Below are 56,289 nucleotides of genomic sequence, written 5' to 3'. Positions count from 1 at the left end.
AGCGGCTTCCCATCGGGCAGGGAAACGATGGCACCGTTGGCTGTGATGGCGTCGCCGCCCTTTTGTTTCACCGCCACACCGGGCTTTGCCGCGTCGGCTTCGGCAGCCGACATCGCCCGCTCGAAGGTTGTCAGACGGTCAAGGACAGCTTTCCAGTTGGCGATCGCTCCGTAGAGTGAAACAAAAATCGAGAAATTGCCTTGCACCTGTCCAAAGCCTTGGGAAGTCTGGATAAGAATGCCGAGTTGCATGGTCGAGCCGGCGATAAAATAGGCCGGCGCCAGCATCAGGAAGGGGAAGACAATGGAGAATTGATCGTAGAAGCTGGTGAATGTCCTCAGATTCCGGTTGGCATCCATTAACGCGTACCAGTTGGCAACGACACGGCCGAAGGCGGAGCCGAACACCTTTTTCTCAGCCGGTTCTCCTTTGAGAAGTGCGATCTCCTCGGAATTTTCGCGAAGCCGCATCATGGAATAGCGGAAGTCAGCTTCGAAATGCTGTTGCTGGAAATTCAGCTTGATCAGTGGCCGCCCAATGAGATGGGTGAGATAGGTACCGAAGATCGAATAGAGAATTGCAGCCCAAACCAGGTAGCCGGGAATGGTCGAAAAGTTGAAACTACCGATCGAATAGGGGAAAGCCGAGGATATAGCCCATAATACCCTACTGAAGGCATAGAGCGTCAGGACAGTGTTGAAGATCTGTACGAAGATGCTGAGGGTGGTGGTTATGAAATCGCTGATGTCTTCGGCTATGCGCTGATCGGGGTTGTCGGTCTTCCCATAGCTCGTCGCGAGGCGATAGTGGTTTGAGTTGGCCAACCAACGATTGATGAAGCGTTGGGTCATCCAATCCCGCCAGCGGATACGCAGCCAACTGGTGAGGTAGATTTCGACCACGCCCGAAGCAATCATCAAGAAGGCGATAATGGTGAAGAAGCCAAGTTCGGTCCAGAAAGTAGGTCCGTTGCGGTCCTGCATCGCCGTATAGAAGCGATTGTACCAAGCGTTGTACTGGACGTTGAGATAGACTTGGGCAACGTTGATCGCCAGGATAATGCCGAGAAGGCTGAGAGCGATCCAACGTTCTTGCAAGCGAACTTTGAACCATCGGAAGGCGAGGTCGCCTTTTTGCTTTTCCTTGAAATAGGGAACGGCGAGGCGCCAAGCCAGTGCGAGCGTCGCTAGGAGTGCTTTCATCAGGTATCCCCGGAACGGCGGATGGTTCGTTGAAGTGACACAGAATCCTGCTGCTGAAACAATGAAATTCGTTCGCCACAGCAAGGAAGTTTCGAATTTTCTCAGGCTCGACAGCACGGCCTGATCGCGGCGACATTGCGGCGGAGCGGATGAAGCTTTTGTAAGACAAGCCAAAGCAGGACAAAAAGAAAGGGCGCCGCTGTCGCGACGCCCCGTCGATCGTTTCTGCTTTATGGACTTCAGATCTTCTAGATCAGAAGTCCATGCCGCCCATGCCGCCGCCCGGCATGGCCGGAGCGGATTCCTTGCGCGGCAGCTCGGCTACCATCGCTTCGGTGGTGACCAGCAGGCCGGCGACCGAGCCGGCGTTCTGCAGAGCGGTGCGCACAACCTTGGTCGGATCGATGATGCCGGCCTTGATCATGTCGACATAGGTCTCGTTCTGGGCGTCGAAACCGAAGGTTTCACCCTTCTCGAGCACCTTGGAGACGACGACCGAGCCTTCGACGCCAGCGTTGACGGCGATCTGACGGATCGGCGACTCGAGAGCAGCGAGAACGATCTTGATGCCGCGCTCGATGTCCAGGTTGTCGGACTTGAGCTTGGCAACGGCGTTCTTGGCGCGCAGCAGCGCGGTACCACCGCCCGGAACGATGCCGGCTTCAACAGCGGCGCGAGTGGCGTTGAGCGCGTCGTCGACGCGATCCTTCTTTTCCTTGACTTCGACTTCGGTCGAACCACCAACGCGGATGACGGCAACGCCGCCGGCCAGCTTGGCGAGACGCTCCTGCAGCTTCTCACGGTCGTAGTCCGAGGTGGTCTCCTCGATCTGCGCCTTGATCTGGGCAACGCGAGCCTCGATGTCGGCCTTGGCGCCAGCGCCGTCAACGAGCGTGGTGTTCTCCTTGGAGATCGACACGCGCTTGGCATGGCCGAGCATGGCGAGCGTGACGTTCTCGAGCTTGATGCCGAGGTCTTCGGAGATCACCTGACCGCCGGTCAGGATGGCGATGTCCTCAAGCATGGCCTTGCGACGGTCGCCGAAGCCCGGCGCCTTGACGGCGGCGATCTTCAGGCCGCCACGCAGCTTATTGACGACGAGCGTGGCAAGCGCCTCGCCTTCGACGTCCTCGGCAACGATCAGCAGCGGACGCGACGACTGGACGACAGCCTCGAGCACTGGCAGCAGGGCCTGGAGGTTGGAGAGCTTCTTCTCGTGGATGAGAATGTACGGATCGTCGAGATCGGCGACCATCTTCTCGGCATTGGTCACGAAATACGGGCTGAGGTAGCCACGGTCGAACTGCATGCCTTCGACGACTTCGAGCTCGGTCTCGGCGGTCTTGGCTTCCTCGACGGTGATGACACCCTCGTTGCCGACCTTCTGCATGGCGTCGGCGATCATCTGGCCGATCTCGACTTCGCCATTGGCGGAAATCGTGCCAACCTGGGCGACTTCAGCCGAGGTGGAGATCTTCTTCGAGCGGGCGTTGAGATCCTTGACGGCTTCGGCAATGGCGAGATCGATGCCGCGCTTGAGATCCATCGGGTTCATGCCGGCGGCAACCGCCTTGGCGCCCTCACGGATGATGGCCTGGGCCAGAACGGTGGCGGTGGTGGTACCGTCGCCAGCCTTGTCGTTGGTCTTCGAAGCAACTTCGCGGACCATCTGGGCGCCCATGTTCTCGAACTTGTCGGCAAGCTCGATTTCCTTGGCGACCGTCACACCGTCCTTGGTGATGCGCGGAGCGCCGAAGGACTTGTCGATCACGACGTTGCGGCCCTTCGGACCCAGCGTGACCTTGACGGCATCAGCGAGAATGTCCACGCCGCGCAGCATCTTTTCGCGGGCGTCGGAACCGAATTTGACTTCCTTGGCAGCCATGGATTTTTTCCTTGAAATGAGAGGTTAACGGAGGACGGATCGGCCTGATACAATCAGCCGACGATGCCCATCACGTCGGATTCCTTCATGATCAGGAGGTCCTGACCGTCGATCTTCACTTCGGTGCCCGACCACTTGCCGAACAGCACCTTGTCGCCAGCCTTGACGTCGAGGGCGATGAGTTCACCCTTCTCGTTGCGGGCGCCGGGGCCAACGGCAACGACTTCGCCCTGCTGGGGCTTTTCCTTGGCGGTGTCGGGGATGATGATGCCACCGGTGGTACGCTCTTCGGACTCCAGCCGGCGAACGACGACGCGGTCGTGCAGGGGACGGAACTTCATGTTCGGCTCCTCGTTTCTAAATTGCCCGTGGTGTGCGCGCTTTTGCCTCACAGACCACGGTGAAAAATGTTGCTGTTAGCACTCGCCACTGACGAGTGCTAAGCGGGCCGGAGATAGGCGCGCGCCGCCTGTCTGTCAAGGGCGGGTCCGGTATTTCACGGACAACTATCGTCCGCGCGAGGCCGAACGGAGGCGGCGATCGGCTGGACCACGACGAGGCAGGCACCGATGATGATGACGGCGCCCAGCAGTGTATGGGCGCTCGGCACTTCGGCAAAGAACACCATGCCAAAGGTGACGGCCCAGATCAGCGCGGTAAACTCGAACGGGCCGAGCAAAGTCGCCGGCGCATGCTTGTAGGCCCAGGTGATGGCATAGTTGCCGCCGGTGCCAAGGGCGCCGATCGCCAGGAACATCATCAACATATGGCCGGGGACCGGCTGGTACCAGTAAAGGGCGAACGGCAGTACGACCATTGCGCTGATGAAGTTCTGCACCAGGATCATTTGCGGCACGCTGTCATGGGCGGTATCGCGACGCGACAGGATCATGGAGAGGGCGTAGGCAACGGCCGAAGCGAGCGCCATGGCAAAGCCAAGTGGGCTTCCCGCCTCCGAACTCAACTTTTCCGCCAGCATGACGACGACGCCCAAAAAGCCGAAGGCGGCGGCAAACAACGAGCGGCGAGTGACCGGGTCGCCAAGCATCGCCGCTGAAATCATAACCATGAAGAAGGGCGATGTGAAGGTGAGGGCCACGGTCTGGGCGAGCGGTAGCAACTTGAGCGCGCCGAAGAACAGCACCGCGCAGCATAGACCGGCCAGCGAACGGCCGACAGCGCGCCGGATGGTCGCCCAGCTCAGTCGGAGTTGGCCTTGTACCGCCGCCGAACTCGTTGAAAAAATGAGGCCAGCCGCGTAGCGCAGGAACACGACCAAGGCCAGCGGCGTGCCGTAGGTGGTCGCCTTGACCAACGCGTCCAGTCCCGAGAACAGGAGCACGGCAAGGAGGGCGGCACCCGCCGCGTGAAGGCGCATCGACGGCTGCATGACATCTCCGGACGAGGCAGCGGGTACGCGGCCAAGACGCGGCTTCTACGCCTCGGGCGTCTGACCGACAAGGTCGCCGGACATACCTAAATGGCGTGTAAGGCAAAACATGACAGCAGGCAGACGGCGCAAGCGGCGTTTACCGATCGAGTTCTAGCCGATAGGCGAATTCCCAGCCATCCGTAGCGTCGGCGAGGAAGCGGATGACCGGCTGGCGGACGAAACCGAGTTTTTCGTAAAAGCGGTGACCGGCAAGAAAGCGCGTATCGGTCCAGAGTTTCAGCGTTCGGCCGTCCCGCCGGATCACCTCCTCGATCGCCATGGCATAAAGCTTCCGCGCCAGCCCCGACCCGCGTTGTGCACGGTCGAGGTAGACCTTGTTGATCTCGAAGACGCTGTCGCCGTCCGGCGAGGATATGGCAAACGAGCCGACAACGGTGCCCTTGTTTTCTGCGACGAACAGTCGGCCGTTTCGCTTCTCGTAATGGCTGGCCGGTGCCGCGAGTTCGGGAAACTCGGCAAGGACGAACGGGCAGCCCTCATATTCGCCAAATACCGCGGCGATCAATCGTGCAATGCCAGCACCGTCGGCGTCGACGGCGGGCCGAACAAAGGGCTGTTCCGCCATGGCAGATCAGTTGGCCGGCTTATCGGCAATGGTGAACGGCAGCTCGAACTCGCCCTTCTTTTCGGAATTGCGGTCGCTGAGCTTGGTCACAAGCACATAATCGCCGGGCTTCAGGCCTTTGAAATTGTAGACGATATAGACTTGGAACTCTTTGTTTCGCCGGCGCGACACCATGTCGAGCGAGGCAAAGCCTTCCTGCGCGTGCAGGATCTGGCCGCGTGGCGTACGCAGTTCGAAATCGGCCGAGAAATCGATCTTGAACAGATCTCCTTCCTTGCCGAAGCCGTAGCCGAACGGTTCGGCGTAGACGAGCATCTGCTCGTCCGGTTGGAAAACGGCATTGGGACGGGTAGCATAGATGCCGAAGCCGGCCGGTTTGCCGGTAACGAAGGTTGCCTCCGAAAAACCGAGTGGCGCTGCGTCCCAGGCCGCATTGAAGGCGGCTTCGAGCGAGGCCAGCGCCTCGACTGCCTTGCCTTCGGCAAGCAGCGCCTCGGCTGCCTTGGCTTCATCGAGGATCGGCCCCGCCACCGCGGTAGATGCCGCCATTACGCAGGCAAAAAAAGCAGCAAGAAAACGCAACCCGTGCATGACCGCTTATCCTTCCCCCAGAGCATCCGCTGATTAGGCCAAACCGGCCCGATCGAAAAGCGACTGCTCAAGCGCACACTTTAGTCCCTTCCACAAAACGCGGCGAACATTTGCCGGAGGTCCTCCAGGCGATTGTGGTCTTGTCCTATCTTACTGATCCGTGGCCGGTTTCCAAGGTCAGGTCGGCCTCTTCGCAGAACTACTCAGGCGCTGCGGACGGCAATGGCATCTTCAATGTCGCGGCGCTTGCGGTAAATGGTCGATGGACTGATCTCGAGAGCAGCCGCCGCCTTGGCAATGTTGCCGTCGAAGGCTTCGATGGCCTCTTCGATGACCCGCGCCTCTTCCAGCCAGAGTGGCTTGACTTCGGCCGGCAGCTTCTTTCTTGGCGCCGCGGACATAGCCGCCGGTGCGACGATCACCGGGACCACCATATCGGCGGTGACAAGGTCGCCGGGGTAGAGCCCCATCAGGGTTTCGAGGGCCGACCTGAGTTCGGAGACGTTGCCCGGCCAAGCGCGACCGGCCAGACATTGCACGGCGGCGGCTGTGAAGCGCGTGTAGCGCGAGCCGCTATCGCGATTGATCTGTCGCACCATGGCGTCAACGAGAAGCGGAATGTCTTCGGTTCGGTCTCGGAGCGGCGGCACGGCCAGCGTCAGTACGTTGAGGCGGAAATAGAGATCCTGCCTCAGGCCGGCGGGGCCGCTGAGATCGTCGAGCGGTCGGCGCGATGAGGCGATGATCCGCACGGAAAGACGATGGCCGCCATCGAAGCCGGCAATTTCGCCCGTATCCAGAAAGCGCATCAGCGCAAGCTGGGCGGGGTCAGGAAGATGCCCCACCTCGTCGAGGAATAGAGTCCCACCATCGGCGGCGGCAAGAGCGCCGTCGGTTTCCGAAAGATCTGCCACCAGCTGGTCGACCGGCGTTTGCGAACAATCGATCGTGACGAACGGCCCATTGCGACGGCGAGAGCGGGCATGGACGGATCGAGCCACCAGCGACTTGCCACTGCCGGCCTCGCCGGAAATGAACACGGGGCCAAGCGATGGAGCAACGCGCAAAATATGCTCGGAAAGCGCCCGCGTTGCCGGCGCCGAACCGATGAGTCCATCGGCGTCATCGACGGTGTTGGCGAGGCTCTCGACGAACTGGCGCTCGACGCGGCGAGCGAAGGCGTTGCCGTCAACCGGCTTTTCGATGAAGTCGGCAGCTCCCGAGCGGACGCAAGCCACCGCCGCCTGCACATCGGTGGGGTCACCCATGGCATAGACGGTCGTCGGCGTTAGTTGCTCGGTGAAGGCACGGAAGGCTGTCGGTCCGCCGATGGTGTCAAGATCGATGGCGATGACGTCAAACGTCTGCTTACCGGCCATCACGCGCGCGGCGTCGCGCTCAGCGGTTTCCAGAATCAACATCGGCCGTGCAATGCGCGCTTCAAGCGCCTTGCGCACGACCCGTCGCGACGAGACATCCGCATCGACGATTAAAAGACGTACCGTCGATGTGCTGCGCGGGCCAACCGACATCGGAAAGCGTTCCCTGCCAGACAGTTGCAAATTGCATTGCGTACCGGCGGAACTGTGCCCCGAGCATGGTAAATAAAGGGTTGATAACCGTTAACAGGATATCAATTGCGTTCATCAAGCCAGCCTTTCGGCAGCGAAATGGGCAATAAAAACGCGTGGTGCGCCTCGCCTTTACGGAACGAGGCTCCGACGCGTCTCCGAGAATCGGCGTCACGCCGCCACTTCATAGCCGGCAGCCTCGATGGCATCGCCGAGCGCTTTGGCGTCGGCTTTGGTCTCGACGCTCACCTTGCCGGAAGGGAGGTCGACCATGACTGTTGCATCGGCATCGACGCGCTTGATCGCCTTTTCGACCGAACTGGCGCAGCCACCACACATCATGCCTTTGACGTTGAGTTCGATCATGCCGTATCTCCATTTTTTTGCCGTTGGCGACTGTTCGCCGGCCACATATGCCGAACATGGGACCACCTTTGGCGGGGGTCAAGGCGGTGGCAAGTCGGTCACTGGACGCCGACAATGGCGCGCAAGAGGTAAAATGCGCTGAAAACCCTTGGAAAACCATTGTCCGTCTTCGCTTCCGCTCACGAAAACGGCAACAATGCTCTGTGATTCGTTGCGTGGTTTGGTGTTGGAGTGGGCAGGCGAATGAACCGGTCGTCATCGACGATGATCTTGATCGCCATGGGCGTGATCGCCGCCTCGGCCGCGGTAGTGCTGTACTTCCAGCTTGGCCTGTCGGCGGGTTCGGCGCTGGTGATCGGCATCGGCTTGATGCTGACCATGATCATCTTGCAGCAGCCTATGGAGCGGCGGCGGGAGCGGGATTGGATCGATAGCCGACTCGCAGAGATCGCCGCTGTCGCAGGCGATGGCGAAGCCGAAATCGAGAAGATCGCCGCCCGACTCAATCGTCTCGAACAGGCTCTGCCCGGCCGGGTGCGCGAGCAGACCGGCGAACTCGCCGCCGAGGTTGAGGTGGTCGGCGAATTGCTCCGGCAGGTGACCGAGACATTGGCTGAACTGGAGTCCACGGTCGAGGGGCGCCTGGACGGCGTCAACGCGCGCTTTGGCGCTCTGGAGCGGCATATTCGCGAGGCCGAGGATGCCGCGGGACGGCGCCCACGCCGGACACGTCCCGACGACTATCTCGACGAGGGGCGCGCCAGCCGGCCGGCTGATAGCCGCGATGGCCTCTCCGCCAGCTTAAAAAACTCCCTGTTCGTTCCCGATACCGACCCGGCCTTTGAACGGGAGGTGGAGCATCTCATTCGTGACGAGCAGATCGAACTGCATCTGCAGCCGGTGGTGACGTTGCCGCAACGGCTGGTTCGTTCCTATGAAGTTTTGACCCGCCTCAAGGGCGCGGCCGGCTTGATTCCCGCGGCCGAGTTCATTCCCGTTGCCGAGAAGAGCCGGCTGATTGCCAAACTGGACACCTATCAGGTGATCCGCTCATTCCAGATTTTGAAGCGTCTCACCCAACGCAACAGCGATGTCGGCCTTTACATCAATCTGTCGGTGGAAAGTCTTGCATCATCGACCTTCTTTCGTGAGTTCCAGGGCTTTCTTGCTCAGAGCCGAGCCATGGCGGAGCTCGTGCAGTTCGAGTTTCGTCAGGATGCGCTCGCCGAGATGGGGCCGCTTGAGATCGAAAGCCTGCGGGCGGTCGCCGACCTCGGCTTCCATTTCTCGATCGACAACGTCACGGACCTGCGCGTCGATTTCCGTCGCTGGTCCGATCTCGGCTTCCGTTCGATCAAGGTTGCTGCCGACCGGCTGCTCGGCCGGGCGCCGCTTGTTACCGGCGATATCCATGTCGAGGACATGTCCGGCCACCTGCAGCGGCAGGGGCTGACCCTGATCGTCGATCGGGTCGAGCAGGAGGCGCAGGTCATCGACCTTCTGGACTACGGGCTGACCTTCGGCCAGGGCAATCTGTTTTCAAGCCCGCGCCAAGTGAGGCCGGAAGTGCTCGGGGCAAGCCAGGCTGCCAATGGCACGTCTGCACGGGCAGCACCAGCCGGCAGTGAGCGGGCAGGCACCTCGCGTCGTTGACCGCTCAACGAAGACGCTTGATCAGCGTGGACAATCTAAAAGTCACGGAGCTGCAACATTTAGTTAAGGCGCGCCGTGTAAAGTTGCTAACTGCGCTAGTCTCTAGGGGTTTCATAAGCCTGGGCAGCCAGGGACCTTTAAGGTATTGCCAAGTTACTATCTTGATTATTTAGGGTAGTTGTTGCGACTGTGCGCGTCCTGAATGAGCTTGGGGTTTGAAATGTCCTTTGATCTCTCACTTCCTGTGCTCGTGGTTGATGACTACCGGACCATGGCGAGGATAATTCGCAATCTCCTCAAGGCTATCGGGTTCAATGACGTTGACGAGGCGGCCGACGGCAGCGAGGCCCTGAGCAAGCTGGCGGATCGCGATTACGGTCTCATCATTTCCGACTGGAATATGCTGCCGATGACTGGCTACGAGTTCCTTCAACGCGTGCGAGCCAGCGAGCGTTACTCGCATATTCCATTCCTGATGGTGACCGCGGAATCCAAGGCGGAAAACGTCATCGCCGCCAAGAAGGCTGGCGTCAGCAATTACATAGTGAAACCCTTCACGGCGGAGACGCTACGCGCCAAGATCGAAGCCGTGCTTGGGAGCGGCGCGATTGCCACAGCCGGCCGTGACGAATTGCCCTGATTGAGGTCGGTGGTGTTGCTCGGTATCGCGCAGCAATCCAGCGCAGCAGTCTTTGGACTGCCTTAAGCAGGCCTTAGGGGGCTGGCGGCCAGATTGCCGGTCTCACCTGTCGGGCGATAATCCTCGCGTCGAACGTGATGCCCTTCCGCTCTTCGGTGATCTCGAACACAAACCTTGAGTATAAATCGAGACGAGCGCGTTGCCGGCTCTGATTTTCTCAAGCCGGCCGCTTGCCCGGCTTCGCGCGGTTGATCCTCAGGGTTTTGTAGAGCCGTGCGGCGCACACTACGCTCTAGCCTGACGGGCAAGAGGCTCTTCTCCCCCTGAAGCCCGAAGCCTATGGCTTCAAAGTGGTGTCTGTCGCTCTTGATGGTCGGACATACCACCAGAAAACAAAAAGGCCACGAATTTCGCGGCCTTTTTCGACGTCAGGTTTGAAAAAAAGAGGCGAGGCACTGCCTCACCAGAACTTCCACCACTTCTTCTTCTGCGGCTCTTCCGGCGCGCCATCGTCGGTCGTCACCGGCACGCCAGCGGCTGGCTCAAGGTAGGCGACTGGCGGCTCGACAAGCGCCTTGCGGACAGGTTTACCGCCAGCGTCGTAGAGTCTGGTGGATTTGTCACGCGGCATGTTGCCGAGTTCACTGGGAAGAAGCCGCCTTCTATCGGAATCGGACACCGTGACATCCGAATCCGATGCCACGCGGGACCTTGCATCGGGAACGCGAACTGACATCAGCTCAGACGGGGACAATTGATCATTGTCGCCGCGCGCGTTGTCGCGGGCCTGCGCATCGGCCAGGATCTTGCGCGTCTTGAGATCGTTGTCTTCCGGCCAGGTTCCGCTGGCCGCAAGCCGGTTGGGATCTTCCGGCGCGACCAAAGCCAACTTGTTGGGGGGCACGACCAGTGGGGCTCGCGGAGTATAGTCGATGGCAGTCTTGCGCTCCGGTACGGCTCCCACGCCTTCCATGAGGGCGCGGCCAATAGAGGAGTTTGGAACTTCCGTTTCAGGGTCGTTGTCGGCCACCGATGTGCCCAGCGCCGAACAGGCCGAGAGACTCAAAGCGGCGACGGCGAGAAGAGTGCAACGCTTGCCGGTCAGCAGATTGGTCATCGATATCGTCACTCTCGCTCTCGTCCCGGGTCGCACCATGGTTCGACCCTTGTCTCGGTCAGCACATAGCTGACTTTTGAGGCATCACTGTGGCCTCAAGCGCAGAGACTCATACAGGAGTGCGCCCACCCCTGCAACGATGGCGCAGTCAGCAAGATTGAAAACGTACCAGGAAAAAGAGCCATAGTGCAGGTAGAGGAAGTCGACGACGCCGCCAAACACAACGCGGTCGATGAGATTGCCGAGCGCGCCGCCAATGATCAGCGCCAACGCCAAACCGGCCACCAGCCGGTCGCGTGACCGCCACAGCCATGCGGCAAGCAGGATCGTCGCGAACGCCGTCAGAGAGATCAACAGCCAACGTCCGAGGGCCTCCTGCTGCTGGAACAGACCATAGGAAATGCCCATGTTCCAGGTCAGCACGAGATCGAATACGGGCAGCACCGAAATGCGATCACCGTCCGGCAGGCTCGTATGGTTCAGCACCCAGTATTTGCTGCCCTGGTCGACGGCGAGCGTCATCAGGACAACGGCGAGCGCGGCAAACCGCGTCCGCCGCGTCGCAAGATCGCTCGACGCCGCCGTCATGCGCCGGCCGCCAGCTCGCGCAACGCCTGGGCGTCGCGGAGCGTCACATCCGGGTAGTCGGGGTCGCTGCCGACCTCAGGAAGAATCTTCCACGAGCGGGCGCATTTCCGCCCTTCGGCGAGCCCAGGGACCACTCCAACCGGTGTGCCATCGTCAAGGCGGAAGGCGCCATCGGGGGCGGGCGCATCGGCAACGGCAATCTGCGACGTGATGCAGATCTCGGCAAAATCGAGCCCGTCGAGCGCTGCGAGCAGGTCCTTGTCCTCGATGTAGACCAGCGGCGCTGCCTCGAGAGATGAGCCGATGCGCTTTTCCCGCCGCTCGATCTCAAGCGCGCCGGTGACGGCACGCCGCACGCGCTTCACCTTCTCCCACTTCTCGTCGAGCGTCGCGTTGGTCCACTCTTCGGGCACGGCCGGGAAAAGCTCGAGATGGATGGACGACGCTTCGCCGGGGTGCCGCTCGAGCCAAGCTTCCTCGGCGGTGAAGGGGATCAGCGGTGCCAGCCATTTGATGAGATGGTCATAGAGCACCGCCACCACGTGAAGCGCGGCGCGGCGCTTGAGGCTCGACTTCGGATCGCAATAGAGCGCGTCCTTGCGGACGTCGAAGTAGAAGGCGCTGAGCTCGATGTTCATGAAATTGAGCACCGACGAGAAGACGGACTTGAAGTCGTATTCCCGGTAGCCGTCCACCACCTGGGTGCCGACTTCGGCGAGCTTGTGCAGCATCACCCTTTCGAGCTCCGGCAGGTCGGCATAGGCCACCGCGTCGCCGTCGTAATGGGCAAGCGTGCCGAGCATCCAGCGCAAGGTGTTGCGGATCTTGCGATAGGCGTCTGTGTTGGTACCGAGGACGGTCTTGCCAATCCTCAGATCTTCCCAATAGTCAGTCGAAGCGACCCAAAGACGCAGGATATCGGCGCCCGACTGGCGGATGACGTCCTGCGGCTGCACCTGGTTGCCGAGTGACTTCGACATCTTGCGGCCGTCCTCGGCCATGATGAAGCCGTGCGTCACCACCGCCTTGTAGGGGGCAACGCCGTTGACGCCGCAGGATTCCAAGAGCGACGAATGGAACCAGCCGCGATGCTGGTCCGAGCCCTCGAGGTAGACGTCGGCCGGCCACTTGAGGTCGGGGCGGCCCTTCAGCACGAATTCGTGCGTCGAGCCGGAATCGAACCAGACGTCGAGGATGTCGCGCACCTGCTCCCAGGCAGCAAGGTTTTCGACAAAGCCTTCAAGGAAGCGTTCCTTGGCCCCATCGGCGAACCAGGCATCGGCGCCTTCCGCCAGGAAAGCCTCGCGAATGCGGGCGGCATAGGCGTCGTTGTGCGCAAATTCCGGCCCCGGAATGACCTGGCCGGTTTCAAGATTGCGGAACACGGCGATCGGCACGCCCCAGGCACGCTGGCGCGACAGCACCCAGTCGGGCCGGTTTTCGATCATCGAGCGCAAGCGCGTCTGGCCGGCCGGCGGATAGAAGGCTGTCTCGTCGATGGCATTGAGCGCGCGGGCGCGCAGCGTATCGCCGATCGGTCCCTTGCCGATGGGGTGATCCATATAGACGAACCACTGCGGGGTGTTGCGGAAGATCACTGGCTTCTTCGAACGCCAGCTATGCGGATAGGTATGCTTCAGGCGACCGCGCGCCGCCATCATGCCCGCGGCGGCCAGCGCATCGATCACCGCCTGGTTGGCGTCGCCCTTTTCACCCTTGTCGGTGATGACACGGCGGCCAACCAGACCAGGTGCCGCGTCCGTCAGAAAACCATTGTCGTCGACCGTGAAGGGGATTGCCGTGGAGATGCCGCGCTCCGTCAACTGCCGGCCGTAGTCCATCCACACCTCGAAGTCCTCCCTGCCATGGCCGGGGGCGGTGTGAACGAAGCCTGTGCCGGTATCGTCGGTGACGTGGTCGCCGGCGAGCAGGGGAACGTCGAAGGTGTAGCCGCCGTCGAGCCCTTTGAGTGGATGGGCACAGGTGAGGCCGGCGAGCACGTCGGCCGTGACCGAGGCCAACTTGGTGTAGCCGGCCACCTTGGCCTGCTTGAACACAGCCTCGGCAAGGGCATCGGCGAGGATGTATTTCTCGCCGGTCTTGGCCCAGTTGCCGTCCGGCGCCTCGGTCACCTCATAGAGACCATAGGCAATCTTCGGCGAATAGCTGACGGCGCGGTTGCCAGGGATCGTCCAGGGCGTCGTCGTCCAGATGACGACGAAAGCATCGGCGAACTCGCTCGCGCCGGACGTTACGGGGAACTTCACCCAGATGGTGTCGGACTGGTAGTCCTGATACTCGACCTCGGCTTCAGCCAACGCCGTCCGCTCGACCACCGACCACATCACCGGCTTGGAGCCGCGATAAAGCTGTCCAGACGTGGCGAACTTCAGGAGCTCAGTGGCGATCACCGCCTCCGAAGTGAAGGCCATGGTGGTGTAGGGATGCTTGAAGTCGCCCTCGACACCCAGCCGACGAAACTCCTCGGCCTGGATCTTGATCCAGCCTTCAGCATATTGGCGACACTCGGCGCGGAAGTCGTTGATCGGCACCTCGTCCTTGTTCTTGCCCTTGGCGCGATACTCTTCCTCGACCTTCCACTCGATCGGCAGGCCGTGACAGTCCCACCCGGGAACGTAGTTGGAATCGTAACCCATCATCTGCCGCGAGCGGGTGATGATGTCTTTCAGGATCTTGTTGAGTGCGTGGCCGATGTGCAGATGGCCGTTGGCATACGGCGGTCCGTCATGCAGGACGAACTTCTCGCGTCCCTTGGCGGTCTCGCGCAGCTTCTCGTAAAGCTTCATCTCGTCCCAGCGGGCGATCAGCTTCGGCTCCTTCTCGGGCAAACCGGCGCGCATCGGAAAATCGGTGGCCGGGAGATTGAGCGTCGGCGAATAGTCGCGGGTCGGCGTCGCTTCGGACGTCGGGGCGGGCGTGTCGGTCATGAACTGTCTCGTCAATGCAGCAAGAATGGGGCGGGCCGGCGCGGTATTGCCTGCGATCGGCCAAGGCTCGGCTCCCGGTCCCTCGATCCCGTCGCCTTAGCGGCGGTTCATCGGGGCCGGGCCGATAATTCGTGTGAAATGCGGGGCAGCCGGCTGACGGCGGATGAGCATAAACATGGGCGGTGTTCTACCGGCAAAGCGACCGAAAGGAAAGACGTTTGCCGCCCTCATGACCGCCAGAGCGCTCGATCGAGGGGCGTAAACCCATCGAAGGCGGCTAGCAGCGCGCGTCCCTCTTCGGCGTCGTGGTTCATCTGCTCAATCAGGGCGGCAACGCCGTCGAATTTCAGCTCCGGCCGGAGATAGGCGATCGGCATCACGGTGATCGTCTTTCCATAGAGGTCGCCGGAGAAGTCGAACACGAAGGTCTCAAACACTGGCGCGCCGTTGTCGAAGGTTGGACGCCGGCCCCAACTGGCCACGCCCGCGTGACGGACGCCGTCGATCTCGGCAAACACCGCGTAGACACCCTCGCAAAGCCGAACCTGAGAGGGCAGGCGAATGTTGGCTGTTGGGAAACCTATGGTGCGACCACGCTTGTCGCCATCGACGACGGTGCCTTCGAAGAACCAGTGCCAACCGAGAAGGCCGGCCGCTTCCGCCAGAACGCCCTCGGCGAGGCGGTCACGCACTTCGCTGGAGGAAACGGTGTAGCCGTCTTCGGTCTCGAACGGAGCGATGACGTCGACCGAGAAGCCGTGCCGCTCGCCGAGCTCGCGAAGCTTCTGCGGCGTGCCATGTCGTCCTTGCCCGAAGTGGAAATTCCAACCGACGACGACATGGCGAATGTCGAGTTCATCTACCAGCACCCGTTCCACGAACTCCTCGGGACTCTGAGCCGCGAAAGCGGCCGAGAAGGGAATGGAGACAAGTCCATCAAGGCCGATAGCCTCGACGAGCCGCGCCTTGACCGGCGCTGGCGTCAGGCGAAACACCGGATGTTCCGGTCGGAAGACATCGCGCGGGTGCGGTTCGAAGGTGACACCGACGGCGGGAAGGCCTCGCTGTCGCGCCACTGCCAGCGCTGCTTCCAGCACGGCTTGATGGCCGCGATGCACGCCATCGAAGTTGCCGATGGCGACGGCGCCACCCCGAAGAAATGGTGAAACGGAATGACGATCGACAAACTGGAAGGGGGGCATGGTCTCTGGAATCTGCTGTCGCCGGGGAATGCCGCCATGCCCGTGATAGGTGGCTCGGCGGCGCGGCGTGACCGTGCCTTCTGCCCCAGACAAGGTCAAGCGGCTAATTGCCAACAGGATTGCCCGGTCATCATGACGCCATAAAGGCGATCGGAGGCTAAGGGAATCTCCAGCATGGTTGGCAAAACGTAAAGACGCCAGCCGGAAATTTACGATAAGTCCAAGGAGAAAGCGCTGAACAGAGCCATAAAAACGATTCAGAGGAAAAACGAATTGTAAATCAAGCTTCTCAGGGAGCTGCAACAGCGCCAAAAGCCGTGGGGCCGAGAATTAACCGACTTTTCAGGTCCCCGTTGTATGGTTTCCTTCAAGCACGGGCCCCCGCAGGGATGTTCACCCGCCCGTGTATTGAGGTCGTCATCGAGGCGCGGGTGGCGCCGCGGCAGTGTGGAGTAAACGATGGCACTTGACACAACGATTCCGGTTCTAGTGGTCGACGATTACAAGACCATGATCCGAATCATCAGAAACCTCCTGAAGCAGCTCGGTTTCGAGGATGTGGATGAGGCGGCTGATGGCACCGAAGCCCTCGGCAAGATGAAGGAACGCCGCTACGGCCTTGTGATCTCCGACTGGAACATGGAGCCGATGACCGGCTACGAACTGCTCAAGCAGGTCCGCTCGGATTCATCGCTGTCGAAGACGCCGTTCATCATGGTGACGGCCGAATCCAAGACCGAAAACGTGATCGCCGCCAAGAAGGCCGGCGTCAACAACTACATCGTCAAGCCGTTCAACGCGCCGACGCTGAAGAGCAAGATTGAGGCCGTGTTCGGCGACTAATGCCGGACCGGGCCGGGAGAACGCGGAGCGGTATTGGTGCCGCTTACCGCGATCCCGGACAGGCGCGAGGCTGCCGACGCATTATCCGCGATTAGGACGTTCGCATCGCCTATCCTCTGGCGAACGCTATCGCGTACCTGAGAAAGAGATTCCTTGATGTCTGAGATGTCTTCGGAACACGTGACCAAGATCATCGACTTCCTCCAGAACAGTCGCAAGGCCGAGGATGTGTCGCTCGAAGACGTCATGCGGCTAGCCGAGATAATGGCGGAAAGCTTCCAGTCATTATTCAAGACGATGGACTTGGCTATCTATTCCGAACTCGGAGAGATGGCGCGCGAAATCGCCAACATGAAGGAAGAACTTGCTCAGCTTCACCTGAGTGACATGAGCAGCGAGCATATCCCCACTGCCGGGCGAGAACTCGATGCCATTGTCGAGGCAACGGAAGAAGCTACAAATACCATCATGTCGGCGGCCGAGGAGATCATGGGAGCCGACACGGCCGATGTCGAAGCCTATCAAGCAATCGTCAGCGAGAAGATAATCGACATTTTTCAGGCCTGCTCGTTCCAGGACATCACAGGCCAGCGTATCTCCAAGGTGGTTTCCACATTGAGCGCTCTCGACAAGCGTATCACTACCTTGGTGGAAAAGCTGAAGTTCATGCGTATCACAGACGCGCCTGTCGATGAGACCGCAGCTGAAAAGCGCGCCCGCGAGCAGATCCTGCACGGTCCTCAGTTCAAGGGCGAGGGTGTCAGCCAGGATGACGTCGACGCCTTCTTCTGAGCGTGCGCCATAACGATGGAAATAAAAAGAGGCCCGGTGGGGCCTCTTTTTATGTCTACCAGACAAGGCGTGGGATGGCTGCGCGGATGCTGAGGCCCTCGGCCCTAAGCCGCGCGGCCAACCGCGCGGGATCAGGGCTCAAAAGATCGCCGAAATCGGCGCCATGAATACCGGCGGTCACCATCAGCACGTCGATTCCCTGGCTCCAGGCGCCCTTAATATCGGTCGGAAGTCCGTCGCCGATGGCGAGTACGCGGCTCTTCTCCGTAGGACGGCCGAGCGCTCGGCCGACGGCGGCAAGCGCCGCGTCGTAGACCGAATGATAGGGTTTGCCGATGATGGTGGTATCACCTCCGAGCTCGACATAGAGCTGGGCGAGCGCACCGGCGCAATAAACGAGGCGATCTCCACGCTCGACAACGACGTCCGGATTGGCGCAGTAAGCCTTGAGCCCCCTTTCGACGAAGCGGGAGAACATGGGCCTGTAGGATTCGACACTCTCCGTTTCGTCGTCGAACAGGCCGGTCAACACGACATATTCAGCCTGCTCCTCGTCAACCAGCTCCAGATCGAGCCCCTCAAACAGGCCGAGGTTATGCCGGGGTCCGACGTGGAACACCCGTCGGCGAGGCTCGTTCTCGAACACCTTGCGGGCTACCGAGCCGGACGTGACAATTTCGTCGTAGCTTGAGGGACCGATGGCGTATTGCCGCTCGAGGAGTTCCTCGATGGCTTTCGCCGGGCGCGGCGCGTTGGTGAGCAGCACCACCACCTTGCCTTGTGCGCGAAACCGAGAGAGTGCCTCGGCCGCCGCCGGGTAGGGCGAGATGCCGTTGTGGAGTACGCCCCAGACATCGCAGATGACGCCGTCGTAGGCCTCGGCGAGGGTCGAGAGCCCGGTGATCATGTCTAGCTCTTGCATGCCCTCCCGATAAGGGTGAGACATGACAAGGTCAAGGCAGTGAGAAGGGCGGACGAAAGGATCCGGTATCGTGCAGCTTGCGGATCTGGGCGATCGAATCTGTATTTTGGGACCGTCCAACAGCGGCAAATCGACATTAGCCGTGGCGATTGGCCGCAAACGCGGGCTCTCGGCGGTCCACCTCGACCAGCTTTACCACCTTCCCGGCACCGATTGGGTTCCTCGCTCAAATGACGAGTTTGTTGCTTTGCATGACGACGCCATCACCGGTGATCGTTGGGTGATGGATGGCAACTATTCTATCTGCATGCCGCAACGCTTCGAGCGAGCAACTGGCCTCATCCTGTTGGACGTTTCGACGACAGTTAGCCTCTGGCGCTATTTTTGGCGCACCCTGTTCCAGTCTGGCCGGCAGGGCGGTCTGGACGGCGGACGGGATAGCCTTAAGTGGGAGATGGTCCGCCACATCACCGTGACAACCCCCAACAATCGCCGGCGCTATGCCGAGATGTTCAAAGCCTTGGCCTTGCCAAAGATCCATCTGTCCTCGGCCGATGCCATCCGACGGTGCTACGTCGATTGGGGATTGGACCGCTGACGACTCCGTGACTCACCAAAGTCGACCGTTGAGCAGATCGCTGACGAAAGCCGGCACGCTCTCCCCGGCCTTGCCCTCGATTTCGAGATCGAACAGGCCGCGTCCCTTGCGGGAGGCTTCGAGGTTCAGTTCAACGGTGACGGCGCCCGCCTGCCGTGCCTCGCGCACGAAATCGGCGGCGGGATATACGGTGCCCGAGGTGCCGACGGAGAGGAAGAGATCTGCCTCGCCGAGTGCCTGATAGATTTCGGGCATGTGATATGGCATTTCGCCGAACCAGACGATGTCGGGCCGGAGCGCACCATGACGGTCGCAAAGCGGGCAGGTCGAGCTGGTCGACATGTCGCCGGTCCACGCACCGCGTCGGCCACAAGCCTCGCAGAGGAAGCCGTCGAGCGTGCCGTGCATGTGGAACAGCGCCTTGGAACCGGCCTTTTCGTGCAGGCCGTCGATATTCTGGGTAACCAGAAGCAATCGGCCCAGCCAAGCCTTTTCAAGGCCTGCGAGCGCCACATGCGCAGGGTTGGGAAGGGCCGTGGCGGCTTCGCGGCGCTGTGTGTTGTAGAACTCGTGGACCAGCGGCGGGTTGCGCCGGAAGCCTTCCGGCGTCGCGACATCGTCGATGTCATAGCGCGCCCAGATGCCGCCCGCGTCGCGGAAGGTATCGAGGCCCGATTCCTGCGATATACCGGCGCCGGTCAGCACGACGATCGATGTCGACGGTGAAATTTCGACCTTACGCATGGTCGCTCCCTATCATTCGTCGCCGACTATAGACCGTGGACAGGCCTCGGTGTTGACGATTTCGTGGCCAGCGCCGACCTCGCACCTCGCCACCGCATCGGCTATGCTCATTCCTCCGACCCGCCAGATGCAAGCGATTCCCGGCTCCCCATGTCCGTCATCATTCAGCTCTCGCCCGTTACCATCAACCGCATCGCCGCTGGCGAGGTGGTGGAGCGGCCGGCAAGCGTGGTCAAGGAACTGGTTGAGAACGCCATCGACGCCGGTGCCGACCGCATTGAGGTTGTGACGGCGGGTGGCGGCAAAACGCTCATCCGCATCATTGACAATGGCGTTGGCATGACGGCGGACGATCTGTCGCTGGCCGTGGAGCGGCATTGCACCTCCAAGCTCATAGAGGATGACCTTCTCGATATCCGAACCCTTGGCTTTCGCGGTGAGGCGCTGCCATCGATCGGCTCGGTGGCCGATGTCAGGATCGAGACGAGGCACGCTTCGGAGGCTAACGGCTGGGCGATCACGGTGTCTGGCGGCAGCCGTTCGGAGATCGCCCCGGTAGGATTGAGCCTGGGCACCCGCATCGAGGTCCGCAACCTGTTCTTTTCGACGCCGGCCCGCCTCAAGTTTCTGAAAAGCGAACGCGCCGAGGCCGGCGCCATCACCGACGTCGTCAAGCGCTTGGCGTTGGCTCACCCGGAGATCCGGTTTTCGCTCTCGGGTTCCGATCGTTCGTCGCTCGATTATCCCGCGCTTGCCGGGGGCGATTTCAGGGGGCGGGCGTTGCAGATCATGGGGGCCGATTTTGCTGACAACTCGATCGAGATTGACGCGTTGCGTGAGGGCGTCCGTCTGACCGGTCTTGCCGGCCTCGGCACGCTGCAGAAGGCCAACGCCCAGAGCCAGTATCTGTTCGTCAATGGCCGGCCGGTGCGTGACAAGTTGCTGATCGGTGCCATCCGCGCTGGCTATGCCGACGTCATGGCCCGCGACCGCTTCCCGGCGGCCGTGCTGTTCGTCGACCTCGACCCGCATGAGGTCGATGTCAATGTCCATCCGACCAAGGCGGACGTCCGTTTCCGGGATCCGGGTTTGGTGCGCGGCTTGTTGGTCGGCGCGCTCCGCCGAGCCCATGCCGATGCCGGCCACCGCGCCGCTTCGACCCATGGCGCGGCGACGCTCGACGTGCTCGAGGACGCCGTCCGTCCGACGCCGGCCACGGCATCTTCGGCTTGGCGGACGGAGTATCAAAGCCGTCCGGTCGCCTTCGATTGGCGGACTGCGCCGGATCGGCCGATTCCCCCCGAGGCCCCCTCCCCACGCGGCTTCGCGGAGGAAGAGACTTCCTTCGATGCCGGTCCGACGCAAGGCCGCTTTACGGTCATTGACGATGCGGTGTCCGCCGACGCCCGCCCGGGCCTTGTCGAGGCGCCTGCGGAAAGTGTGTCGCGACCGCTTGGGGCGCCGCGAGCGCAGATTCACGAGACTTACATTGTCGCCCAGACCGTGACGGGTCTTGTCATCATCGACCAGCATGCTGCCCATGAGCGCCTTGTCTACGAGCGGCTTAAGCGGGAGATCGCGCAGGGTGTCGAGACGCAGATGCTGCTGATCCCCGAGATCGTCGACATGCCCGAGGAGGACGTGGACCGCCTCATCGAACGCGCCGAGGAACTCGCCGAACTCGGTCTCGTCGTCGAGGGTTTCGGGCCGGGCGCCGTCGCCATCCGCGAGATACCCGCGCTGCTTGGCCGGACCGACACGGCGGCGCTTTTGCGCGACATCGCCGACGATCTTGCCGAGTGGGACCAGGCGACGCGTCTCAGAGAAAAGCTCGACGCTATCGCCGCCACCATGGCCTGCCACGGTTCGGTGAGGGCAGGCCGCCGGCTACGCCTCGAGGAGATGGATGCGTTATTGCGCGAGATGGAGGAGACGCCGAACTCCGGCCAGTGCAATCACGGCCGCCCGACGTTTGTCGAACTGAAGCTCAGCGATATCGAGCGGCTGTTCGGCCGTCGCTGATCTCAACCTTCGCGGATGATGGCGTAGATCGCCGTGTCCCAGCGGGCATTGCCCACTTTCACCGACGATCGGCGGACGCCCTCAAGCTCGAAGCCGAGGGATTCGTAGAGCGCGATGGCCGGCGCGTTGAAGGTGTAGACGTTGAGTTCGAGCCGGGGAAACTCTCCGGCTTCATCGAGCAGAGCGAACAGTTCGGAAAGGAACGGCCGCGCCAGCCCCTGACCCCGGTAGTGGGGTGCGATAGCGAAACGGGCGAGGCGTGCGACGCCATCAGCCCGGTCGAGAACCAGTTGGGCATGGGCCGCCGTTTCCTCTCCGAGGAGACCGGCAAAAGCCAGCCGGAGCGGTGGTTCCGTCAGCGTTTCGGCGAGCATTGCGGCGATCTGCTCTGCGTCCAGGGGAAAGCGAAGGCCACTGCCACCCCATTGAGCCAGAGCTTCCGGCGTTTGAAACCAAGAGGCAAGAGGCGCAAGGCGTTCCGGCGTGGCCGGGACAACGCGGAGCGGCGGCGCCATCGGACCTATTCGCCCTCGCCGAAGCGATCGTTGACCAGAGCTGCGATCGCGTCGATGGCAGCCTCGGCTTCGGTTCCCGCGGCGCGCACTTCAATGGAGGAACCGATGCCGGCGGCCAGCATCATCAAGCCCATGATCGACGTGCCCAACACGCTCTGGCCGTCTTTCAGCACGAAAACCTCGGCCTCGAAGCGGTCGACGCATTGGACGAATTTCGCCGAGGCGCGAGCATGCAGGCCCTTCTTGTTGAGGATTTTCAGTTCGCGGACGATGGCGCCGTCTACTTTGTCGTCTGTCATGATCCGGCAAGTACCTGGCTGGCGACGGAGATGTATTTGCGACCAGCGTCGCGAGCCTCGGTGACCGTCTCGGCGAGCGGCCGCTCCTTGCGGACCGTTGCGAGCTTGACCAGCATGGGCAGGTTGACGCCGGCGATCACCTCGACGTCGCCGATATCCATGACGGAAATGGCCAGATTTGAAGGCGTACCGCCGAACATGTCGGTGAGCAGGATGACGCCCTTGCCGGAGTTGACGCGACCGACCGACGCGATGATGTCGCTCCGCCGCTGTTCCATGTCGTCTTCGGGGCCGATGCAGATCGTCTCGAAATCGGCCTGGGGACCGACCACATGCTCGAGCGCCGACCGGAATTCGTCTGCCAGACGACCATGCGTCACCAGAACCAACCCAATCATGCTGGGGTCCGATCCCTGTAAATTGCGAAGATCATGCGGCACGCCATGTTGGTTTCGCTCCGAACTGGAACGGGCCACATCTTCACCAGAGCGGGATTTCTTGCAAGAGGGAATCGGATTGAGCGCCGCTCCAGCCCCCCTGCCAAGGGCAGAAAACGGGCCGTCAACTCAACAAAAAATAGGCTGTTCCGGCCCGAAAAGCTTGGTCTTGAGGGGACTTTAAAGAAAAAGCCCGGGGTTTGTTGGAATTGAGGCTTCGATCGTTAAATCTTGTTCATTTCCGAGAGCGCGGCGCGCAACAGTGGCAGCGAAACGGTGTTTTGCCGGGCTGGAATCGCCTGTCTGGGCAGCCTCAGCTCTTCGATTTCGGCCTCTTCCTCCGCCGGCTCGGGCAGTCGCGCCATTGCCCCGGCGTCGACGAGATCGACAACGAGCCGGATCACCGCTGCCGGCACGTGTTCCACTTTCTCGATCCCCCGGCCGCGCCGTTCGGCAAGGCCGGCGATGGTCTCAGGACAGCGTGCGAGAAGGCGACCGTTCACGGCCGTGAGCGCCACGCGGTCGTCGGCGACGAAGGCGGCGTAGACACCGTCTTGTCGGGCCGCGTCGATCAACGCGAAGGCGAGCGATGTCTTTCCGGTCCCCGATCCTCCCCGTATCAACACGCCCGTCTCGTCGATGACAACGGCGGTGGCGTGAACGGTTTGCGGGATCATATGGCAAGGTCCGCTGGCAATGACACCACGAAGCGCGCGCCTGTGACGCGATCGGGGGCGTTGGCGTCGTCCGTGCGGTTGATCGCCGTGATGGTGCCGCGATGGGCCTCGACGATCTGCTTGGAAATCGACAGGCCAAGGCCGGAATTGTTGCCGAAGCTTTCGCCCTCCGGGCGGTCCGTATAAAAACGCTCGAACACCCGCTCGAGTTTTTCGGCGCGGATGCCGGGGCCATGGTCGTCGACGACAATCTCGATCATGCGGTTGTCGCGGCGGACGGCGACCTCGACGCGACCGCCTTCAGGTGAGAAGGAACGGGCATTGTCGATCAGGTTGTTGAACACCTGTCCGAGCCGGCTGTCATGGCCAAGCACCATCAAGGGTTTGTTGTCCTCGCCCCGGTCGACCTTGAGATCGATGCCGACCTCCTGGTGGCGGCCTGTTTCGCGTGCCAACGAGACGACACCTTCGATGAGCCGGCCGACGTCGAGCAGCGCCACGTCCTCGCGGGCGAGCTCGGCGTCGAGGCGAGAAGCGTCGGAAATGTCGGTGATCAGCCGGTCGAGGCGGCGTACATCGTGCTGAATGATCTCGAGAAGCCGCTCCCGGCTGTTGTCGCTCTTGGCGAGCGGCAGCGTCTCCACGGCCGACCGCAACGAGGTCAGCGGATTTTTGAGTTCGTGGGCAACGTCGGCCGCGAAGCTCTCGGTGGCATCCATACGGCTGTAAAGCGCGTTGGTCATGTCGCGGAAGGCGCGGGCGAGGTCGCCGATCTCATCCTCGCGGTCGAAGGAGGGAATCTCCTCGCGCTGCTTGACGCCGCGCCGGATGCGGTCCGCGGCGGCCGCGAGGCGGCGCAGCGGCCGGGCGATCGTGCCGGCGAGCAGGAACGACAACGTGGCGGTGACGGCCGCCGCCACCAGGAAGACGCGGAAGATGCCCCAGCGCTCGGCCGTGACGATGGCATCGATATCGCCGCCCTCGGTCGAGAGCAGCAGCGAACCGACCACGACATTGAAGCGCTGCACCGGCACAGCCACCGAGACGATCATCTCGCCGTCATCCGTTACGCGCACCACCGTGCCGGGGGAACCATTCAGGGCCTGCTCCACCTCGGGATAACCGCGCCCATTGGCTCCGCCGAGTTCCCTGTAGACAGGCAGGTCGAACCGCCTCAGGCGAAAGGTAACGGCATTGATCGCCTGTTCGAGCAGCGAGGGCGCCTCTGGCTTGGTCGGAGGCAGATTGAAGCGGAGCACCTGCCCGCGAGAGTAAAGAAAGCGGGAGTCGAGGATCAGAATGCCGTCGCGGTCGTAAATGCGCGCCCGCGTCTTGGTCGGCGTGATCAGTCGGCGCAGGAGCGGCGCCACCAGCTCAGGATTGATCGGGAAATCCAGGCTTTCTGTGTCGATCGGGGCGGTTATCTCGCCGCCGGCCTGCATTTGCAGCAAGCGCTCGGGATCGATGGTGATCGCGTTGGAGATTGCCGAGGCCGAGGCGGCAATGGCGCCGGCCATGATCTCGCCCTGCGTCAGCAGGCTCTCGACGCGCGCATCGATCAGCCCGGCCCGGAATTGGTTGAGGTAGAGAATGCCGGCCACCAGCGCAGCCAGCCCGGCCAGATTGAGAACAAGAATGCGGCGGCTGAGCGAAGTGCCGATAGACGTTGCAGTGAAGCGTTTGACGCGGCGAACAATGACCGGTAACAGCCGGCGCATTGTCTGGATGCGCCCGCCGTCGGCACGGTCGGCTTCCTGACTTCCCCTCATCGGCATCGCTTCCCGCTAGGGGCTCGGCTCCGACATCTGCCTCCGCCGGACGCTAGCCTGGAGCAATGTCAGGCTCATAAGAGCCACTAGTAATCTATTGCTTTAGCGGAGTTTCTGAATTCGACATTTGACTTGGAGCCCTACGCAGCCAGGGCCCAAATGTCAAACCCCCTCCACAAGGCTTCGCCCTCACATCTCCTTGAAGCGATAGCCGACGCCGTAGAGCGTTTCGATCATCTCGAAGTCGTCGTCGATGGCCTTGAACTTCTTGCGCAGCCGCTTGATGTGGCTGTCGATCGTGCGGTCGTCGACGTAGACCTGATCGTCATAGGCCGCGTCCATCAGCGCGTTGCGGCTCTTGACCACGCCAGGGCGCTGGGCGAGCGCGAACAGGATGAGGAACTCGGTGACGGTCAAGACCACATTCTGGCCTTTCCAGGTGCAGGTGTGCCGCTCCTGGTCCATGACGAGGTTGCCGCGTTCGATGTTGCGATTGGCGTCGCTCGGCTTGGGCGCGGCGGTGGTATCGCGCGGGGCGACGCGGCGCAGCACCGCTTTGACGCGCTCGACCAGAAGCCGTTGCGAGAATGGTTTGTGAATGAAGTCGTCGGCACCCATCTTGAGGCCGAACAGCTCATCGATCTCGTCGTCCTTGGACGTCAAAAAGATGACGGGCATGTCGGTCTTCTGGCGAAGACGGCGCAACAGCTCCATGCCGTCCATGCGCGGCATCTTGATGTCGAGAATGGCGAGGTCGGGTTGCACCTTGGTGAGACCGTCGAGGGCGGAGGCGCCGTCGGTGTAGGTCTCGACGCGATAGCCCTCCGATTCGAGGGCGATCGAAACGGACGTCAGGATGTTTCTGTCATCGTCCACGAGTGCGATGGTCGGCATGCCCCAGGTCCCCGTCAGTTCCGAGCCTCAGCTCTTCATGTCATATTCGGTCGGTTTCGACAGCCGGACCTTTGTAGCAGAGTTGAGCAGAATCTGGGCAACAATGTAGAAAGATCAAGAATTCACTCGCTTTTTCACCTTCTTTCGGCGCCGAAGCAGTTAATTTGCGCCTGAGCTGATGAAGACTAGGCTGGTTTCGCACACGGTTCGCCTGGCTCCGGTTGCGGTTCTGAGAAAGCCGTCGGGCAACGCAAGGGGAGGTTTCGGATGGATGATGACCGTTTCGATGCCCAGGATATGGTGCGCCGGATCGTTCGATCGGCGGCAACCGCCTCGCTGGGCACGCTCGCGACCGACGGCGGGCCGTTCGTCACGTTTGTGACGGTGGCAACCGATATCAACGGCGCTCCGCTCGTCCTTCTCTCCGGTCTTGCCGCGCACACCCGCCATCTGGCGCGCGACGGTCGTGCCTCGCTCCTGATGCAGGCGCCGGCCAGCGAAGGCGCGGATCCGTTGACGGGCGCCCGTGTCACCGTCAGCGGCACTTTCCAGTGCGTCGCGCGCGAAGCGGCCGACCATGCCCGTCTCCTCGGCCGCTTTCTGGCCCGTCATCCGGAGGCGGAAGACTATGCTGGATTCGGGGATTTTTCTATTCACCGCATGAGTATGGAAGGCGTTCATCTCGTCGCCGGCTTCGGGCGGATCTCCCGACTCTCTGCGTCTGAATTTCTGGTGCCGGCGGCGGTGGCTAAGGCTTTCGCATCAGCCGAAACCGCGCTACTGGACAACCTCAATGGTACCGGACCTCGGCTGGTCGCGGTGGATCCCGATGGCGTCGACGTTGCCGACAAGGGCGTGAGACGACTGTCCTTCCCGCGCCGGGCCGGCGATCCCGACGAGGTGAAATCCCTTTGGGTCGACCTTGGCTAACGGCCGGTCAGGTCCGGCGGGCGAAGATCACTTGCGTCTCGCCATAGATGCGTTGGTCGAGGCGCTCCAAACCGTCCGGCAGCGCCACCTCGGCCTTGGCCACCTCTTCGACGATGACCAACGCTCCATTGGCAAGCCATCCGCCGGCGAGAAGCGAAACAAGCGCCTTTTCTGCTAGGCCCTTGCCATAGGGCGGATCGAGAAACGCCAGAGTATAGGGCTCGGCCGGACCTATCGATCCCATGGTCGTGGCATCGCGACGGAAGATGCGCGTCGTGCCCATGAGGCCGAGCGTTTCCTGGTTGCGACGGATGAGGCCGCGTGCCTCCGCCGCCTCCTCGACGAACAGGCAGGTCTTGGCGCCCCGGCTCATTGCCTCAAAACCGAGGGCGCCTGTGCCTGCAAACACGTCCATGACCCGCGCGCCGTCAAAAACACCCTCGTAGCCATGCTCAAGGATGTTGAAGACGCTCTCGCGCAGCCGATCGGAAGTGGGGCGGATGGTAAGGCTGCCGGCCACCGGTGTGGCCAGCGCGGTACCCCGATGCTTACCGGCGACGATCCGCATCGCGCCCTCTTGGTTTGCCCGGCCCGCTCCGGCCGCCGCCGTCCTTCGGTCCTCCGCGGCCGCCCTTGCCCTTGGGAGCGCCCATCGGGCTACCGTCCTGGATGCGACTGCCCTTGGGGACAATACCCCTCTGCGGCCCCTCGCCGCGCACACGGGTTGGCTCGTCGCCATGGGCGCGCGGCTTGCGGTCGACATCGAAACTCTTGCCCGACTTGTAGGCGCGCGGCGCGTCTTCAGTCTCGGCACGGCGGCTGAGACGGCCGGCACGGCGCTCGTCGACAGCGCCGCTCTTGAGTGTCAGCGTGGCGCGCGGCGGCTTCTCCGCCTTGGCGACGCGAACCGGCGGCTTTCCGGCCCCGGCCTTGCCACCGCTCCGACCCGCCGGCTGGCGGGTCTTCGATGCATCGAGGTCGGCCTCGTGGCGCTTGCGGTTCGCCGCTGCCGAGACGGCTTTTGGCCGCACCGGCGCATTTTCCTTCGCAGCGGGCGCTTTGTCCTTTGCGCTGAACGCAGCCTTGCCGGCCTTGGCGATGACCGTCTGGATCGGCTCGCGATCGTCCTCACGCGCCTCGAAATCGGCGCCCGCTTCGCCAGCGATCCGGTCGCCAAGCTGGGCGCGCAGCACGCGGCGCGGCACCTCCTCGACGGCGCCGTCGGCCAGCTCGCCGAGTTGGAATGGACCGAAGGAAACGCGGATCAGGCGGTTCACGTCCAGGCCGAGATGGGCAAGGATGGTCTTCACCTCACGGTTCTTGCCCTCGCGCAGGCCCACCGTCAGCCAGACGTTGTCGCCCTGACGGCGGTCGAGCGTAGCCTCGATCGCACCATAAAGAATTCCGTCGATGGCGATGCCATCCTTCAGTGCGTCGAGCCGTGCTTGGTCGATGTCGCCATGGGCGCGCACCCGGTAGCGGCGGAGCCAGCCGGTGGCCGGCAGCTCCAACACGCGGGCGAGGCCGCCATCGTTGGTCAGCAGCAGAAGGCCTTCGGTGTTGATGTCGAGCCGGCCAATGGTCATGACGCGCGGCAGATCCTCGGGCAGGATCGAAAAGACCGTCGACCGCCCTTCGGGATCGTAGGTAGTGGTGACGGTACCGCGCGGCTTGTGGAACAGCCACAGGCGGGTACGGTCGCGCTCGGGCAGCGGCTGGCCGTCCACTTCGACCTTGTCGCCGGCTTTGACGGTGATCGCCGGGGTGTCCAGCACACGGCCGTTGAGCTTGACGCGGCCATCGGCGATCCACGTTTCGGCCTCGCGGCGCGAGCAAAGACCTGCGCGAGCGACCACCTTGGCGATGCGGTCGGCGCCGTCGTCGGCCTTGGTCTGGGGCTTTTTCGCCTTGGGGGCGGGAGAGGGAGTCTTGATCATGTCGACGCTCTTAGCAGGAAAAGGACGCGACGTGCAGCCGGTCTGTGGTGCCATCGGCGTGCTTGAATTCGAACTATGTTCGTCGCGCCCTCGCCGGGCTATATCCCTTTCTGTCGAACCGAGGGTCAGTATGTCCGGATTCATGGACCTTGCAATCGAACAAGCGCGCTCCGCCGCCGCCCGCGGCGAGGTGCCGGTCGGCGCGGTTGTTGTCCGCGACGGTGCCGTTCTCGCTGCCGCAGGCAACCGCACGCTGGAACTCCGCGACCCCACGGCTCATGCTGAAATCCTGGCGATCCGCGCCGCCGCCAAGGCGATCGGCTCGGAGCGGCTCGTCGGCTGCGATCTCTACGTCAGCCTCGAGCCCTGCGCGATGTGCGCCGGCGCCATTTCCTTCGCCCGCCTGCGCCGTCTCTACTACGGCGCGGCCGATGAGAAGGGCGGCGCCGTGGACCACAACGTCCGCTTCTTTGCCTCGCCAGGCTGCCATCACACTCCGGACGTCTATTCCGGTATCGGCGAAAGCGAGGCTGGCCGGCTTCTCAAGGACTTCTTCGCCGGTCGCCGCTGATCAAGCGGCGGCGTCCAGACGACGCCCGACGGCAGCCTTCACCTCCTCGCGGACGCTGGCGGTCGCGGCAAGGATGTCCCGCGCCTTGGTGAAGTCGAGAACGCCGATACCATCGACTGGCGGACGGATCAGCACGTGGGGCTGTCGCGACTTCAGCTTCTCGGAAATCAGCGCCTGCATCAGAATCTGACTGGCGCCGAACAGCGCCTCGCGGGCACCGGGCAGGCGGCTTTTCTCTGGTCGCACGGGCGTTCCCACCACGTCCACGGAGATGATCAAGTCGATGTTGTCCGGCAGTCGGTCGAAAGGAAGCGGATTGACCACGCCGCCGTCGATCAGCGTCAGGCCGCCAATTTCAATGGGCTTGAACAGAGCGGGGAGGGCGATCGAGGCGGCGACCGCCCGCCGCAACGAGCCGGCGCTGATCTCGACTTCGGTGGTGCCGTAGAAGTCGGCGGCGATGGCCGAAAAGGGGATGGGAAGCTCCGCGAAGTCGTCGGGAATCCGATCCGGCAGGAATTCGCCGATCACCGCCTCCGCATCGAACAGCGGCAGGCCGCCGGCGATATCGGCAAGGCTGCGTGGCCGCAGCTTCCAAATTTTGCCCCAGACGTCGGTTGGCCGGCCAAGCGCGGCGAGGATCTCGTCTTCGACCTCCGCGCCGGACATGCCGGCCGCCGCCGCCGCGCCAATCAGCGCGCCGATCGAACAACCGGTGATGGCGGCGGGACGGAGGCCGAGATCGTCGAGGGCTGAGAGCACGTGCACATGGGCAAGGCCGCGCGCGCCACCGCCACCGAGCGCCAGCCCTAGGCGAGGAAAGCTTGGTGGCGATAGGGTGGCATGGGTCATGACGGTAAGCTCTGTTGGTTCTGTGTTCGCAGGGCATGCCGGATCGATATGGCGTCTTCACGACGCTTTAACGAGGTCGATCGGCAAAAAACGGTCTTTGCGGGCCACCGCTGCGCTTGCGGCGGTGTCGCGCCGCCGCTAGAGCATTTTACGGAAGGCAGGCGAACCGTCGGACCGTCGCCATGTGAGGGCAGGGAAGAATTCCGTGAGATATGTAAGTACCCGTGGCAGTGCGCCCGTCCTTGGCTTTTCCGACGTCGTTCTCGCCGGTCTCGCCCGCGACGGCGGTCTTTACGTCCCAGAGACTTGGCCGACGCTCGACGCGGCAACCATTGCTTCCTTCGCCGGCCGGCCTTATGCCGACGTCGCCTTCGAGATTATTTCGCGCTTCGTCGATGGCGATATCGCCGACACCGATCTCAGGGCCATGATCGATGCCGCCTACACCGGTACCTTCCGCCATCCGGCGGTGACGCCGCTCGTTCAAATCGCCCCCGATCATTTCCTGCTCGAACTGTTCCACGGGCCGACGCTGGCCTTCAAGGACGTGGCGATGCAGTTGCTCGCCCGCCTGATGGACCATGTGCTCGGCCAGCGCGGCGCCAGGGCTACCATCGTTGGCGCCACCTCCGGCGACACGGGTGGCGCGGCAATCGAAGCTTTCCGTGGCCGCGACAACACTGACATCTTCATCTTGTTCCCAAACGGCCGAGTTTCGGACGTCCAGCGCCGGCAGATGACGACAGTGGCCGACAGCAATGTCCACTGCATTGCCCTCGAAGGTACCTTCGACGACGCCCAGTGCCTCGTAAAGGGCATGTTTAACCACTTCACCTTCCGCGACGAGTTGAGTCTTTCCGGCGTCAACTCGATCAACTGGGGCCGTATCGCCGCGCAAGTGGTCTACTATTTCGTCGCCGCCGTGGCGCTCGGCGCGCCGGCCCGCAAGGTGTCCTTCACGGTGCCGACCGGCAACTTCGGCGACATCTTCGCCGGCTATGTCGCCAAGAAGATGGGGCTACCCATCGCCAAGCTGGTGATCGCCACCAACGTCAACGACATCCTCGCCCGAACCCTCGAAACAGGCCGCTACGAGGCGACCGGCGTCGTGCCGTCGACCTCGCCGTCGATGGATATCGAGGTGTCCTCGAATTTCGAACGCCTGGTTTTCGAGTCCTGTGGCCGAGACGCGGCGACGGTGACGCGTCTGATGCAGACGCTGTCCCAGTCGGGTTCCTTTACGCTGCCGGACGCTGCCTACAGCGCCATCCGTGCCGAATTCGGTGCCGGCCGGGCATCGGTCGAGGCGACGGCGGCACTTATTCGGCGTTTGCGAGCCGAGGCGGGCTATCTGATCGACACCCACGGTGGCAACGGTGTGGTGGTGGCCGGTGCCTTCACCGGCGGGAGCGTACCGATGGTGACGCTTGCCACCGCCCATCCGGCCAAATTCCCCAACGCGGTGGAAGCCGCGAGCGGCGAGCGGCCGGCCCTGCCGGCCTTCCTGGGCGATCTTATGGAGCGGCCTGAACGGATGACGGCGCTTGCCAACGATCTTGCCGTCGTCGAGGCCTTCGTAAGGCAACGGGCGCGGGTTCTTGCCTGAAGGACCGGCCCCACAGGGAGGTGGCGCCGGCAAAAGTGAAGGGTGACGCGAAACTTTATGTTGAGTGGCGCCTCGTTCCATGCAGAGTTTGCTGAAAAGCTGGCCTTCTAGGGAGGAAATGGTCGGATGGCCGTCGAAGTAACAAAGTTGGAAAACGGCATCACCGTCGTCACCCATTCCATGCCGCATCTGGCGTCCGCTGCGCTCGGCGTCTGGGTGGCGGCTGGATCGCGGTCGGAGGCGGCTGACGAGAATGGCATCTCCCACCTTCTCGAGCACATGGCCTTCAAGGGGACCAAGAAGCGCTCGGCCAAGGATATCGCCGAGGAGATTGAGAACGTCGGTGGCGAGGTGAACGCCGCCACCTCCATCGAAAGCACCAGCTACTATGCCCGCGTGCTGGCCGGCGACGTGCCGCTCGCCCTCGATATTCTCTCGGACATTTTGCAGAACTCGCTGTTCGAGCCCGACGAGCTTGACCGCGAAAAACACGTCATCGGTCAGGAAATCGGTGCTGCCCTTGATGCGCCGGAAGACTTTGTCTTCGACATGTTCCAGCAGGCCGCCTTCCCAGGACAGGCGATCGGCCGACCGATCCTTGGTTCGATCGAAACCGTAAAGGGTTTCTCCGACGACGCACTTCGCGGCTATCTCAACCGTCACTACACCGGCGGTCGCACGGTGATCGCAGCCGCTGGCAAGCTCGGCCACCGTGAGCTCGTTCGCCTTGCGCGCCGCAAATTCCAGCATTTCGGCGAGGCGGAGTCGGTTGTTCCGGAACGGGCCGTCTACGTGGGCGGCGAGGCGCGTGAAGAACGCGACCTGATGGAGGCGCAGGTGGTGCTCGGCTTTCCCGGCATCGCTTACGGCGACGACGATTATATCACCGCCCAGATCGCTTCCTCGATCCTCGGCGGTGGCATGTCGTCGCGACTGTTCCAGGAAATCCGAGAAAAGCGCGGCCTGTGTTATTCCATCTATGCTTTTCACTGGGGCTTCGAGGACGCCGGTATATTTGGCATATCGGCGGCAACCGGTGAACGCGACGCCGGCGCGGTGGTCGAGGAAACCATGAACGAGATCGCCCGCGCCTCGACGGAGGTCAGCGAGGTGGAGGTGAAGCGCGCTCAATCCCAGCTCCGCGCCGGTCTTTTGATGGCGCTGGAGAGCCCTGTAGCGCGGGCTGGCCAGATCGCCCGTCACATCATGTTCCATGGCCGCACTCTGCCGCTCGACGAACTGGTCACCCGCATCAACGCCGTGACACCGCAGAGGGTCTGCGAGTTCCTGGAAAAGATCGTCGTCGCGCCCAACCCGACGCTCGCGGCCATCGGGCCGATCGCCAAGGTTCCCTCGGTGGGGGCCATTGCCGCCAGCGCGGTGTCGACAAAAGCGAGCGCGGCATGACCTTCTTCGGCGTCGTAGCCTCCGGAAATTTTCCGGTGCTGGAGGACGACGCCGTCTGTCTGCGCTTGCCGGCGGCAGCCGATTACGCCGTCTGGGTAGCCGAACGATCCGAAAGCCGGACTTTCCTGAAGCCCTGGGAGCCGACATGGTCGACCGAGGACTTGACGCGAGCCGCCTTCAAGCGGCGCGTTCGTCGCGTTCAGCGCGAGGCGGCTGAGCAAAGCGGCTTTGCCTTCCTTATCTTCCGTCGTGACGATGAGGCATTGCTCGGTGGTGTCACACTGTCCAATATCCGTCGAGGCGTCGCCCAGAGCTGCAGCCTCGGCTATTGGATGAGCGTGCGTCATGCCGGTCGTGGCTATATGCGCCGGGCGGTTGACCTGATTCTCGACTTCGCATTCGGCGAGTTAAGACTTCACCGAGTTGAGGCCGCTTGCATCCCCGGCAACGATCGTTCGCTTGGCCTTCTCGAAAAAGCCGGATTCGTTCGCGAAGGCTATGCGCGGCGCTATCTTCTGATCGACGGCCGCTGGCAGGACCACGTGTTGCTATCGCGGATGGTTGATGACGAGGGCGCTGCCTGACAGGCCACCGAAGGGGCGGTTTGCACGGCCGCCGTCCTCGGTTATATCTCTCCCGACGCGCTTCGGAGGAAGCCGCGCGAAGGATCTCCGGCGGTTTGCCGTCGTAGCCGCCGCGCACCCTGACAAAGCCGCCGCGTATCCGGCGCGGCTCACGAAAACTGAACTGTTCGCCAGTCGAGCTGGAGAGTGTCCTTGGCCTTCGTCCGCGCCGCTGTCGCCTTGTTGCTGCTGGTGTTCGCCGCCGGCTTTACACCCCATCATGCTCTGGCCGCCGAGCCCATTCTGGTTGAGCAGGATGTCAAGGCGCTCGATCTCACGCATGCCGTCGAGTATCGGCGGGACGCCGGCAACTCGATCCAGGTGTCGACGGCGCCTGGCCCCGACGGTGTCGTCCGGCGCATTGAGGTAAGGGCCAAGGGCATCGATTCCAATCCGTCCTGGGTGGTGTTTTCGCTGTCCAACCAGTCGGATGTGCAGCTCGACCGCCTGATCGTTGCTCCGCATTTTCATCTGGTTGGCTCGCGCGTCATGTGGCCCGATCTTGGCGCATCGCGCATCGCGGCGATCACACCGAGTTCAGGCTTCGCTCCGGAACGACAGACCAGCCAGGATTCCGACGTTTTCCTGGTGACGCTCGATCCCGGCACGGTGGTCACCTTCGTGGTCGAACTGCGAACGCGCGACCTGCCGCAGATCGGTCTTTGGGAGCCGAATGCCTATAAGGACAGCGTCAACGCTTACACGCTCTACCGTGGTATCGTGCTCGGCATCTCCGGTCTTCTGGCGCTGTTCCTGACCATCCTGTTCGTCGTCAAGGGGTCGATGATGTTCCCGGCGACGGCGGCGCTCGCCTGGGCGGTGCTCGCCTATCTCTGCATCGACTTCGGATTCTGGAACAAGGTTTTCGCCGTCGGCTCGGGAACCGATCAGCTCTACCGCGCCGGCTCCGAGGTGATGATCGCCGTCACCATGGTGATCTTCCTCTACGCCTATCTCAACCTCAATCGCTGGCATGTGCGCTACAGCCACGTGATGCTGATCACGCTTCTGGCTCTGATCGGCCTGTTCGCGCTCGCCCTCTACGATCCCTCGATCACCGCTGGTATCGCCCGCATGGCGCTGGCTGCCCTAGGCGGCATCGGCTTCGTGTTGATCGTGGCGCTGTCGCTGCGCGGCTATGACCGGGCGATCATGCTGGTGCCGACCTGGCTGGTGTTTCTCGCCTGGCTGGCCGGCACGGGCCTCGCCGTCTCCGGCCGTCTCGTCAGCGACCTTGCTCAGCCGGCGCTGGCCGGCGGCTTGGTTCTGGTCGTCCTGCTACTCGGCTTTACGGTCATGCAGCACGCCTTTGCAGGCGGTGCCATCACGCAAGGACAGGTCGACGACAGCGAGCGCAAGGCGCTGGCGCTCACCGGCTCCGGCGACATGATCTGGGACTGGGACGTGCTCGCCGACCAGATCGTCACCTCAGCCGAGGCCGAGGAGAGTTTGGGCCTCAAGCGCGGCCGTCTCGAGGGACCGGCACGCGACTGGCTCGACTATCTGCATCCGCAAGATCGGGAACGCTTCAAGGCGACGCTTGACGCCGTCGTCGAGACGCGCAAGGGCCGCCTCAGCCAGACTTTCCGCATGCGTGCCCAAGACGGCCACTATCAGTGGTTCCGCCTGCGCGCTCGCCCGATCCTCGGTTCGGATGGTGAGGTCATTCGCTGCGTTGGAACGCTGCTCGATATTACCGACATGAAGGTCGCGCAGGAGCGTCTGCTCTCCGACGCCATTCATGACAACCTGACCTCCCTGCCGAACCGCGAGCTCTATCTCGACCGCCTCACCTCCGACCTTGCCCGCGCCAAGGTAGACAACCAACGCCGCCCAGCGGTCTTCCTGATAGATCTCGACCGGTTCCGCCAGGTCAACGAGACGCTCGGTCTATCGGTTGGCGATACCATCCTCCTGACGTTGGCCCGTCGGCTTGGCCGGCTCGTCAAGCCGCTCGATACGCTGTCGCGCGTTGAGGGTGATCGCTTTGGCATCGTGCTGGTGTCCGAGCAGGCCTCAGACCGGCTTGCCGCCTTCGCCGACACCGTCAAGCGGGCGGTACGCGCGCCGATCGTCGTCGGCGAGAAGGAGGTATTCCTCACCGCCTCGATCGGCATTGCCGTGCCCGATGGCGACGACAAGGAAGCGCGGACCCTGATCCAGGACGCCGAGATCGCGCTTGCCTTTGCCAAGAAGCTGGGCGGCGACCGCATCGAGACCTTCCGCCCTGCGCTCCGCATCATGTCGGCCGATCTCACCGCGCTCGAGCAGGATCTGCGCGGCGCTATCGAGAAGGGCGAACTGACGGTGCTCTACCAGCCGGTCATCCGGGCCGGCGATCGATCGGTGGCCGGCTTCGAGGCGCTGCTGCGCTGGAATCATCCGCGCAAGGGCTCGATTCCTCCCGCCGAGTTCATGCCGATCGCCGTTCGTTCGGGTCTTGTGGCGCAACTCGGTCTTTTCCTGCTCGACCGAGCCGCTCGCCAACTGGCCGACTGGCGCGACCATCTGCCGTTCGGTGACACGCTGACCATGTCGGTCAACCTCTCCAACCGGCAGGTGTTCCGCCACGAACTCCTGAACGAGGTCAAGGCCGTCCTGTCGCGCACCGGGCTGCCGCGCGACGTGCTGCACATTGAGTTTTCCGAGGGGCTCTTGATGGAGAGCCCGGAATTCTCTCTGCAGATGCTGATGAAGTTGAAGGAGCTCGGCGCGGGCTTTGCGGTCGACGAGTTCGGTATGGGCTTTTCTTCGCTGAGCTATTTGCAGCGGCTGCCGCCGGGCACGCTGAAGGTTGACCAGAACGTTCTGCGGAGTTCGGGCCGCCATCGCCAGGCACTGCTCAGAACCATTGCCTCGCTGGCCCATGATCTGGAGCTGGAGCTGGTGGTTGAAGGGGTCGACCGCCCCGCCGACCTCGACGAGGTCGCCGGCCTCGGTGGTGACTATCTCGAGGGCTACCTGTTCGGCTCGCCGATGAGCGCCGACGAGGTTCGCAAGCTTATGGAAAAGGCCAAGAAGGCGGTGGCCAAAGTAGCCCCGGTTGCCGTTCCCGACGCGCCGCCGCGTGTGCCGGACCGTGTGCCGGGGGCTTCGGCAACGCCGATGGGCGCCGGTGAGGCTACTGGTGGACCGCCGTTTGCCTGACCGTGTCTTTTCGCGCCGCTGCAAGTATGGGAATAAGGATCGGCCGGCGATTCGCCGCCGGTCTCCTGGGTCTGGGACGTTGACGAGAGGATCATAACCGTCATGAGGACCGTTCTTTCCGCCTGCCTTTCCGCTCTGCTCGCCTTGGGCTCGCTGCCGGCGACGCTTTCCGCGGCGGTGGCGCAGGAATTCGTCGACGGTAAAGTCGAGTCGGTGCACGGCGATTGGCAGATCCGCTGCGACCAGCCGGTCGGCGCGCGCGACAAGCAATGCGCCATGGTGCAGAATGTTACCGCCGAGGACCGTGATAACATTGGCCTTTCCGTGCTGATCGTGAAGACGGTCGACAAGAAGGCGAAGATCATGCGGGTCCTCGCCCCGCTTGGTGTTTATCTGATGGCCGGGCTGGGGCTTCGGATCGACGACAAGGACATTGGCCGCGTCGGTTTCGTTCGTTGCCGAGCGCGCGGCTGCTACGCCGAGGTGGTTCTGCAGGACGACCTGGTCAGCCAGTTGGAGAAGAGTGCCAAGGCGCTGTTCATCATCTACGATTCGCCGGAAGACGGTATCGGCATTCCAATCTCGCTGAAGGGGTTCAAGGAAGGCTTCGACGCTCTGCCGTAAGTACGCACTTGTACGGTCGGACCGGAAACACGACATGTTGCGCGTCCGGAGGCTGGAGCACCCGGACGTTTGCTTTTATGGAAGAGTCGATCCTCCTTATGATGGGACGCTGCCGCCGATGACCGAACGCCACGACCTTCTCGCTCTCGCCGGATTGGACCCCGAGATGACGCAGCGCATCGTTGCCGATGCGCTCGCCGATGCCGATGATGGCGAACTCTACCTGGAACGTTCGGAAGGCGAGGCGCTCAGCTTCGACAACGGCCGCCTCAAGACCGCCACTTACGATGTCAACCAGGGCTTTGGTCTTCGGGCAGTGGCCGGCGAGGCGGTAGGCTACGCGCATGCCGATGATCTCTCGGAAAAGGCGCTGCGCCGAGCCGCCGACGCGGTGAAGGCCGTCTCAATGGGCTATTCCGGCACGCTTGCCGAACCGCCGCGGCCGACCAATCGCAAGCTCTACGGCGACGTCAATCCGCTCCTGTCGCCAGCCTTTTCCGACAAGGTCACGCTGCTCTCTGAGATCGACGCCTGGGCGCGTGCCCGCGACCCCCGCGTACGGCAGGTGACGGCGTCGATCACCACCAGTCACAAGATCGTCGAGATCATCCGCGCCGACGGTGTCCATCTCCGAGATGTACGGCCGCTGGTCCGTGTCAATGTTTCGCTGATCGCCGGCAACGGCGACCGCCAGGAGAGCGGTTCCTACGGCGAGGGCGGCCGCTTGGGGCTCGACGGCTTCATCACGCCGGAACGCTGGCAATATGCTGTCGATGAGGCGCTTCGGCAGGCGCTGGTCAATCTCGAGGCGAAACCGGCGCCGGCCGGCACCTTCGATGTCGTGCTCGGCCCTGGCTGGACCGGTGTGCTGCTGCACGAGGCGGTGGGCCATGGTCTTGAGGGCGATTTCAATCGTAAGAAGACGTCCGCCTTCGCCGGTCTGATGGGTGAACAGGTGGCGGCAAAGGGCGTCACGATCGTCGATGACGGTACGCTGCCGGAAGCGCGCGGCTCGCTCACCATCGACGACGAGGGAACGCCGAGCCGCAGAACGGTGCTGATCGAGGACGGTCGTCTCGTCGGCTATATGCAGGACCGTCAGAACGCCCGCCTGATGGGCGCCGAATCCACCGGTAATGGCCGCCGCCAGTCCTATGCTCATGTGCCGATGCCACGCATGACCAACACCTACATGCTCTCGGGTGACAAGAGCCGCGAGGAGATCATCGCTTCGGTGAAGGATGGCATCTACGCCGTTTCCTTCTCGGGCGGGCAGGTAGATATCACCTCCGGCAAGTTCGTGTTCGATTGCACCGAAGCCTATCGCGTGCGCGACGGCAAGGTCGGCGAACCGATCAAGGGCGCCATGCTGATCGGCAATGGCCCGGAGGCAATGAAGCGCGTCTCCATGATCGGTAACGACCTCGAAATCGACCGTGGTATCGGCATGTGCGGCAAGGCTGGCCAGAGCGTGCCGGTCGGGGTCGGCCAGCCGTCGCTTCGCATCGACGCGGTCACCATTGGCGGCACGGCGACCTGATCGATGCCGGCTTCCATCCGCCTCGCCTTGTTCGACATGGACGATGTCGTCTACACCTATACCCGCGCCGATCGCATTGCCTACCTTGCCAGTGTCACCGGCCTGGAGCCGGCGTTCATCAACGATCGTATCTGGAGCGAGGGGCTGGAAGCGGCCGCCGACGGTGGCGCGTTTCCGACATCGGAGCTGTACATCGAATCCTGGCGCAACCGTCTCGGCTACCCGCTCGCCGTCACAGATTGGGTCGAGGCGCGCCGGCGTGCCATGCGGCTCATTTCCGGCACGCTCGCCCTTATCGAGCGACTGATCGCAACTGGAACAGCTGTCGGCGTACTGACCAATAACGGCCCCTTAGTTCATGCCTACAGGGAAACCCTGGCTCCAGATCTTGCTCGCCTTGTCGGCGATCGTTTCCTGGTGTCCTCCTCCTTCTCGACGATGAAACCAGACCCGCAGGTGTTTCATCGGGCGCTCGAACAGCTAGGCTTTTATCCAGAAGAGAGCTTCTTCACCGACGATATGCCGGAGAACGTGGACGGTGCCCGGGCCGCGGGGATGTCCGCGGCGGTCTTCACCACGCCCTCGGCGCTTGAGAATGTGCTCGTCGCCCACGGTCTGCTCGAAACGCCTATATCCGTAGAAATATCGAGGACTTAAATTCCGTCAGCCCATTGAAATTTTCCCTCGGGCGCCCTACCTGACCGGCGGTCGGGAGTATGGCCCGACAGGTCTGATCTCGGCGTCTCGCCGAACAAGGTTGGGACGCACGCCGTGTTTTCAATGGATTTCCTGTCGGTTGAGCTTGCCGCTCTGGCACAGGTCGTCTTCATCGACGTCGTGTTGGCGGGGGATAACGCCATCGTCGTTGGCATGGCGGCAGCCGGTGTCGATCCGACCATCCGGCGTAAGGTCATTTTCTGGGGTATTGGCGGCGCCGTTGCGCTACGTATCCTGTTCGCCGTCATTACCACGCATCTGCTGGCTGTCGTCGGGCTGACGCTGGCCGGCGGCGTTCTATTGCTCTGGGTCTGCTGGAAGATGTTCCGCGAGATCCGGTCGAGCCGCCACGAGGAGGCGCGCGGTGTCGAAGCGGCCGAGCAGGCGCTCGACGCAGCCGCCTGCGATGTGACGCCGGCATCGGCCGGCAAGACCTTCGGCCAAGCATTGACCCAGATCATCCTCGCCGACGTCTCCATGTCGCTCGACAACGTTCTGGCGGTGGCCGGCGTGGCGCGGGACCACGTCGGCGTCCTGGTGATCGGTCTTCTGTTGTCGGTCGGCATGATGGGGGCGGCCGCCACGCTGATCGCTCGCCTGCTGCATCGCTTCCGCTGGATCGCCTGGATCGGCCTGCTCATTATCCTTTACGTCTCCGTGGATATGATTCACCGCGGCTCGCTCGAGGTCTGCACCGGCATCACCGGCGAACAAAGCTGCCAGATTCAGGACCTCAAGGATGCTACGGACGACATGCTGAATTGAGGCCATCCGGCCGGTTTCGCTTCGTCCGTTCTTGAACGCATGAGAGGTTTCACGATGACGCACGCCATCGGCGCGCCCGCCGCTGCTGCTTATGTGGAAGGGCCAGTGTTCCGTCACGTGGTGGCGTTGACCGCCCTCGGCTCGCTGGGGCTGATGGCGATCTTTAGCGTCGATCTCGTCAACCTCCTCTACATATCGCTTCTGAACGACGAGGTGCTGACGGCGGCCATGGGCTACGCCGGCGCCGTGCTGTTCATCATCGTATCGGTCGGCATTGGCTTTTCCATTGGCGTGACCGCCCATACCGCCCGGCGCATCGGCGCAGGCGATCGTGCCGGCGCTCGTCGAGTCGCCACATCCGGTCTGATCATTTCCTTCGCTTCGACCACAGTTGTGGCCCTGGCCTTGACCGCCGTACTCGATCCCTGCCTCGCGCTGCTCGGTGCCGAGGGGCGTGCATTCGAAGTCACCCGGCATTTCCTGTGGATCACCATGCTGGGCATGCCGCTTCTCGCTCTCAGCATGGCCATGGGTGGTGTGTTGATGGCCTTCGGCGCGCCGCGCATGACTTTGTGGATCAACCTTGCCGGTGCTGGCGCCGCCGCCATCCTCGACCCGATTTTCATCTTCGGACTGGATCTCGGAGTTACCGGCGCCGCCATCGTTACGGTGCTGATTCGCTTCGTGGCACTCGCGGTCGGTTGGTATGGCCTTGTGCCGCGCCTCCACGCGCTGGCGTGGCCAACGCTAGAGGGTGTCCGTCGCGACGCTGGGCCGCTCTTTGCCATCGCGTTCCCGGCTATCCTCACCAATCTCGCGACCCCGATCAGCAACATGCTGGTCACAGCCTATGTCGCGCGCTTCGGCACCGAGGCGGTGGCTGGCTGGTCGATCATCGGCCGTATCTATCCGCTTTGCTTTGCCGGCATCTTCGCACTCACCGGCTCGGTCGGGGCCATCTTCGGCCAGAACGTCGGCGCCCGCCGTTTCGATCGCGTTCGCAAAACGCTTGCCGACAGCGCGGTGTTCACGGCGGTCTATGTGGTCGTCATCTGGATGCTTCTGTTCCTGGGGACCGACGCCATCAACTGGGCCTTTCAGGCGACCGGCCGTGTAGCGGAGATGATCGCCTTCTACTGCCTGTGGGCGGCGCCGACGTTCATCTTCACTGGCGCGCTGTTCGTAGCCAATGCCGCCTTCAACAACCTCGGCTTCGCGTCCTACTCGACCGTGTTCAACTGGGGGCGGGCGACGCTCGGTACGCTGCCATTCTGCTGGCTCGGCGTCTGGCACGGCAGCGCCGATGCGGTGATCCTCTGGTGGAGCATTGGAGCCGCCCTGTTTGGCCTGCCTGCTCTCTGGATAGCCCGACGTTCGATCGACCGCCTCGCAGTCGCGGCATGATTCTCTTGCGCGGCGGCCAAGTGGAGGTTATTCACGCTTCATGTTGAACAGCACGGACACTCCCTTCGGCGGCGGCGAGGCGCAGATCCGCTACCTCGACGGCGACTACCAGATCCTCCGCAACGGCAACTACGTCCGTTGCGCGATCACTGGTCGTCCCATTCTGCTGCAGGACCTGAAATATTGGTCCGCCGAGCACCAGGAGCCCTATATCGACTCCGAGGCGGCGCTTACCGCCTACCGCCGGCATACTGGCGCACGCTGAGCAGAGCTTCAGGTTTGCTGTCAATCAGCCTTAGCTGAAGTGTCGCGCCATCCAGCGCCGCCGGATATCGACGAGCAGCGACCCCACAGCTTGTTCTTCCGAAAAGCGCGTGTGCACACCGAATATGGCAACGCGGTCGCGGGACCAGTTGCTGCCGACGATGCCGCGCGGCAGACGTACGGCGTCCTTCTCGGTCGTCACCGGCACGGCATCGAGCGTATCTGCCTCGTCGAGGAGGCGGGTGAGGTCGGAGAAGCGGTAGGGATAGTGGTCGGGAAAGGCCCGGCGTGCGGCGAGGCGGTAGCCCTCGTTTTCAAGCGAGCGGAAGAATTTTTCTGGTCGACCGATGCCAGCAAAGGCATAGAGCCGGCGATGCGGGGCGGCTGGTGGCGCGTTGGCATTCAGTGCGGCGCGGAACACCGGCTTGCCGGCCCGAGCGGCCGTACGGACAACGCGCTGTCCATTTTTGCTGTCACCGTAGATGATGATTGCGTCGGCCAAAAGCATCTGCCGCCGAAGGGGCGCCCGAAGCGGTCCGGCCGGTAGCGGCAAGCCGTTGCCAACCCCCACCGTTCCATCGACGACCACGAAGCTGAAGGTCTTTTTCACCGATGGATTCTGGAAGCCATCATCCATGATGCAGAGGTCGGTGCCTGTCGCTCTGAGGAGTGGAAAGGCATCGACGCGTCGTCGCGCCACGACCGTTGGTGCCACACGGGCGAGCAGCAAGGCCTCGTCACCGACGTCACGGGCAGTATGACGGTCTATGTTGACGAGCACTGGCCCTTTGAGGCGGCCGCCGTGGCCCCGGGTCAGGAAGCAGGGATCGAGGCCGACCGAGCGGGCGGAACGAGCGAGCGCGATGGCGGTCGGCGTTTTGCCCGCCCCACCAGCCACGAAATTGCCGACGCAGACGAGTGGAAGCGGCGGCTCAGCGCCGCCGGGTCGCCGCATGCGTCGCGCCGTAACGGCGCCATAGATGAGACCGAGGGGAGCCAGCAATAGGGCGGTGGGGCCTTTTCGCTTCCACCAGAAGGCCGGCGTCAGCATGGACCGCCACCAGAGGGCTTGCCGATCATCGGCGTGATGGCCTCGATGGTCTGCGCAACGGCGCCCGCCGAACCCGACACCACCCGCTCACCGGCTTTCGCCTGAACGATTCTGAGGGCTGGATCGTCGATGAGGCTCAGCGTTGCCTCGGCCAGCTCGTCGGACGAGTGGACAATCCTTAGCCCGCCAGCGTCGATGAACGCGTGATAGATGTCGAGCCAGTTGGAAAAATGCGGCCCGCTGATCACCGCTGCGCCGAGACGGGCCGGTTCGATGAGGTTGTGACCGCCAATACCGTCGATGAACGTTCCCGCCATCAACACGACGTCGGCGAGACTGAAAAAGGCACCCAGTTCGCCAAGTGTGTCGGCAACATAGACTTCTGTCGTCGCGTCGGGGAGTTCGCCGGCGGTGCGACGACGTGTTGCAAGGCCGGCTGCCCCCGAGAGCAGCGCTATGTCGCCGCCGCGCACCGGGTGACGCGGGACAATGACGAGCAGCGTCTCCGGCCGATTCTCCTTGATCTTCAGAAATGCGGTCAGCACCACCTCGTCCTCGCCGGGGTGGGTTGAGGCGGCCAGCACTACCGGTCGCTCACCGATGCCCTCCTTCAGCGCATCGAGATCGGCCAGCCCGACGTCCGGCAGGCCGGCGTCGAATTTGATGTTGCCGAATGTGGAAACTTTGGGCGCCCCGAGCCCGGAGAAGCGAGCCCCATCGTCATCGGTCTGAGCCAGCACCAGCGACATGCGTCGGAACACCGCCCGCGCCGCCGGCGCCGCTCTCTGCCAGCCCCGGAAGGAGCGCGGCGACAATCGGGCATTGGCAACGACCAGCGGGATGCCATGGTCAGCAAGGCGGCCAATGGCCACCGGCCAGATTTCGCTCTCGACGAACACCGCGAGATCCGGACGCCAATGGGCAAGAAAGCGGTCGACCGGCCCAGCAAGATCGAGCGGTGCGAACTGGTGGATCAGTCCCGGTCTCAGGCGATGCGCGACGAGCGCAGCCGAAGTCGTGGTAACCGTGGTGACCAGCACGCCCTTGCCTTCGGCGATCAGCCGGTCGATCACCGGCATGGCCGCCATCGCCTCGCCAACACTGACAGCATGGACCCAGACGAGCGGTCCCTCCGGCCGTGTCACTGACGGATGGCCAAGTCGCTCGGCCGACCGGGCCGGATCTTCCTTGCCACGATGTCGACGCACGCCAACGATGACCGCGCCGACCGGGCCGGCAAGCCGGGTCAGGGCAATCCACGTCGAAAGCAGCACGTCTCCGAGATCAGCCATCGGCGGCACGGTCTTTTTCTAGGGGGCCGGATCTGAATTTTTCGGCGATTCCCGTGCGTTGGTAGGCGTCTTGCGTGATCCGATCAAGCTCCTCGGTGAGGAAGCGCCTCAGCTTTTCGACGGTCTCGTCGGCGGAATCGGCAGGAACGCGGATCGGCGCGCCGTGCCGGATGGTCGCCGGGGAGAAGGGCAGATCAACCACCATGCGATCCCAGTTGTTGAAACGCAGGCCATAGCGGGACACGTAGGCGATTGGAATGATCGGTCGGCCGGACAGCCGAGCCAACTGAATGACCCCCCTACCGGACACCTGCGCCACCTTGGGAACGTCGGCCGTCATCAGCACCGAGTTTCCGGCAGCGAGTTCCCTCAGTGCCTGACGGAAGCCGGAGGCTCCGCCCTTTCGGAGCTGGGAGCGAGCGCGTTGCGCGCCGGAAGCGCGAATGGTCCGAACGCCAAGCGTGCCGGCCGCGTCGGCGATCACGCTGGCCGCCGCGTTGCGAGCGACCATCGGGACGATTGGCAAGTCGAGTGGCACCGCGCGGCCCGACATCATGGCAAGGCCATGCCAGAAGGTGAAGATAACCGGGGCTTCCGCCCGTGCCACATCAAAGGCATCGGCCGGCACGACCGCCAGTCGGGCGGTGCGGTGGACCGCCAGCACGTAGCGGGCGAGAAGATGCGGCAGGATGTGGCTCACTGCCGCGTTGTCGAGGATTTTCCGGTCAAGTCGCAAACGGCTTCTCCGGGGGCGAGAGGCGGAGCATTCTCAGCGTCGCGACGTGATGTCCGGCCTTGCTCGGCATCAGTTTGACGGATCCAGCAGGCGATGCAGATGGACGATGAAATAGCGCGTTTGCGCTTGGTCGACGGTGGCCTGTGCCTTCTGCTTCCACGCGGCATAGGCCGCGGCATAGCTGGGGAAAGCACCAACGATATCGATGGCATTGGTATCGGCAAACTCAGTCGAATCGAGTGCCTTCATCTCGCCGCCGATAACCAGGTGAAGCAGCTGCTTCGAGGTGACTTCGGTCGTCATGGAAAATTCCGCCTTCCACACTGAGCGCCTCGCGCAGGCCGCCCATCCTCTTTTCGTCAAGCTCAGTCTATTTTGCAAGGGTGTCGAATTAGTAAGGCCCCAGAGCCGCCGCCGCCGCCCGCGTCAGCGCCGGCAAGCCAGCGATCAGGCTGTCGTGGTCGGCGTCAGGTCGGTTGTAGATGATGGAGGCGCCGTCGATGGTCTCGAGCGTCCCACCTGCTTCGGCGACGATGAGATCGGCGGCGGCGATATCCCAATCGTGGGCGCCGTTGCGTGCAAACGCGAGATCGAGCGTGCCATCCGCGACCATGGCAATCCTGAGCGCCAGCGAAGCGACATAGCCGCGACTCCTCAGCGTCGGTACGGGCCGCGACAGGCGGGAAATGAGGACCGCCGGGCCGGCGACGCGTACATCGGCAAGGCTCGGGCGCGGCGGCAAGCGCAGGCGATTGCCGTCGAGGAAAGAACCGCGCCGATGACCGGCGGTGTAGAGGTGACTCACCGACGGCTGCAAAAGCGCCGCCGCAACCGGCCGTCCGTGCTCTACGACGGCGAGCGAGATAGTCCACTGATCGGAACCGGCGAGAAAACCGCGCGTGCCGTCAATCGGGTCGACCACGAAAACACGCTCGCAGCCAAGCCGGGCCGCATCGTCCTCGGTTTCCTCCGACAGCCAGCCGTAGCTGGGGCGAGCGGCCAGCAGGCGCTCCTTCAGAAAGGCGTCGATCGCGAGATCAGCTTCGCTGACTGGCGAGTCATTGTCCTTCTTCCACACGCGTGGGTCGCGGCGAAAGAAGGAAAGACCGATACTCGCCGCCGCGAGCGCCGCATCGGAGAGAAGCGCGGTATCCTCATCGATGCGTGCGCTGTCAGCGGCCGGCAATCGTCAATCCCCCGATAGCCACCGTTGGCGCGGTGAAGGCCGAGCGGAACTCGATGTCGTCGGCCGGCACCAGTTCGCGGAACATGTCGAGGAGATTGCCGGCTACCGTGATCTCGGCGACGGGATAGGCGATTTCACCGTTCTCAATCCAGAAGCCCGCAGCACCGCGCGAATAGTCGCCGGTGAGAAGATTGGCGCCATGGCCAATGAAGTCGGTGACATATAGGCCAGTGCCGACCGCTTTGATCAGCTCGGCCGGTGATTGATTGCCTGGATGCAGCAGCACATTGGTAGACGATGGGCTGGGCGTACCGGTGCCGCGACCGGCCCGGCCATTGGTCTGAAGGTCGAGTTCTCGTGCTGTTGCGCTGTCGAGCAGCCACGTCTGGAGCACGCCCTCCTGAACCAGATCGAGCGCGACCGAGCCGACACCTTCGCCATCGAAGGGCCGCGAACCAGGACCGCGCCGGCGTAGCGGATCGTCGGTGACGCGGATCGCGGAGCCGAACAACTGTTTGCCAAGCTTATCCTTCAGAAAAGACGAGCGGCGGGCGATCGACGCACCGGAAATGGCACCGATAAGCGCGCCGATCAGGCTGGTCGCAACGCGTGGGTCGTAGACCACCGCCGCGGTCTGTGTCGCGACCTGCCGTGGATTGAGGCGGCGCACGGCGCGGCCGCCCGCTCGGGCTCCGACGATCTCGGCGCTTTCGAGATCTGCGAGATGAGTCTTTGACGACGAGTCCCAGTCGCGCTCCATACCTGTGCCGCTGCCGGCGATGGCGGCGACCGAGTGACCGTGGCCAGAGGATTCATAGGCGCCGGAAAAGCCGCTGGACGTCACTAGCGCCATGCCGCCGCGCGCCCAGTAAGCGCTGGCGCCGGTGGTATTGGTGACGCCGTCAACCGCCAATGCCGCCGCCTCGACAACCCGGCCTCGTTCGGCAAGGTCGGCGGCGGAAACGGGCGACTCGTCGAGCAGATCGATATCGGGCCAGGCAGTGGCAAGCAGCGAACTATCGGCCAAGCCGGCAAAGCGATCGGACGGCGCGGCGCGCGCCATGGCGACGGCACGGGCCGCCAACGCTTCCACGTCCGAGCCGAGCGTCGCTGAGATCGTGGCATTGCGATCGCCGACGAAGACCCTGAGGCCAAAATCGTCGTTCTCGGCGTGCTCGATCTTCTCGACCTTGCCCTTGAGCACACTCGCTACTTGGTTGACCGAGCGCACGGCGACGGCGTCGGCTGCGTCGGCACCGGCGGCGCGAGCCGCCTCGACAAGGCGGGCAGCCTGTCCGGTCAATTGGTCGAGGTCGACGAGATCGCTCATGCGGGTATCCGATCGGTTGCGGAAGGTTCGTGTTTAGGGCTGGGGGAGTCAGCCGACAAGCCTTGTAGCCGCCTTCCTCCTATAGAAATGCGGCAACTCCTTGCCGGCCTTCACCGTAAGGCCGTTTCGGATCCTTTCGGAGTCTGCCGGTCAACCCTCTGATGCGCAAGCCTTTTATAGGCGGATCGATCGCCCGGCGGCGTCTGTTTGTCCGGTGCCTTTGTCAACGAAGATTGACCGAGAGTTGACGCCGTGCCGCGATTTGACGCTTCAGATTCCGCTAACCCTCTCAAAAATCGAGAAAAAGTTTACCCAATCCCTTAAGCCGCCGGGGATGACGTTCGCCCTATGATCGCCATGGTTTCGGGACCGAGCGCAAAAAATGACGCTTGGCCCGACAGGGATAGTCAAAAGATTTCAAGTGAGGCGAAGAGCATGACGGGAGCCACTCCCCTGGGCCTTAAAACGGCGCTTAGGCTCGATCCAGGGCATCTGCCAGCCAAGTGGTGCGTCAACGTCGGACAGGCCGGTCGGCCTGTCCAGGAGGCCGCCATCTATATGGACGACGACGGTGTCGTCGTCCGCCGCCATTTATCCGGGCTGCCGTTGACGCTGACCCTGCCGTTCGCCGCCTTCGAGGGCGTGTCGGTCAGGATCGAACCGAATGCCGCTGGCGATCTCGTTGCCCATGTCGAATTGCATCATCGCGACCCGGCATTGTCGATTCCGCTGACCGTGACGCGCGACATGGAAGCCGCCGCCGCCGATTGGCAGGGCTGGTGCGATCGCCTGGGGCTGCCGATGCTGCTGGTGACCACGTCCGGCGGTGTTGAACGCGTTGGCCCCAAGGTGACCGTCCCTGTGGGCGAGCCAGCCCCGCGCCGCCGCCACGCCACCATGGCTGACCGCCGCCCGCGTTTCCTGGTCCGTCGCAAGATGGGCGCTTCCGGCGAAATGCCGGTTCTGCGCGGTTGCCGCGAGATCATCAGTTACGAATGATCTTTCCAGGCCGAACTGTTATGTAGCCGGCTTTCGCCCAGCGAAGGCCGGCTACAACCCTTTGAGCAGGCCATCCATGATGAGCCCTGCGGTCAAGATCAGGCCGGCGTCGCGGTTGGACTTGAATAGTTTTAGGCAGAGCGCGCCGTCGTCGGCGTCGAACTTCTCCACTTGCCAAGCGAGATGGCGGGCAAAGCCGGCAAGGCCGACGAAAGCGATGATTTTCGCATCTGCGAGATAAAAGGCCACGCCAAGCAGCAGTACGGCGGCGCCGTAGCAGACCGTGAGCAGCCTCGGCGTCGAATGCTCGAAATAGCGGGCCGTCGAGCCGAGGTCGATCAGCGCGTCGTCCTCGCGATCTTGATGAGCGTAAATCGTGTCGTAGGCAAAGGTCCACAAGATGGCCGCGACATAAACGAGGATCGCCGGCGGGTCGAGCCGGCCGAACACCACGCTCCAGCCCATCAGCCCCCCCAGGAGAACGACAGGCCGAGTACGACCTGCGGGAAGTGGGTAATCCGCTTCATGAAGGGGTAGACCACCACCGGCACCAGCGAGCAGAGGCCGAGAAGGATCGAAAAGCTGTCGAATTGAAGCAGAACTGCAAGGCCGATCAGTGCCTGCAGCACAAGAAAGACGGCGGCGGCGAGACGACTGACCCGCCCCGACGGGATTGGACGTGTGCGCGTCCGGGCGACGGCGGCGTCGATGTCCCGATCGACGATGTCATTATAGGTGCAGCCGGCACCGCGCGTGGCAATGGCGCCCACCAAGAACAGCAGCGCGTACCAGGGCGAGGGAATGGCGTGGCCGGCAGCTCCCTCTGCCAGGGCAAGCGACCACCAGCAGGGCAGGAGAAGCAACCACCAGCCGATCGGCCGGTCCAGCCGGGCGAGTTGCGCATATGGTCTGACGGCGGCCGGCAGCAATCGGTCGACCCAATTGCCGCGCTTGGCGTCGGGGATAACGATATCGTCGGAATCAGGCGTGATCATGCAGGAAGTCTAGCCGCCGCGCGGCCGTTGCGCGACAGCTTACTCACGCAAATCGCCCAATATTGCCAACCTCGGCCTTTCGTTCACCAATCTGCCATGGTAAGGCGCGCAGCATCGGTTCGGCGACGTTGGAGGGCCCCAGATGCACGTACTCCTTATCGGTTCTGGCGGACGAGAACACGCCATCGCCGCCGCTCTCCGTCGCTCTCCGAAACTGACGCGCCTCACCTGCGCGCCCGGCAATGCCGGCATCGCCGCGATTGCCGAGTTGGCGGCCATCGACCCGGCCGATCATGCGGCGGTGATCGCCTTCTGCAAGTCCGAAAGCGTCGACTTCGTGGTGATCGGTCCGGAGGCGCCGCTGGTTGCCGGTCTCGTCGACGACCTCTCCAGCGCGCACATCAAAGCCTTCGGGCCAAAGAAGGAGCCGGCTAGGCTCGAGGGCTCCAAGGCCTTCACCAAGGAGCTTTGCACGGAGGCCGGCATTCCGACGGCCGCCTACGGTCGCTTCTCCGACGCGCAGGCGGCCCGCGCTTATGTCATTGGTCGCGGCGCGCCGATCGTCGTCAAGGCCGATGGTCTCGCCGCCGGCAAAGGTGTCGTCGTAGCCGCCTCCGTGGCGGAGGCGCTCGACGCGGTCGACGCTTGTTTCTCCGGCGCCTTTGGTGCCGCTGGCGCCGAGGTGGTGATCGAGGACTGCCTTGTTGGCGAGGAGGCGAGCTTCTTTGCCATCACCGACGGCATCGACGTCCTGCCGCTTGCCGCCGCCCAGGACCATAAGCGGGTGGGCGATGGCGACAAAGGCCCCAATACCGGGGGCATGGGCGCCTATTCGCCAACGCCGGTGGTCGATGAGGCGATGGAAATGCGCATCATGGACGAGATTATCGTGCCAACGGTGCGCTGCCTCTCCAAGCGCGGCACGCCCTTCGTCGGCGTGTTGTTCGCCGGGCTGATGATCGAGCAGGATGGTCCCAAGCTGATCGAGTACAACGTCCGCTTTGGCGATCCTGAGACCGAGGTATTGCTGCCTCGCCTGAAATCGGACCTTCTCGAGCTGATGCTGGCCTCCGCCGAGGGACGCTTGTCGGGCAATATCGCCAATTTCGACGATCGCACGGCGCTAACGGTTGTGATGGCCGCCAAGGGGTATCCCGGCAGCTATCGCAAAGGCAGTCGCATCGAAGGGCTCGATGACGCCGCCGCACGACCGGATGTGTCGGTGTTCCACGCCGGCACCGCTGCAACTGGCGGTGCGGTCGTCTCGAACGGAGGCCGTGTTCTCGCCATCACCGCGCTCGGCGACAGCGTTTCCGAGGCGCAGACGAAGGCCTATGCGGCCGTTGACCGCGTCCGCTGGCCGGACGGTTTCTGCCGTCGCGATATCGGCTGGCGGGCCGTGGCGCGCGAAAAGTCCGCCGGCTGATTAAGCTCGGCCGCTTACCGGCGAGAGAGCCGCGAGGTCGACACCCAGCGTGGCGAGCGCCCGGCGATAGCGGTCGCCGTCGACCGCCGAAAAGATGATGTCGGGATCGGAGTCGGTGGTGAGCCAGCCGTTGGCCAGGATCTCGCCTTCGAGCTGGCCCGGCGCCCACCCGGCATAGCCGAGCGTCAGCAGCGAATGTTCGGGCCCACGCCCCTCGGCAATCGCTTTCAGGATTTCCACCGTAGCCGTCAATGACAGATCTTCGGAGATCGGCAGCGTCGACGCATCGAGATGGAAATCGGATGTGTGCAGAACGAAACCGCGACCGGTATCGACGGGGCCGCCCTGATGCACACGCATGCTTCGCGCCGCCGTCGGCAGACGGATACGCTTTTCGTCAGGAATGATGTCGAGCTGGACCAGAAGATCGGGAAAGGACAGGTGATCGAGCGGTTTGTTGATGACCAGTCCCATCGCCCCCTCGGCCGAATGGGCGCACATGTAGATCACCGAACGCGCGAAATCTCCATCGTCGAGCGCCGGCATGGCGATCAGGAACTTACCGTCCAGATAGGTTGCCTTTCCATCCATGGTGCATCCGGGGTTCGTGAGGTTCCGGTTAACCAATATGAACCGCCATGGCGATTATTCAAGGCATGAAAGCGACGAGGTGAGATGGCATAGGCCTCTGCCCTCGTCGCGTCTCTGCATGAGTGTCAGCATCACGCTGCCCGCAGAGTCACCAGAAACTCATCCATTGCCTTGCGCAGTTCGCTGGCCTGAGCCGCAAGATCGTCGGCCGCCGACAGGACGGTGGTCGATACGTTACTGGTGTGTTCCGATGCCTTCCGTATCCCCTCGACGTTTTCCGAGACGGCGGCCGTGCCGCGCGCTGCCTCGCTGACATTGTGGGCGATTTCGCTCGCCGCTCCTGCCTGCTGCTCGACGGCGGTGGCAATGGCACCGGAGATTTCGTTCAGGCGCTGGATGATCTCGGCAATGGCGCCGATCGAGGTCGCCGATGTGCCGGTCGATGTCTGAATGTCGCCAATCTGCCGGCCGATCTGCGAGGTAGCCTTCGACGTCTGGTCGGCGAGCTGTTTCACCTCGGCTGCCACGACGGCAAATCCCTTGCCTGCCTCGCCGGCTCGGGCCGCCTCGATGGTGGCATTGAGGGCGAGGAGATTTGTCTGGCCGGCAATGTTGTCGATCAGTTCGACGATGGTCCCGATCTGGTTGGCTGCCGCCTGCAGGCTGGCAATATTCTCGCGCGTGGTCGAGGCGGTTTCCCGAGCTTCCGTGGCCACCGAGCCGGCGGTGGTGACGCGAGTGCCGATCTCGTTGATCGACGATGACAGCTCCTCGGTGGCGCCGGCAACAGTCTGGACGTTGGCCGTCGCCTGGTTGGCAGCGGCGGCGGCCGAGGCGGCCTGCATGGCCGTTTCCTCGGCATTGCCAGTCAGGGTTTCGGCTGAACTGTGCAACAGATCGATGGCGGCGACGACCCGTTCGAGAACGCCGCCGACGGTGGTCTCAAAGGCGGTGGCCGTCTCATCGCGCAGCCTCTGGCGCTCGACGACCTCACCAGCTTCGCGCTCGGCCGCTTCTCGGGCCAGTTGGCCAACGCGAATGGCGTTGGTCTTGAACACCTCGACGGCGGCGGCCATGGCACCGATTTCGTCCTTGCGGCCAAGGCCGGGGATTTCCACCGACGTGTCGTTGGCGGCAAGTCGCCCCATGGCATCGGTCATCGAGGCCATCGGGCGGCCGAGGCGGACGCGGGTGATCACCGCGGCGGCAATCGATAGCAGGAGAGTGACGGCGAGCATGGCCACATTGATGGCCAGTTGCAGTGTCGCCGAGGCTGAATAGTGATCGGCCTCTGTCCGAAGGGCGTCGATGGCCGCTCCAGCGACGTTGCCGATTGCCGACGTTGCTTTGGCGCTCGTCTGGCGCCAGTCGTCGAACTTGACGCTGGGCGGCTGCCAGGAGGTCATCTTCTTGATCTGCTCGTCCTGAAGCTTGCGAAAGTCCCCGGCAAAGAAGGCGGCGTCGCCGGTCGCGAAGCTTTGCCTGATGGACTCGGGAATGCTGGGCGAGGCAACCATGCTGCGCACCAAGTCCCAAAGCGACTGGGCCTGTTTCAGCGCAGCATTGACCGGCGCGGCCTCCCCATCGCGGAACGGACGCTTTTCGGTGACGGCCGGCAACATCCCGATCACGGAGGTGCCGGCATAACTGCGAGCATTCCATGCCAGCGCGCGGACGTTGACCAGCGCGGCGAGTTCCGGCGCCATGGCCTGAATGCTGCCCTCGATGGCACCCGTGGCATTGTCCATCGCGGCGAGGATATTGCCCCCCTCCGCGAGATAGGTCTTCCCCAATGCCTTGTCGCGTTCGGCCAGCGGTTTGGCGAATTCGGCGTCGGCCGTGGCCCGCAGCTTCTCAAGCGCATCCCGGCGTGCCCGGAGGTCATCCAGCACTGGCTTGAGGGTGGTGTCGACGATCGCCGCTAGGCCGGCGATCGTCGTCTCCAGTCCGGCGGAGGTGGCGACTCGGCGGTCGGTGATGGCCTTGATGGCATCGCCACTTTGCTCGGCCGACAAGCCCAGCACCGACGGCGTATCGCCGCGCTCGACCCGGAAGTTAGAGACCGCCTCGAACAAGCTGCGTTCTACACCGGTAAGCCTGCGCAGCGTCTCAGCTGTCGTCCATGCCCGATAGGCCGTCCAGGCGCCGTTGCCGGTGAGGGCCAGAAGGGCGAGGCTCAATGTCGAAATGACCAAGATTATCGACTTCTGTATCGACAGACGCATACCATCCTCGGCGGCTCATACGAAAGGTGTAGCCATCAAGCCCTCCAGCCCTTAAGAAACAGAAAACATTGCCGATAATGACAATGGCATTTGTCTCCGCAGCGACGTTTCATGGCACGATAACGTGATCTGCAAACGGGTGGTCCGGTGCTTTTTCGTGGGGGAAAGCCACGCCTGATGCTATCTAGTTGCGAACGTTTGCTCGAACCGAGACGATTGCATTGAAGACATCAGGCTTGTTGCGTTTCGCTTTTCTGCTGCCGCTGTTCGGCGGTCTTCCAGCCCATGCTTCGGCCTTCGAGGTGCCGCCGGTGGAGGCACGCCTCGTCGTCGCTGGTGGCATTCAGGATGGCGCATACCGGGCGGCCTTGGAACTCGACCTACCGGACGGTTGGCATACCTACTGGCGCAACCCCGGCGACGCCGGCATCCCGCCGATCTTCGACGTTGCCCGCAGCGAGAACCTCAAGGATTTCACCGTCGATTATCCGGTGCCGGTGCGTCGTACCGACGGCGCCGGTACGTCCATGATCTATGAGGGACGCCTACTCCTGCCGATCCGGGCCGTGCCGGCTCGTCTGGGTGCGCCGGTGACGCTCACCGTCCGCGTGCTCTACGGTCTTTGCGCTGAGGTTTGCGTGCCGGCCGAGGCCGACGTCACGGCTCGTCTCGATCCGGTTGCCGCCGTCGATCCTGTTGCCAGTAACGATATTGCCGCGTTCCAGGCGCGCGTGCCGGTGCGTGTCGCCGACGATCGCCTCACCATCGACCATGTCGGCTTCGACGCCAAGGCAGCCAGAGGCAGTGCCGAGGTTTCGGTTGCCGACGATGGTCATCTCGTCGATCTGTTCGTTACCGGTCCTTCCAAATGGTATGCCGCGTCACCCGAGACAGTCGGGACCACGGATGGTCGGCGCCGTTTCAGCGTTGCGCTGGAGGGACCGTCGGGGGCGACAGGAACCGATGGCGTCGAGCTGAGTTTCGTGCTGGTCGAGAAGGACCATGCCTACGAGATTATCCGCCGCCTCGACGCTATGGCTAAATAGGTATATTCACCGAGGTCCATAGCTGCTCAGAAGAGGAAACCGCCATGATCAAGGTCGGAGACAAGCTGCCCGCGTTCACCTTCCTGACACCGACTGCCGATGGTGGCAGGAAGGAGATCACGACCGATGAGGTATTTGCCGGCAAGAAGGTGATTCTGGTGGCGGTGCCAGGTGCTTTCACCCCGACTTGCTCGAAGACTCACGTTCCCGGCTTCATCCAGGGGTACGACGAGATCAGAGCCAAGGGTGTTGATACCATCGCGGTGACCGCGGTCAACGACGCCTATGTGCTGGGCGCTTGGCGTGAGGCACTCGGCGCCGGCGAGAAGATCGTTTTCCTGGCGGACGGGGCGGCGGCTTTTGCCAAGGAAGTTGGTCTTAATCTCGAATCCTCGCCCAGCATGGGCGTGCGGTCCAAGCGCTATGCGGCGATCATCGTCGACGGCGTCGTAAAGGAACTGCAGGTCGAGGAAAAGGCCAGCGAAGCCACTTGCTCCAGTGCGCCGAGCATTGTCGAAAAGCTCTGAGACTCAGCCGATCACATCAATGGTCCGGCCGGCGCGCACCACCGCGTCGGTCGTCGCCATCCGATCGCCATCGATCTGCATGCGGATGCCTTGGCCGGAAAAGCGCACCTCGGTGACCGCTCGATCCTGAACAGCGATCAGTCTGTCGAGGCGGCCAAATGCGAGCGCGATGGCGGCGCGGAGCAGCGTCGCGGGCCGGTCATCG

The 56,289-nt window shown here is 63.0% G+C and carries 54 protein-coding genes and 1 pseudogene (2 of these 55 running past the window's edge); 22 read left to right on the top strand and 33 right to left on the bottom strand.

Annotated elements, in window-relative coordinates:
- The 8 genes from AB6N07_RS22840 to AB6N07_RS22805 all read right to left on the bottom strand — a co-directional run.
- Positions 1-1,202: the 5' portion of an ABC transporter ATP-binding protein/permease gene (locus tag AB6N07_RS22840; RefSeq protein WP_370675337.1), read on the bottom strand. It extends 604 nt beyond the left edge of the window; 1,202 of the gene's 1,806 nt are visible here — the first part of the coding sequence; it begins with the start codon at positions 1,200-1,202; its stop codon lies beyond the left edge, outside the window.
- A 253-nt stretch (positions 1,203-1,455) separates the two neighbouring features.
- Positions 1,456-3,087, bottom strand: coding sequence for a chaperonin GroEL (groL, locus tag AB6N07_RS22835; RefSeq protein ID WP_370675336.1), 1,632 nt, complete (start codon positions 3,085-3,087; stop codon positions 1,456-1,458).
- A gap of 53 nt (positions 3,088-3,140) precedes the next feature.
- Positions 3,141-3,428, bottom strand: coding sequence for a co-chaperone GroES (gene groES / locus AB6N07_RS22830; protein WP_370675335.1), 288 nt, complete (start codon positions 3,426-3,428; stop codon positions 3,141-3,143).
- A gap of 155 nt (positions 3,429-3,583) precedes the next feature.
- The gene (locus AB6N07_RS22825) at positions 3,584-4,477 is read right to left on the bottom strand and encodes a DMT family transporter (protein ID WP_370675334.1); all 894 of its coding nucleotides are present in this window, start codon (positions 4,475-4,477) and stop codon (positions 3,584-3,586) included.
- 139 nt (positions 4,478-4,616) lie between these two features.
- Positions 4,617-5,105 (bottom strand): N-acetyltransferase family protein, encoded by a 489-nt coding sequence (locus tag AB6N07_RS22820; protein ID WP_370675333.1) that lies wholly within the window; start codon positions 5,103-5,105, stop codon positions 4,617-4,619.
- 6 nt (positions 5,106-5,111) lie between these two features.
- A complete protein-coding gene (locus AB6N07_RS22815; RefSeq protein WP_370675332.1) occupies positions 5,112-5,696 on the bottom strand; it encodes a hypothetical protein in 585 nt (194 codons plus the stop codon).
- Between the two features lie 203 nt (positions 5,697-5,899).
- Positions 5,900-7,228: a sigma-54-dependent transcriptional regulator gene (locus AB6N07_RS22810; protein ID WP_370675331.1), complete on the bottom strand. Its 1,329-nt coding sequence runs from the start codon at positions 7,226-7,228 to the stop codon at positions 5,900-5,902.
- A gap of 210 nt (positions 7,229-7,438) precedes the next feature.
- Positions 7,439-7,633, bottom strand: coding sequence for a heavy-metal-associated domain-containing protein (locus tag AB6N07_RS22805; protein WP_370675330.1), 195 nt, complete (start codon positions 7,631-7,633; stop codon positions 7,439-7,441).
- Positions 7,634-7,876: 243 nt separating this feature from the next.
- Here AB6N07_RS22805 and AB6N07_RS22800 point away from each other — a divergent pair, with 243 nt between their 5' ends.
- Both AB6N07_RS22800 and AB6N07_RS22795 read left to right on the top strand, forming a co-directional pair.
- Positions 7,877-9,286 (top strand): EAL domain-containing protein, encoded by a 1,410-nt coding sequence (locus AB6N07_RS22800; RefSeq protein WP_370675329.1) that lies wholly within the window; start codon positions 7,877-7,879, stop codon positions 9,284-9,286.
- Positions 9,287-9,506: 220 nt separating this feature from the next.
- The gene (locus AB6N07_RS22795; protein ID WP_370675328.1) at positions 9,507-9,926 is read left to right on the top strand and encodes a response regulator; all 420 of its coding nucleotides are present in this window, start codon (positions 9,507-9,509) and stop codon (positions 9,924-9,926) included.
- Between the two features lie 460 nt (positions 9,927-10,386).
- On the opposite strand, the gene AB6N07_RS22790 is transcribed toward AB6N07_RS22795, so the two are convergent.
- The 4 genes from AB6N07_RS22790 to AB6N07_RS22775 form a co-directional block, all read right to left on the bottom strand.
- On the bottom strand, positions 10,387-11,055 hold the full coding sequence (locus AB6N07_RS22790; RefSeq protein ID WP_370675327.1) for a hypothetical protein: 669 nt from the start codon (positions 11,053-11,055) through the stop codon (positions 10,387-10,389).
- A 72-nt stretch (positions 11,056-11,127) separates the two neighbouring features.
- A complete protein-coding gene (gene lspA, locus AB6N07_RS22785; RefSeq protein ID WP_370675326.1) occupies positions 11,128-11,631 on the bottom strand; it encodes a signal peptidase II in 504 nt (167 codons plus the stop codon).
- Entirely contained in the window at positions 11,628-14,579 is a 2,952-nt protein-coding gene (gene ileS, locus AB6N07_RS22780) for an isoleucine--tRNA ligase (protein ID WP_370675325.1), read from the bottom strand. Before ileS ends, lspA begins: the two co-directional genes overlap by 4 nt.
- Positions 14,580-14,806: 227 nt before the next feature.
- Positions 14,807-15,880 (bottom strand): bifunctional riboflavin kinase/FAD synthetase, encoded by a 1,074-nt coding sequence (locus AB6N07_RS22775; protein WP_370675324.1) that lies wholly within the window; start codon positions 15,878-15,880, stop codon positions 14,807-14,809.
- A gap of 360 nt (positions 15,881-16,240) precedes the next feature.
- Between AB6N07_RS22775 and AB6N07_RS22770 the strand changes: the two genes are divergently transcribed.
- Complete coding sequence (locus tag AB6N07_RS22770) at positions 16,241-16,624, top strand: response regulator (RefSeq protein WP_370675323.1); 384 nt, start codon at positions 16,241-16,243, stop codon at positions 16,622-16,624.
- A gap of 156 nt (positions 16,625-16,780) precedes the next feature.
- A complete protein-coding gene (locus tag AB6N07_RS22765) occupies positions 16,781-17,416 on the top strand; it encodes a protein phosphatase CheZ (protein WP_370675322.1) in 636 nt (211 codons plus the stop codon).
- Positions 17,417-17,471: 55 nt separating this feature from the next.
- Here the strand turns inward: AB6N07_RS22765 and AB6N07_RS22760 are convergent, their stop codons facing one another.
- Entirely contained in the window at positions 17,472-18,323 is an 852-nt protein-coding gene (locus tag AB6N07_RS22760; RefSeq protein ID WP_370675321.1) for a TIGR01459 family HAD-type hydrolase, read from the bottom strand.
- An 85-nt stretch (positions 18,324-18,408) separates the two neighbouring features.
- Here AB6N07_RS22760 and AB6N07_RS22755 point away from each other — a divergent pair, with 85 nt between their 5' ends.
- Positions 18,409-18,936 (top strand): AAA family ATPase, encoded by a 528-nt coding sequence (locus AB6N07_RS22755; RefSeq protein ID WP_370675320.1) that lies wholly within the window; start codon positions 18,409-18,411, stop codon positions 18,934-18,936.
- 12 nt (positions 18,937-18,948) lie between these two features.
- Here the strand turns inward: AB6N07_RS22755 and AB6N07_RS22750 are convergent, their stop codons facing one another.
- Positions 18,949-19,680: an NAD-dependent deacylase gene (locus AB6N07_RS22750; RefSeq protein ID WP_370675319.1), complete on the bottom strand. Its 732-nt coding sequence runs from the start codon at positions 19,678-19,680 to the stop codon at positions 18,949-18,951.
- 150 nt (positions 19,681-19,830) lie between these two features.
- Between AB6N07_RS22750 and mutL the strand changes: the two genes are divergently transcribed.
- On the top strand, positions 19,831-21,702 hold the full coding sequence (gene mutL, locus AB6N07_RS22745; RefSeq protein ID WP_370675318.1) for a DNA mismatch repair endonuclease MutL: 1,872 nt from the start codon (positions 19,831-19,833) through the stop codon (positions 21,700-21,702).
- 2 nt (positions 21,703-21,704) lie between these two features.
- Here mutL and AB6N07_RS22740 read toward each other — a convergent pair whose 3' ends face one another.
- The 6 genes from AB6N07_RS22740 to AB6N07_RS22715 all read right to left on the bottom strand — a co-directional run bounded on the left by AB6N07_RS22740 (position 21,705) and on the right by AB6N07_RS22715 (position 26,293).
- Positions 21,705-22,217: a GNAT family N-acetyltransferase gene (locus AB6N07_RS22740; RefSeq protein ID WP_370675317.1), complete on the bottom strand. Its 513-nt coding sequence runs from the start codon at positions 22,215-22,217 to the stop codon at positions 21,705-21,707.
- A 5-nt stretch (positions 22,218-22,222) separates the two neighbouring features.
- Entirely contained in the window at positions 22,223-22,516 is a 294-nt protein-coding gene (locus AB6N07_RS22735) for an HPr family phosphocarrier protein (RefSeq protein WP_370675316.1), read from the bottom strand.
- A complete protein-coding gene (locus AB6N07_RS22730) occupies positions 22,513-22,914 on the bottom strand; it encodes a PTS sugar transporter subunit IIA (RefSeq protein ID WP_026790909.1) in 402 nt (133 codons plus the stop codon). Before AB6N07_RS22730 ends, AB6N07_RS22735 begins: the two co-directional genes overlap by 4 nt.
- A 263-nt stretch (positions 22,915-23,177) precedes the next feature.
- Positions 23,178-23,630, bottom strand: coding sequence for an HPr kinase/phosphorylase (locus AB6N07_RS22725; RefSeq protein ID WP_370675315.1), 453 nt, complete (start codon positions 23,628-23,630; stop codon positions 23,178-23,180).
- Positions 23,627-25,399: a stimulus-sensing domain-containing protein gene (locus tag AB6N07_RS22720; protein WP_370675314.1), complete on the bottom strand. Its 1,773-nt coding sequence runs from the start codon at positions 25,397-25,399 to the stop codon at positions 23,627-23,629. Before AB6N07_RS22720 ends, AB6N07_RS22725 begins: the two co-directional genes overlap by 4 nt.
- A 189-nt stretch (positions 25,400-25,588) precedes the next feature.
- The gene (locus AB6N07_RS22715; RefSeq protein ID WP_100080279.1) at positions 25,589-26,293 is read right to left on the bottom strand and encodes a response regulator transcription factor; all 705 of its coding nucleotides are present in this window, start codon (positions 26,291-26,293) and stop codon (positions 25,589-25,591) included.
- 267 nt (positions 26,294-26,560) lie between these two features.
- On the opposite strand from AB6N07_RS22715, the gene AB6N07_RS22710 reads away from it, so the two are divergent.
- Positions 26,561-27,223, top strand: coding sequence for a HugZ family protein (locus AB6N07_RS22710; RefSeq protein ID WP_370675313.1), 663 nt, complete (start codon positions 26,561-26,563; stop codon positions 27,221-27,223).
- A gap of 7 nt (positions 27,224-27,230) precedes the next feature.
- Here the strand turns inward: AB6N07_RS22710 and rsmD are convergent, their stop codons facing one another.
- Positions 27,231-27,791 carry a 16S rRNA (guanine(966)-N(2))-methyltransferase RsmD gene (gene rsmD, locus AB6N07_RS22705; protein WP_370675312.1) on the bottom strand — a complete coding sequence of 187 codons (561 nt, stop codon included), beginning with the start codon at positions 27,789-27,791 and terminating at the stop codon, positions 27,231-27,233.
- Positions 27,772-29,160 (bottom strand): pseudouridine synthase, encoded by a 1,389-nt coding sequence (locus AB6N07_RS22700; protein ID WP_370675311.1) that lies wholly within the window; start codon positions 29,158-29,160, stop codon positions 27,772-27,774. The genes rsmD and AB6N07_RS22700 overlap by 20 nt, the downstream gene beginning before the upstream one ends.
- A gap of 130 nt (positions 29,161-29,290) precedes the next feature.
- Between AB6N07_RS22700 and AB6N07_RS22695 the strand changes: the two genes are divergently transcribed.
- Positions 29,291-29,731 (top strand): nucleoside deaminase, encoded by a 441-nt coding sequence (locus AB6N07_RS22695; RefSeq protein WP_370675310.1) that lies wholly within the window; start codon positions 29,291-29,293, stop codon positions 29,729-29,731.
- Here AB6N07_RS22695 and AB6N07_RS22690 read toward each other — a convergent pair whose 3' ends face one another.
- Entirely contained in the window at positions 29,732-30,583 is an 852-nt protein-coding gene (locus tag AB6N07_RS22690; RefSeq protein ID WP_370675309.1) for a patatin-like phospholipase family protein, read from the bottom strand.
- A 205-nt stretch (positions 30,584-30,788) separates the two neighbouring features.
- On the opposite strand from AB6N07_RS22690, the gene thrC reads away from it, so the two are divergent.
- The 10 genes from thrC (at position 30,789) to AB6N07_RS22640 (ending at position 42,681) form a co-directional block, all read left to right on the top strand.
- Positions 30,789-32,189 carry a threonine synthase gene (gene thrC / locus AB6N07_RS22685; RefSeq protein ID WP_370675308.1) on the top strand — a complete coding sequence of 467 codons (1,401 nt, stop codon included), beginning with the start codon at positions 30,789-30,791 and terminating at the stop codon, positions 32,187-32,189.
- Between the two features lie 126 nt (positions 32,190-32,315).
- Positions 32,316-33,596, top strand: coding sequence for a M16 family metallopeptidase (locus AB6N07_RS22680; RefSeq protein WP_370675307.1), 1,281 nt, complete (start codon positions 32,316-32,318; stop codon positions 33,594-33,596).
- Positions 33,593-34,180 (top strand): GNAT family N-acetyltransferase, encoded by a 588-nt coding sequence (locus AB6N07_RS22675; RefSeq protein ID WP_370675306.1) that lies wholly within the window; start codon positions 33,593-33,595, stop codon positions 34,178-34,180. The genes AB6N07_RS22680 and AB6N07_RS22675 overlap by 4 nt, the downstream gene beginning before the upstream one ends.
- A gap of 192 nt (positions 34,181-34,372) precedes the next feature.
- On the top strand, positions 34,373-37,366 hold the full coding sequence (locus AB6N07_RS22670; protein ID WP_370675305.1) for an EAL domain-containing protein: 2,994 nt from the start codon (positions 34,373-34,375) through the stop codon (positions 37,364-37,366).
- Between the two features lie 102 nt (positions 37,367-37,468).
- Positions 37,469-37,990, top strand: a complete 522-nt coding sequence (locus tag AB6N07_RS22665) for an invasion associated locus B family protein (RefSeq protein WP_370675304.1) — start codon at positions 37,469-37,471, stop codon at positions 37,988-37,990.
- 118 nt (positions 37,991-38,108) lie between these two features.
- Complete coding sequence (gene tldD / locus AB6N07_RS22660; protein WP_370675303.1) at positions 38,109-39,530, top strand: metalloprotease TldD; 1,422 nt, start codon at positions 38,109-38,111, stop codon at positions 39,528-39,530.
- Between the two features lie 3 nt (positions 39,531-39,533).
- Positions 39,534-40,187, top strand: a complete 654-nt coding sequence (locus AB6N07_RS22655) for an HAD family hydrolase (protein ID WP_370675302.1) — start codon at positions 39,534-39,536, stop codon at positions 40,185-40,187.
- A gap of 123 nt (positions 40,188-40,310) precedes the next feature.
- Positions 40,311-41,012: a TerC family protein gene (locus tag AB6N07_RS22650; RefSeq protein WP_370678304.1), complete on the top strand. Its 702-nt coding sequence runs from the start codon at positions 40,311-40,313 to the stop codon at positions 41,010-41,012.
- A gap of 54 nt (positions 41,013-41,066) precedes the next feature.
- Positions 41,067-42,416 carry an MATE family efflux transporter gene (locus AB6N07_RS22645; RefSeq protein WP_370675301.1) on the top strand — a complete coding sequence of 450 codons (1,350 nt, stop codon included), beginning with the start codon at positions 41,067-41,069 and terminating at the stop codon, positions 42,414-42,416.
- A gap of 40 nt (positions 42,417-42,456) precedes the next feature.
- A complete protein-coding gene (locus AB6N07_RS22640; protein WP_370675300.1) occupies positions 42,457-42,681 on the top strand; it encodes a DUF2093 domain-containing protein in 225 nt (74 codons plus the stop codon).
- Between the two features lie 30 nt (positions 42,682-42,711).
- Here the strand turns inward: AB6N07_RS22640 and lpxK are convergent, their stop codons facing one another.
- From lpxK to AB6N07_RS22610, 6 genes are all read right to left on the bottom strand, one after another.
- On the bottom strand, positions 42,712-43,731 hold the full coding sequence (lpxK, locus tag AB6N07_RS22635) for a tetraacyldisaccharide 4'-kinase (protein WP_370675299.1): 1,020 nt from the start codon (positions 43,729-43,731) through the stop codon (positions 42,712-42,714).
- Positions 43,725-45,023 carry a 3-deoxy-D-manno-octulosonic acid transferase gene (locus AB6N07_RS22630; protein ID WP_370675298.1) on the bottom strand — a complete coding sequence of 433 codons (1,299 nt, stop codon included), beginning with the start codon at positions 45,021-45,023 and terminating at the stop codon, positions 43,725-43,727. Before AB6N07_RS22630 ends, lpxK begins: the two co-directional genes overlap by 7 nt.
- Positions 45,016-45,759, bottom strand: coding sequence for a lysophospholipid acyltransferase family protein (locus AB6N07_RS22625; RefSeq protein WP_370675297.1), 744 nt, complete (start codon positions 45,757-45,759; stop codon positions 45,016-45,018). The genes AB6N07_RS22630 and AB6N07_RS22625 overlap by 8 nt, the downstream gene beginning before the upstream one ends.
- Positions 45,760-45,828: 69 nt before the next feature.
- A complete protein-coding gene (locus tag AB6N07_RS22620; RefSeq protein WP_370675296.1) occupies positions 45,829-46,062 on the bottom strand; it encodes a DUF4170 domain-containing protein in 234 nt (77 codons plus the stop codon).
- 88 nt (positions 46,063-46,150) lie between these two features.
- Positions 46,151-46,945, bottom strand: coding sequence for a 3'(2'),5'-bisphosphate nucleotidase CysQ (locus AB6N07_RS22615; RefSeq protein WP_370675295.1), 795 nt, complete (start codon positions 46,943-46,945; stop codon positions 46,151-46,153).
- Entirely contained in the window at positions 46,932-48,275 is a 1,344-nt protein-coding gene (locus tag AB6N07_RS22610; RefSeq protein ID WP_370675294.1) for a TldD/PmbA family protein, read from the bottom strand. The genes AB6N07_RS22615 and AB6N07_RS22610 overlap by 14 nt, the downstream gene beginning before the upstream one ends.
- A 435-nt stretch (positions 48,276-48,710) precedes the next feature.
- Here AB6N07_RS22610 and AB6N07_RS22605 point away from each other — a divergent pair, with 435 nt between their 5' ends.
- The gene (locus AB6N07_RS22605; protein WP_370675293.1) at positions 48,711-49,274 is read left to right on the top strand and encodes a DUF6101 family protein; all 564 of its coding nucleotides are present in this window, start codon (positions 48,711-48,713) and stop codon (positions 49,272-49,274) included.
- 51 nt (positions 49,275-49,325) lie between these two features.
- Here the strand turns inward: AB6N07_RS22605 and ubiA are convergent.
- Positions 49,326-50,269: pseudogene (gene ubiA, locus AB6N07_RS22600) on the bottom strand (4-hydroxybenzoate octaprenyltransferase).
- Between the two features lie 142 nt (positions 50,270-50,411).
- Between ubiA and purD the strand changes: the two are divergent.
- Positions 50,412-51,695, top strand: coding sequence for a phosphoribosylamine--glycine ligase (purD, locus tag AB6N07_RS22595; protein WP_370675292.1), 1,284 nt, complete (start codon positions 50,412-50,414; stop codon positions 51,693-51,695).
- Here purD and AB6N07_RS22590 read toward each other — a convergent pair whose 3' ends face one another.
- Positions 51,696-52,286, bottom strand: a complete 591-nt coding sequence (locus AB6N07_RS22590) for a YqgE/AlgH family protein (RefSeq protein WP_370675291.1) — start codon at positions 52,284-52,286, stop codon at positions 51,696-51,698. It lies immediately after the preceding gene.
- Between the two features lie 131 nt (positions 52,287-52,417).
- Positions 52,418-54,511, bottom strand: a complete 2,094-nt coding sequence (locus AB6N07_RS22585; RefSeq protein WP_370675290.1) for a methyl-accepting chemotaxis protein — start codon at positions 54,509-54,511, stop codon at positions 52,418-52,420.
- Between the two features lie 239 nt (positions 54,512-54,750).
- On the opposite strand from AB6N07_RS22585, the gene AB6N07_RS22580 reads away from it, so the two are divergent.
- The gene (locus AB6N07_RS22580; protein WP_370675289.1) at positions 54,751-55,557 is read left to right on the top strand and encodes a protein-disulfide reductase DsbD domain-containing protein; all 807 of its coding nucleotides are present in this window, start codon (positions 54,751-54,753) and stop codon (positions 55,555-55,557) included.
- 44 nt (positions 55,558-55,601) lie between these two features.
- The gene (locus AB6N07_RS22575; protein WP_370675288.1) at positions 55,602-56,084 is read left to right on the top strand and encodes a peroxiredoxin; all 483 of its coding nucleotides are present in this window, start codon (positions 55,602-55,604) and stop codon (positions 56,082-56,084) included.
- 3 nt (positions 56,085-56,087) lie between these two features.
- Here AB6N07_RS22575 and AB6N07_RS22570 read toward each other — a convergent pair whose 3' ends face one another.
- Positions 56,088-56,289, bottom strand: the 3' portion of a protein-coding gene (locus tag AB6N07_RS22570; RefSeq protein ID WP_370675287.1) for a diacylglycerol kinase family protein. Its footprint extends 674 nt past the window's final position; only the last 202 of its 876 coding nucleotides appear in the window; its start codon lies off the right edge, out of view; the stop codon is at positions 56,088-56,090.

Source organism: Pleomorphomonas sp. PLEO, from assembly GCF_041320595.1.
In the GTDB taxonomy this organism is placed as follows: domain Bacteria; phylum Pseudomonadota; class Alphaproteobacteria; order Rhizobiales; family Pleomorphomonadaceae; genus Pleomorphomonas.
The sequence above is the reverse complement of the archived record's forward strand: the minus strand, read 5'-3'. Positions and strand labels throughout refer to the sequence as shown.

Excerpts from the sequence above, each read along its gene's own strand:
- AB6N07_RS22820 (WP_370675333.1), bottom strand. The coding sequence starts at position 5,105 with ATGGCGGAACAGCCCTTTGTTCGGCCCGCCGTCGACGCCGACGGTGCT.
- AB6N07_RS22740 (WP_370675317.1), bottom strand. The coding sequence starts at position 22,217 with ATGGCGCCGCCGCTCCGCGTTGTCCCGGCCACGCCGGAACGCCTTGCG.
- AB6N07_RS22710 (WP_370675313.1), top strand. The coding sequence starts at position 26,561 with ATGGATGATGACCGTTTCGATGCCCAGGATATGGTGCGCCGGATCGTT.
- AB6N07_RS22760 (WP_370675321.1), bottom strand. The coding sequence starts at position 18,323 with ATGATCACCGGGCTCTCGACCCTCGCCGAGGCCTACGACGGCGTCATC.
- AB6N07_RS22815 (WP_370675332.1), bottom strand. The coding sequence starts at position 5,696 with ATGCACGGGTTGCGTTTTCTTGCTGCTTTTTTTGCCTGCGTAATGGCG.
- AB6N07_RS22715 (WP_100080279.1), bottom strand. The coding sequence starts at position 26,293 with ATGCCGACCATCGCACTCGTGGACGATGACAGAAACATCCTGACGTCC.
- AB6N07_RS22730 (WP_026790909.1), bottom strand. The coding sequence starts at position 22,914 with ATGATTGGGTTGGTTCTGGTGACGCATGGTCGTCTGGCAGACGAATTC.
- AB6N07_RS22690 (WP_370675309.1), bottom strand. The coding sequence starts at position 30,583 with ATGACCCATGCCACCCTATCGCCACCAAGCTTTCCTCGCCTAGGGCTG.
- AB6N07_RS22675 (WP_370675306.1), top strand. The coding sequence starts at position 33,593 with ATGACCTTCTTCGGCGTCGTAGCCTCCGGAAATTTTCCGGTGCTGGAG.
- rsmD (WP_370675312.1), bottom strand. The coding sequence starts at position 27,791 with ATGCGGATCGTCGCCGGTAAGCATCGGGGTACCGCGCTGGCCACACCG.
- tldD (WP_370675303.1), top strand. The coding sequence starts at position 38,109 with ATGACCGAACGCCACGACCTTCTCGCTCTCGCCGGATTGGACCCCGAG.
- AB6N07_RS22805 (WP_370675330.1), bottom strand. The coding sequence starts at position 7,633 with ATGATCGAACTCAACGTCAAAGGCATGATGTGTGGTGGCTGCGCCAGT.
- purD (WP_370675292.1), top strand. The coding sequence starts at position 50,412 with ATGCACGTACTCCTTATCGGTTCTGGCGGACGAGAACACGCCATCGCC.
- AB6N07_RS22630 (WP_370675298.1), bottom strand. The coding sequence starts at position 45,023 with ATGGCTGATCTCGGAGACGTGCTGCTTTCGACGTGGATTGCCCTGACC.
- AB6N07_RS22765 (WP_370675322.1), top strand. The coding sequence starts at position 16,781 with ATGTCTGAGATGTCTTCGGAACACGTGACCAAGATCATCGACTTCCTC.
- AB6N07_RS22650 (WP_370678304.1), top strand. The coding sequence starts at position 40,311 with ATGGATTTCCTGTCGGTTGAGCTTGCCGCTCTGGCACAGGTCGTCTTC.
- AB6N07_RS22590 (WP_370675291.1), bottom strand. The coding sequence starts at position 52,286 with ATGGATGGAAAGGCAACCTATCTGGACGGTAAGTTCCTGATCGCCATG.
- lspA (WP_370675326.1), bottom strand. The coding sequence starts at position 11,631 with ATGACGGCGGCGTCGAGCGATCTTGCGACGCGGCGGACGCGGTTTGCC.
- AB6N07_RS22610 (WP_370675294.1), bottom strand. The coding sequence starts at position 48,275 with ATGAGCGATCTCGTCGACCTCGACCAATTGACCGGACAGGCTGCCCGC.
- AB6N07_RS22620 (WP_370675296.1), bottom strand. The coding sequence starts at position 46,062 with ATGACGACCGAAGTCACCTCGAAGCAGCTGCTTCACCTGGTTATCGGC.
- AB6N07_RS22800 (WP_370675329.1), top strand. The coding sequence starts at position 7,877 with ATGAACCGGTCGTCATCGACGATGATCTTGATCGCCATGGGCGTGATC.
- AB6N07_RS22640 (WP_370675300.1), top strand. The coding sequence starts at position 42,457 with ATGTTGAACAGCACGGACACTCCCTTCGGCGGCGGCGAGGCGCAGATC.
- AB6N07_RS22810 (WP_370675331.1), bottom strand. The coding sequence starts at position 7,228 with ATGTCGGTTGGCCCGCGCAGCACATCGACGGTACGTCTTTTAATCGTC.
- AB6N07_RS22735 (WP_370675316.1), bottom strand. The coding sequence starts at position 22,516 with ATGACAGACGACAAAGTAGACGGCGCCATCGTCCGCGAACTGAAAATC.
- AB6N07_RS22645 (WP_370675301.1), top strand. The coding sequence starts at position 41,067 with ATGACGCACGCCATCGGCGCGCCCGCCGCTGCTGCTTATGTGGAAGGG.
- groL (WP_370675336.1), bottom strand. The coding sequence starts at position 3,087 with ATGGCTGCCAAGGAAGTCAAATTCGGTTCCGACGCCCGCGAAAAGATG.
- lpxK (WP_370675299.1), bottom strand. The coding sequence starts at position 43,731 with ATGCTGACGCCGGCCTTCTGGTGGAAGCGAAAAGGCCCCACCGCCCTA.
- AB6N07_RS22665 (WP_370675304.1), top strand. The coding sequence starts at position 37,469 with ATGAGGACCGTTCTTTCCGCCTGCCTTTCCGCTCTGCTCGCCTTGGGC.
- AB6N07_RS22680 (WP_370675307.1), top strand. The coding sequence starts at position 32,316 with ATGGCCGTCGAAGTAACAAAGTTGGAAAACGGCATCACCGTCGTCACC.
- AB6N07_RS22750 (WP_370675319.1), bottom strand. The coding sequence starts at position 19,680 with ATGCGTAAGGTCGAAATTTCACCGTCGACATCGATCGTCGTGCTGACC.
- AB6N07_RS22825 (WP_370675334.1), bottom strand. The coding sequence starts at position 4,477 with ATGCAGCCGTCGATGCGCCTTCACGCGGCGGGTGCCGCCCTCCTTGCC.
- AB6N07_RS22655 (WP_370675302.1), top strand. The coding sequence starts at position 39,534 with ATGCCGGCTTCCATCCGCCTCGCCTTGTTCGACATGGACGATGTCGTC.
- AB6N07_RS22795 (WP_370675328.1), top strand. The coding sequence starts at position 9,507 with ATGTCCTTTGATCTCTCACTTCCTGTGCTCGTGGTTGATGACTACCGG.
- mutL (WP_370675318.1), top strand. The coding sequence starts at position 19,831 with ATGTCCGTCATCATTCAGCTCTCGCCCGTTACCATCAACCGCATCGCC.
- groES (WP_370675335.1), bottom strand. The coding sequence starts at position 3,428 with ATGAAGTTCCGTCCCCTGCACGACCGCGTCGTCGTTCGCCGGCTGGAG.
- AB6N07_RS22720 (WP_370675314.1), bottom strand. The coding sequence starts at position 25,399 with ATGAGGGGAAGTCAGGAAGCCGACCGTGCCGACGGCGGGCGCATCCAG.
- AB6N07_RS22575 (WP_370675288.1), top strand. The coding sequence starts at position 55,602 with ATGATCAAGGTCGGAGACAAGCTGCCCGCGTTCACCTTCCTGACACCG.
- AB6N07_RS22770 (WP_370675323.1), top strand. The coding sequence starts at position 16,241 with ATGGCACTTGACACAACGATTCCGGTTCTAGTGGTCGACGATTACAAG.
- AB6N07_RS22605 (WP_370675293.1), top strand. The coding sequence starts at position 48,711 with ATGACGGGAGCCACTCCCCTGGGCCTTAAAACGGCGCTTAGGCTCGAT.
- AB6N07_RS22700 (WP_370675311.1), bottom strand. The coding sequence starts at position 29,160 with ATGATCAAGACTCCCTCTCCCGCCCCCAAGGCGAAAAAGCCCCAGACC.
- AB6N07_RS22725 (WP_370675315.1), bottom strand. The coding sequence starts at position 23,630 with ATGATCCCGCAAACCGTTCACGCCACCGCCGTTGTCATCGACGAGACG.
- ileS (WP_370675325.1), bottom strand. The coding sequence starts at position 14,579 with ATGACCGACACGCCCGCCCCGACGTCCGAAGCGACGCCGACCCGCGAC.
- AB6N07_RS22695 (WP_370675310.1), top strand. The coding sequence starts at position 29,291 with ATGTCCGGATTCATGGACCTTGCAATCGAACAAGCGCGCTCCGCCGCC.
- AB6N07_RS22585 (WP_370675290.1), bottom strand. The coding sequence starts at position 54,511 with ATGCGTCTGTCGATACAGAAGTCGATAATCTTGGTCATTTCGACATTG.